Genomic DNA, 56,916 nt, shown 5'->3' with positions numbered 1-56,916 from the left:
GGATCACCGCTGATCGCACGCGGGGACCCTTCGTGCGCCAGGAGAGTACGAAAGCTCCCCGCGTGCGCTCACTGAGCGCGGGTGTAGAGGATCTCGCGGATCTCCGACTGGTTCTTGCCGGCGCCGGGGCTGGAGAGCTGCGTGATCCAGATCAGCACGTGCGCGGCAGGTTCGTGCTCGGCCAGCTGGATCTGGGTCTGCCCGTTGGACAGGTCGCCCTCGCCGATGATCTTCGTTTCCTCCAGCGGCGCGTCCTGCGACGACGCCACCCGGATCTGCACGTGGGTCTTCTCGCTCGGCGAGGTGATCGTGATCGACGCCAGCCGCACCGGCTCCGCGAACGACCCCATCAGCCCGATGCCCGGCTTCAGCGCGGGGAACTGCTGGAAGTAGTTGTCCGTCCGCCAGAACGTGCTCGCGTTGTTGTCGACCGCGCGGCTCGCCTGGTTCGCGCTGTCCGGCTGGTTCGTCACGTCGTAGACGCCGATCCGGCCCGGCTGCACCGGTCCCGCGGGTTTCGGCGCCTCGGCGGTCTGGCCGTTCGTGCCCGGCTGGTTGACCACCACCGTCGGGCCGCCGCCCTTGGTCGGCTCGTCGCTGAAGAACCCGACGATCTGCATGCTCAGCCACACGATGACGGCGACCGTCGCGGCCGCGAGCACACCGACGCTGATCCACAGCTTCTTCTTCTGCTGCTTGTCCTGCACCGGGCGCTGGGTCGTCCACACGACCTCGTCGTCCTTCGACGAGGAGGTCGTGCCCACGGCCGGGATCAGCGAGGTCTCGGCCTCCTCCGCCGCGATCTGGTCGAGCACCTGGAGGATCGCCGCGGACGTGCGGATGCCGCCCACCGACGTGTCCTCCAGCGAGCGCACCGCGACCGAGGACAGCTCGTGGGGCAGGTACGGGTGCAGCGCGTTGGGGGCGATCACGGTGCCGTCGGGACCGGTCGGGGCGAGCGGCACGTCGGCCGGCCCGCCCGGCAGCGCCCACCGGCCCGTGAGCAGCAGGTACAGGATCGCGCCGAGGCCCTTGACGTCGTCACGCGCGATGGCGTCCGGTCGCGGACCGGGGAACGCGAGGCGCAGGCGGCCGTCCGAGGTGACCCGGATGCGCTGCGGGTGGTCGGCGCCCAGCACGAGACCGGCGTGGTGCGCGCCCTCGATGGCGGCGCCCAGCGGTTCCAGCAGCCTGGTCGCGGCGCCCGCGGGCAGCGGGCCCTCCGCGATCAGGTCCATGAGGTCGGTGCCCTGGGTCCACTCGGCCACGACCATGCCGAGGATGCCCTCGTCCGGCCGGATGCCGGTGCCCGGCGTCAGCACGTCGATCACCCGCGACACACCGGGGTGCGTGAACGACGCGGCGTGCATCGCGCGTTCGACCGTCCGGCGGGCACGGGCGGCGGCCTCGTTGTCCGCGAGGTCGCCGAGCAGGATGGTCAGCGCCACGTCCCGGTTGAGCTGACCGTCGCGGCCACGCCACAGCTCCGCGTTGGATCTGGCGTCGGAACCGGATTGCGCGAGCAGCCGGTACCGGCCGTTGCCGATGACACCGCCGGGGACCAGGGCGGCGTGAACTCCGCTACTCACGGGCACCAGGCTACGGGAAGACGCTCACGGACTGGAGTCATCGGCGCCGCACCAAACGGTTGATCTTGTCGATCGCCGGCTTCATCTCCGGCACCCGGAACGCGGCCAGCAGACCGAACGCGAGCGGCAGGCCGATCACCGTCACCAGGATGGTCTCGACCCATCCGGCGGCGACCGGGTGGATCGACCCGAACGCGCCCAGGACCAGGGCGTTCACGCCCTTGGCCACCGCGAAGGCGATGGCCGATGCGACCACGGTCAGGCAGATCGTCCAGATCGTGAACCCGGTGCGCAGCCGGCCCAGCCGGACCCGCAACCACACCTGACCGGCCACGGCGCCGAAGACGAAGCTGAGCGACATGGCGAGCGACACACCGACGGCGAGCTGCTGCGGCTCGGACACGGCGAGGAAGAAGTAGAGCAACCCGATCCGGACCGCCACGATCAACGCCTGGAGCAACGTCGGCGTGCGCGCGTCCTTCATCGCGTAGAAGACGCGCAGCTGCAGCAACGTCACCGCGTAGGGCACGAGTCCGAACGCCGACAGCGCCAGCGCCAGGCCGATCATCGTGCCGCCGTCGACGCCCGACCTGCCGTGGCCGAACGCGGCGAGGCCGATCGCGACACCGGAGACCGTCATCAGCACGCTGAACGGCATCAGCAGGATCGCCGACATGCGGTTGCCGAACAGCAGGTCCCGCACGATCTGCTCGTTGTCGCCGTGCGCGGCCGCCCGGCTCATCCTCGGCATCAACGCCGTGAGCAGCGAAACGCCGAGCACGCCGTACGGCACCTGCGCGATCAGCCACTGGTAGTTGTAGGCACCCAGCGCACCGTCGCTGTGCGTCGCCACCTTGGTCAGCACGGTCATGCTGGCGAGACCGAGGCCGACGTAGAGCATCACCCAGAACGCCAGGTTGCCGAACTCGGACAGCCGGGCGTCCCAGCCGAACCGCCACTTGAACCGGAAACCGGTCCTGCGCAGCGCCGGCACCAGCACCAGGGCCTGCACCGCGACGCCGAGGGCGGTGCCGAGGCCGAGCACGAGCAGGTGGACGTCGGTCATGCGCACCGGGTTGAGCGAGAGCTCGCCGGGCAGCATCCAGTAGACACCCAGCACCCCGATCACGACGACGTTGTTCAGCACCGGCGCCCAGGTGGGCAGGCCGAACACGTGGCGGGCGTTCAGCACCGCGCTGAGCAGCGCGGTCAGCCCGTAGAAGATGATCCCCGGCAGCACCAGGTAGGCGAACGCGGTGACCAGCGCCGGGTTCGCGGTGGGCGAGTCGGCGATGAAGAGCTTGGTCAGCAACGGCGCGCACGCCACCGCGACCACCGTGCCGACGGCGAGGACCGCCATGCCCATGCTGATCAACCACTGGGCGTACGACTCACCGCCGTCGCCGTCCTCCTTCTCGGCCCTGACCAGCAGCGGGATCGCCACGCTGGTCAGAATGCCGCCCAGGAGCAGCTCGTTGATCATGGTCGGCAGCGTGGAGGCCGCCTGGTACGAGTCGTTGAGGGTGGTGACGCCGAGCGCCGACACCAGCAGGACCTTCGACAGCAGGCCGGTGATGCGGCTGACGATCGTGGCGATCGCCATGGAGCCGCTGGCCCTGGCTACCGAGGGCCCCTGCTTCTGCTGCCCTGGCTCGGTGGTCGTGGCTGTCTCGCTCACGCGCTCGACTTCTCCGGTGTCACGTTCTCGATGGACGGTGCGTCGTCGCCGTTCTCGCCGTTGCGAGCCCGGACCCGCCTGATGATCCGCCGTCCCGAGAGCAGGACGAGCGCGATCGCGGCCACCACGGTGACGATCACCGTGGTGGTGCCGTAGGCGGACGACGACACCTCCAGCTTGACAGTGTCACCCAGAGCGACGCCGTCGGGAGTGGTCAGCCGGACGTTGACCGGGAACCGGCCGGAGCGCAGCACCTCGACCGGCACCCGCACGACCCGCTCGCCGCGGGCGGGGAGCACCTGGTCAGCGAGCTCCTTGGCGCGGATGCCGGGCGTCTCGGCGAGCACGATCCGCACGGTCACGCGGACGTCGAGCTTGTTCGTGATGGTGACGGGGATGGGGCTGTCACCGGAGCCGAGCAGGATCGAGCTGTTCGGCGGCGTGACGCTCACGAGGCCGGACAGCCGGTTGATCTCGCTGTCGCTGATGTACGCCGCGGTGCGCGCGCCGTTCTCGTCACCGCGCCACGCGCTCGACATCGCCCGCAGCTGGCCCAGGCGCAGCGGGCCGGCCAGGTCGGCGGGAGCGGCGTGCTCGCGGTCCTCCTGCTGCATCGACTTCACCAGACCGGCGAGCGCGAGGTTCTGGCTCGCGACCGAGTCGGCGATCGAGGCGGGGATCTCCCGCGCGCCGGCCTCCGCCGGGTAGGTGAGCTTGGCTCCGGACGCCTCCGGCTTGGCCCTGACCAGCTCCTCCAGCCCGACCTGGGTCGCGTAGCCGGCCGTGACCAGGCGCTGGGCCGCCGACAGGAGCTCGTTCATCTCCGACAGCGGCGCGTTCCACCGGCGCGGCGGCGTCACCAGCACGGTGCGGCCGTCGCCCTGCCACCCGGCCCGGAACGCGAGCGCGGCCAGTGCGTTCTGCACGGACACCGGCTGGCTCTCCACCGGCGTCGTGACCCCGGACAGCGTGCGCGGGCGGGACTCGCCGCCCTGCAGTGCGTCGGACACCATCGAGTCGATCCGCACCGCGGTGACCGGGCGGTCCACGGAGAGCAGCCGGACGGGGGCGGTGCCGGGCGCGTCGGCGACGGCGGACGGCGCGAGCAGCACGGACTTCATGCCGTTGTAGTCGAGGTCCTCGTCAGAGGGGTGGTCCTGCCCCGAGCCCAGCTCGTCGAACGTCGCCTGGTCGAGCAGGCCGTCCTCGGGCCACACCAGCTCGGGCAGCGGCTGGACGGCGAGGATTCGCCTGACCTCGTTCACGCCGCCGCTGAGCGCGAGCGTGCGCATGTCGCCGAGCTTGGCCTTGGTGAGCGCCACGAGGTCGGCGTCGGCGTCCGGCATGGCCACGACGCACCGGCCGGCGACCGCGCGCTTGAGCCGGTCGAGCCACAGCTGGGCCTCCGCCCGGCCCCTGCCCTCGGCGCCACCGCGAATCCGGTAGCCGGTCGTCATCGCCTCGACGGTGCGCAGCAGGTCGGGGTCGACGGCCAGGCACAGCGAGGTGCTCATCGACGACACGGCCTGCTCGTAGGCCTGCAGCAGGCCGTACAGCCGGCCGTTGACCGACAGCGACAGCGCCAGCTCGTCGTCGACCAGCTCGGAGTCGCCCTCGCCGCCCAACCGGGCCAGCCTGGGCTTGTCCGCGATCGGCCACAGCATGGTCAGCTTCGCGGGGTCCCCCGCCTTGGTCTTCGTGCCGCCGCCGGGCACGCCGAGCACCGGCAGCAGCGTCGACAACGCGGCCAGCCGCGCCGTGCCGCCGTAGTCCGGCTTGCCGTTGATGTTGGCGAGGACCGGGTAGATGCCCGGCTCCTCGATGCCGAGCGAGGTGGGCGCGGAACCGCGCAACGGCACCTCGAGCGTGAAGTCGCGCTGCTGGCCCGGCTGGAGCTCGTCGGCGACCTCGGTGAACCTGGGCTGGACGAACTCGGCGGCCGCCGGCTCGCGCAACGCCTTGCGCAGGTCGTCCTCGGTGCCGAGCGGCTCACCGCGCTCCAGGCGCAGCACGATGTCGGACACCTTGCGGTCGCCGACGTTGACGACCCGGCCGCTGATCGTGATCTTGTCCGGCGAGTCGCCGGTGACGAACCGCGGGGTCAGCTGCGCAATGTCCATGCGCACGAACTGCGGCGGCTGCTGCTGGCCCGGCTGCGAGGACAGCGGCCTGGTCGCCCACACCTGGGTGGCGGGCGCCGGCGCGAACGGCAGCGCGTTGACCTGCTCGGGTTCGTCCTGCTGCTCGACCGCGAGCACCGGGGGTGTCGCTGTCAGCAGGAAGGCGCCGACGGCAGCTGTGCAGAGGAGCTTCCTGACGCTCACGCCGACTCGGCCCCTTCACGGGGGCGGCCGGAGAGCAGTTCGGCGGCTCGGCGGACCAGTCGGCGCTCGTCGGCATGCGCGAGTCGCTCGTCCAGTTCGCCGAGTGGCACCCACGCCACCTCGGTGACCTCCACGTCTTCGTCGGAAAGCTCTCCCCCCGTCGCTTCGAGGAGGAAGTGGTGAACGGTCTTGTGCACCCTGCGGTCGTCAGCGACGAACCAGTAGTCGATCGACCCCAGCGGGCGCAGGACCCTGCTATGAATACCGGTCTCCTCGGCGACCTCGCGCACCGCGGTCTGTTCCGCGGTCTCGCCCGCCTCGATGTGACCCTTCGGCAAAGACCACAGCAACCGGCCGCGCCGGTCAAGTCTGCCGATCACCGCCGCCCGCTGCTCGCCGTCGAGCACCAGGCCACCCGCCGACGTCTCGTCGACGGTCTTGAGCCGCCGGCCCCGGCGCCGCTTCCGGCGCCCCGGCGTGGCACCTCCGGATCGAGCGGCTGACGGGGGCATACGGCCGATCGTACTTACGATCGTTGAGTACGCTGGTTTCTCGTGTCTCGACCGCTCCAGCAGAATGCGGTGGTGGAAGAGCCCACCATCACACCAGTCGTCGCCGAGCTCGCCGAGCGGTTCGCGACCGCCGGCAAGCGCCTCTACCTCGTCGGCGGCAGTGTGCGCGACGCCGTCCTGGGGCGCCGGACGAACGACTTCGACTTCACCACGGACGCGCGCCCCGCCGAGATCCAGAAGATCCTCACCGGCTGGTCCGACGCCCAGTGGGACACCGGAATCGCGTTCGGCACGGTCGGCGCGTCCAAGCAGGGCGAGATCATCGAGATCACGACCTTCCGCGCGGACGTCTACGACGGCGTCACCCGCAACCCCGAGGTCACGTTCGGCGACTCCGTCGACGGCGACCTGGTCCGCCGCGACTTCACGGTCAACGCCATGGCGTTCGACGTGGCCGCCCGGCAGTTCGTCGACCCGACCGGTGGCCTGGCCGCCGCACGCGAGGGGGTGCTGGACACGCCGGCGACCCCGCAGGAGTCGTTCGGCGACGATCCGCTGCGGATGCTGCGCGCGGCGCGGTTCGTCTCCCAGCTGGGCTTCACCGCGGCGCCGCGGGTGGTGGAGGCGATGCGGTCGATGGCAGGCCAGCTCGCCCGCATCACGCCGGAGCGCGTGCAGGTGGAGCTCTCGAAGCTCCTGTGCGGGGCGCACCCCCGCCGCGGCATCGAGCTCATGGTCGAGACCGGCCTGGCGGACATCGTCCTGCCGGAGCTCACGGCCATGAAGCTGGAAATCGACGAACACCATCAGCACAAGGACGTCTTCGACCACTCGCTGGTTGTGCTGGAACAGGCGATCGATCTCGAAGATGTCGATCAGTCACCTGACCTGGTGCTGCGCATCGCGGCGCTGCTGCACGACATCGGCAAGCCGGCCACGCGGAAGTTCGAGTCCGGCGGCGGCGTCTCGTTCCACCACCACGAGGTCGTGGGCGCGAAGATGGTCCGCAAGCGCTTGCGGGCGTTGCGGTACTCGAAGGAGATCACCGAGGACGTCGCGAAGCTCGTCTACCTGCACCTGCGGTTCCACGGCTACGGCAACGGCGAGTGGACCGACTCGGCCGTGCGCCGGTACGTGACGGACGCCGGCGACCTGCTGACGCGGTTGCACAAGCTCGTCCGCGCCGACTGCACGACGCGCAACAAGCGCAAGGCGAACCAGCTGCAGCGGACGTACGACTCCCTCGAAGAACGCATCGCGCGCATTGCGGCCGAGGAGGACCTTGCGCGCGTGCGGCCGGACCTCGACGGCAACGAGATCATGAAGCTGCTCGGCCTGCCGCCGGGGCCGCAGGTCGGTGCCGCGTGGAAGTTCCTCAAGGAGCTGCGCCTGGACCGGGGGCCGCTGGACCGCGACGAGGCCGAGGCCGCGTTGCTCGACTGGGCCCGCGACCAGGGTCTTACGCCACCAAACGGGTGACCCATCGTGAGCGCATGAAATCCCCGCGTTAGCGAACTGACAGCGCGCCACGGCACCATGGGTACTGCTCATGGGGGTGATGCAGATGTTCACTTGGGGACTTTCCGCTGGTCCGGTCGTGCACGACCTGGACGAGCTGACCGACGACCAGCGGGCCGTGCTGCGCTGTCTCGCACGCGGTCACGCCGACCACGAGATCGCGCGCGTGCTCGGTCTCGGGCACCAGCGGGTGGCCGACGAGGTCGCCGACATCCTGCGGCGGCTCGACCTACCCGATCGGGTGGCTGCTGTCGTCTTCGCGCACGAGAGCGGCATGCTGCGCCTGCCGTTTCCGCGCTAGCAGGAGCAGGTAGGCGCCCAGACCGGCCAGGTAGAGACCGGCGGCGGTGACGATGAGAGCGGGCGAGCGCCCGTCCAGGGGGATCACCGTCGCCGTGAGGGACACCGCGGTGACCTGCATGACGTTGAACAGGGTGTCGTAGAGGGCGAACACCCTGCCGCGCACCTCGTCGCCGACGTCGTGCTGCACCGCGGTGTCCACGCACAGCTTGACGACCTGACCGGCGAAGATGAGGAAGAAGCTGGCCGCGAGGATCGACGGCAGCGTCATCGGCAACCCGAGCGCGAGCTGGGCCACCGCGGTCAGCACGAGCGTGCCGCAGATCGTGCGCTTGATGCCGAACCGGTTGACGATCCGGTCGGTGAGGACGCCGGCGAGCAGGATGCCCGCGCCACCGGCGATGGCGACCTCGCCGAGCCCGCCGATGCCGGCCTTGAGGATGCCGACGTCCTCCAGGGCGTAGCGCATCAGCAGCAGCGTGATGATGAGGTTCACGCCGAACGCGGCCCGGTGCGCCAGCAGCGCGGCGAGGCTGGCCGTGACGCTCGGCGTGCGCAGGGTGGCCTTCGCGCCGTCCAGCAGACCGCGGGCGACGGCCTTGACCGCGTTGTGCGGCTCGTCGACCTCGTCCGGCCCGAGCGCGCCCGCCTTGAACCGGCTGGCGATGAACGCGCTGAGCAGCATGCCGGCCGCGGCGATGCTGGTGGTCCACCCCGACCCGCCGTCACCGGCGCCGAGCACCGCGCGGAACGCGATCGCACTGGCCGCGCCGACCACCGACATGACCGCACCCGCGGTCGCGGCCAGCGCGTTCGCCTCGACCAGGTGGTCCGCCGGCACGACGTGCGGCAGCGCCGCGCTGAGCCCCGACCCGACGAACCGGCCGATGCCCATGACGATGAGCGCGAAGACGTACAGCGGCAGCCCGGACAGCCCCATGCCGACCGCGACGGCCGTGAACAGCACGAACGCGGCGCGCAGGAGGTTCGCGACGAGGACGACCCGCCTGCGGTCCCACCGGTCCAGCAGGGCACCGGCGAACGGTCCGATGAACGAGTACGGCAGCAGGAGCACGGCGAACCCGGCGGCGATCTCGGCCGGGTGGGCCTGCCGCTCCGGGTTGAACAGCACAGCTCCGGCGAGGCCCGCCTGGAAGAGCCCGTCACCCCACTGCGAGGCGAGCCGGGTGGCCAGGAGCCTGCGGTACGCCGGGATGCCGAGGAACCGGCGCGAGCCCCAGTGGTGCTTCCGCTCCGCAGCCGTTGTCACGCCTGCACTCTATGCTCGCCTGCCCGGAAACCACGAAAGCCGGACCTCACGGTCCGGCTCCCCTGGATCGGATGCCAGGTCGCCTCACGGCGCGGTGCACTACGCGGCTCCAGCCGTACGGTATTCCGCGAAGGCGGTTGTCTGTTGAGCCCGGGGGACACAAAGACATCCGACAGTTAAGTCTAACGGGGCGCGGCCCTGAGTTGTTCCGGCGATCACGGATGATTTCATGGTGACGTGCGTCCCGATGCCGAGGTCGAAGCTGGCTCCCTGTTGGTTGCCGCCCCGAGCCTGACCGACCCGAACTTCACGCGCACGGTCGTCTACATCATCGACCAGCGCCCAGAGGGAACCCTCGGCGTCGTGCTGAACCGCCCCTCCGAGGTGGCCGTCCTCGACGTCCTGCCGCCGTGGGGCCCGCACGTCACCCGCCCGCAGTGCATCCACATCGGCGGTCCGGTCGAGCAGAAGACGGCGCTGTGCCTGGCGGCGCTGAAGGCCGGTACCGACCCCGAGGAGGTCGAGGGCCTGGTCGGCGTGCAGGGCCCGGTGGCGCTGGTCGACCTCGACGCCGACCCGGAGAGCCTGCTGCCGCTGGTCCGCGGCCTGCGGGTGTTCGCGGGGTACTCGGGCTGGGGCGAGGGCCAGCTGGCCGGCGAGATCGAGCGCGGCGACTGGATGGTCGTCACGGGCCTGGCCGACGACGTGCTGGCCGGGGCGAACGTCGACCTGTGGGGCCGGGTGCTGCGCCGGCAGGGCATGCCGCTCGCGCTCCTGTCGACCTACCCGACCGACGTCCGCCTCAACTGATTCACGTGAAACGTCCGAGCCGCGAACGGCTCGGGTGGCTCAGAGACCGGCGAGCGGCGAGCAGCCGCCACCACCGCAGGCGCAGCCGCCGCAGCCCTTGGGCTTGACCGGCTCCGGCAGCGCCTCGGCCGCGCGGTGCCCCAGCACGCCACCGGCGACGGCGATGCCGAGCGCGCCGACCAGGCCGATGACCCCGGCCGTGACGGCCAGGTCGGGCAGCGCGAACGAGACGGCGCCCGACACGACGGCCACGAGGCCGGCCGCGACGTTCGGCACCCCGGCGACGCGGTTGGCCAGCGCGAACGTCTCCTCGTCCCGCAGCGCCGCCGCCGTGCGCACCCCGACGAAGCGGTTGCGCCGCAGCTTGCCCTGCAGACCGAGCAGACCGACGGCGCCGAGAGCGACGCCGAGCACACCCAGGACGACCGACAGCACGATGTTCACCCCATGAGGGTAGGTGCTGCGCCGCGTTCACCGGAAAGTCACCCCGGCCCGGTGTGCCGCACGACACCGCCCGGTTCGGGTCGCTTGCGGTGCGCTGATACCGTTGACGGCATGAGCACGGCCCGCCTGCTCCTTATCTAGCCGCGACGACCTGATCGCAAGACGGTCGGCGCGGCAGCCCTCCATGCCCATCTGGGCTGGGGGGTTTCGTCATGTCAGGGGCAGGATCGATGGTGAGAGGGACGTTGAGATGAGCACGGACGCGGCGGAGATCCCCGCCTACCGCTACACCGCGGAGCTGGCGAACCGGATCGAGGAGCGGTGGCAGCGGTACTGGGAGGAACACGGCACCTACCACGCGCCGAACCCCGTGGGCGCGCTCAAGGGTGACGTCCCGGACGACAAGCTGTTCGTGCAGGACATGTTCCCGTACCCGAGCGGTTCCGGCCTGCACGTCGGCCACCCGCTGGGCTTCATCGGCACGGACGTGTTCGCGCGCTACCACCGCATGAACGGCCGGAACGTGCTGCACACGATGGGCTTCGACGCCTTCGGGCTGCCGGCCGAGCAGTACGCGGTGAAGACCGGGCAGCACCCGCGCAAGACCACCGAAGACAACATGAACACCTACCTGCGGCAGATCCGCAGGCTGGGGCTGGGCCACGACGAGCGCCGCCGCATCGCGACGATCGACCCGGGTTACTACAAGTGGACCCAGTGGATCTTCCTGCAGATCTTCAACTCCTGGTACGACGCCGACGCGGGCAAGGCCCGTCCGATCACCGAGCTGGTCGCCCGGTTCGAGTCCGGCGAGCGTCCCACTCCGGACGGTCGCACGTGGTCTGAGCTGTCTTTTGCCGACCAGCAAAGGATCTTGGGCGATTTCCGGCTGGCGTACTTGTCGGAGGCGCCCGTCAACTGGTGCCCGGGACTGGGTACTGTGCTGGCGAACGAAGAGGTCACCGCGGACGGTCGCAGTGAGCGTGGCAACTTCCCGGTGTTCAGGAAAAACCTGCGCCAGTGGATGATGCGCATCACCGCGTACTCGGACCGGCTGATCGACGACCTGGACCGGCTGGAGTGGCCGGACAAGGTCAAGGCCATGCAGCGCAACTGGATTGGGCGCTCGCACGGTGCCCGAGTCCGATTTGCGGTGGGAAGCGAGAGCATTGAGGTCTTCACGACCCGTCCGGACACGTTGTTCGGCGCGACCTACGTGGTCCTGGCACCGGAACACGAGCTGGTGGACCAGATTGCGGCGCCCGATCGCGTGGCAGACATCGCCGCGTACCGGCGCGCGGCGTCCCTGAAGTCCGAGCTGGACCGCCAGGAGAACAAGGAGAAGACCGGCGTCTTCACCGGGGCGTACGCCACGAACCCGGTGAACGGCGCGGAGCTCCCCGTCTACGTCGCCGACTACGTGCTGATGGGCTACGGCACCGGCGCGATCATGGCCGTGCCCGGTCAGGACCAGCGCGACTGGGACTTCGCGAAGAAGTTCGACCTGCCGATCATCCGCACGGTCCAGCCGTCCGAGGGCTTCGAGGGCGAGGCGTTCACCGGCGAGGGTCCCGCGATCAACTCCGGGTTCCTGGACGGGATGCTGGTCGACGAGGCCAAGAAGACGATCATCGGCTGGCTGGAGGAGCACGGCCACGGCCGCGGCACCGTCCAGTTCAAGCTGCGCGACTGGCTGTTCAGCCGCCAGCGCTACTGGGGCGAGCCGTTCCCGGTGGTCTACGACGAGGACGGCACCGCGATCCCGCTGCCCGAGTCGATGCTGCCGATCGAGCTGCCCGACGTCGACGACTACTCCCCCCGCACGTTCGACCCGGAGGACGCGGACACCGTCCCGTCGCCGCCGCTGTCGCGCGCCGGTGAGTGGACGACGGTCGAACTGGACCTGGGCGACGGGCTGAAGACCTACCGCCGCGACACGAACACCATGCCGAACTGGGCGGGTTCGTGCTGGTACCAGCTGCGCTACGTCGACCCGGTCGAGACCGAGCGGTTCGTCAACCCGGAGAACGAGCGGTACTGGCTGGGCCCGCGCACCGCCGAGCACGGCGCGAACGACCCCGGCGGCGTCGACCTGTACATCGGCGGTGTCGAGCACGCGGTGCTGCACCTGCTGTACTCGCGCTTCTGGCAGAAGGTCCTGTTCGACCTGGGGCACCTGTCGAGCGACGAGCCGTACCGCCGCCTGTTCAACCAGGGCTACATCCAGGCGTACGCGTGGACCGACGCCCGCGGCACGTACGTGCCCGCGACCCAGGTGGTCGAGGACGGCGGGAAGTTCTTCTACAACGGCGAAGAGGTCTTCCGCGAGTACGGGAAGATGGGCAAGAGCCTGAACAACGTCGTCACGCCGGACGAGATGTGCGAGACGTACGGCGCCGACACGTTCCGGTTCTACGAGATGTCCATGGGTCCGATGGACGTCTCCCGCCCGTGGGCGACCAAGGACGTCGTCGGTGCGCAGCGGTTCCTGCAGCGCCTGTGGCGCAACCTGGTCGACGAGACCGACGGCTCGCTGCGCGTCACCGACGAGGAGCCGTCCGCCGAGGCGCTGCGGCTGCTGCACAAGACGATCGCCGGCGTGCACGACGACTACGCGAACCTGCGCTACAACACGGCGGGCGCGAAGCTGATCGAGCTGAACAACTTCGTCACCAAGCACTACTCGGCGGGCACCCCGCGCGCCCTGGCGGAGCCGATGGTGCTGATGCTGGCACCGCAGGCGCCGCACGTGGCCGAGGAGCTGTGGACGAAGCTGGGCCACGAGGGCTCGCTGGCCCACGGCCCGTTCCCGAAGGCCGACGAGCAGTACCTGGTCGAGGACACGGTCGAGTACCCGATCCAGGTCAACGGCAAGGTCCGCTCGCGGGTCGTCGTGTCCGCCTCCGCCGCGCAGGACGAGATCAAGGCGGCGGCGCTGGCCGAGGAGAAGATCGCCGAGCTGGTCGCCGGTGGCGAGCCGCGCAAGGTGATCGTCGTCCCCGGTCGCCTGGTGAACGTCGTCCTGTAGGACGTCAGTCGACGAGGAGGCCGTTGCTCACCGAGCAGCGGCCTCCTCCTCGTCGAACCCGATGTCCGTGAGCAGCTGGTCGATCATGCTGTCGAACATCGGCTCCGGGTTGCTCACCGCGAACGGGAAGCGCCCGAACACCTCCAGCGCCACGTGCCCGTACAGCCGCACCCACGACTGCACCACGTAGTAGATCTTGCCCAGGCTGAGCACGTCGTCGCCGACGGTCACGCCGTGCTGCCCCACCACGTCGATCAGGACCTGCTGGAACCGCGCCAGGTCCTCGTGCAGCGCCTTCGGCACCGGGTCGTCCACGTGCTTGGCGCCCAGGTTGGACGCGATCAGCCCACCGGCGAGCTGCAGGAACACCGAACCGAACTGGTCGGCGCCGAGCGGGTCGCGGGGTGAGGCGAAGACCAGCGCGAACTCCTGCGGGTGGGCCAGCGCCCAGCGGCGGAAGCTGTGGCACACCGCCCGCACCTGGCAGTCCACCTGGTCGGACGTCTCCGCGGCCAGGTCGGCGTGCAGCGCGGCGCCCATGTCCTGGCAGATGTCGTCGCAGAGCTGGCGCAGCAGCGCGTCGTGCGAGTCGTAGTAGCGGTAGAGCGCCGGTGCGGTGATGCCCAGTTCGCGTGCGATCGCACGCAGGGTCACTGCGTCACGGCCGCGTTCCACCAAAAGGGCGCGGGCCGCCTGCCGAATCTCACGCTCTGTTTCTGCGCGAAGGCGGTCTCGGCGAGTGGCCTGGGTCATATGTCACTCCATCGGGTTGTAGACCCCGTGCACGGCCCCGTACGGTTTCAGTGAACGGTGTTTACAAGGTTCGGGTGTTCACGGTACTACCCAGGAGGCCGTCGTCCATGTTCGCGAAATGGGGCTCGCTCGCACACAGACGGCGTTGGGTGGTGCTGATCGCGACCGTACTGCTCGCCGTCCTCGGCGGCGTGTGGGGACTGGGCGTGTTCGACAAGCTCAGCCAGGGTGGGTACGAGGCCCCGAGCAGTGAGGCCGCGCGTGCGGACAAGGTCGCTGAAGAGGCGTTCGGGCGCAAGAACGGTGATGTGATCGTCATCTACCGGGGTGACTTCGCGAACCCGCTCGAACTGAAGAAGGTCGCCGACCACGTCGCCGGACTGCCCGAGGAGGACGTCCTGGGCGTCGTCGGGCCCGTGCCTGCGGACGACCAGCAGCAGGCCCTCGTCGTCATCACGCTGAGCAGCAGCGACTCGAACGAGCAGATCAAGCAGTTCGAGGACGTCCAGCCGCGGCTCGCGATCGACGGGTTCAGCCAGCAGGTCGGCGGTCTCGTGCCGACCCAGAAGGCCATCAACGACATGTCGCAGGCGGACCTCACGCGGGCAGAGATGTTCTCGTTGCCGCTGGTCCTGCTCCTGCTGGTGGTCATCTTCGGTGGCCTGGTCGCGGCGTCGCTGCCGGTCGTCGTCGGTGGTCTCTCGATCATGGGCGCGCTCGGCGTGCTGCACGTCGTCGCCATCTACACCGAGGTCAACTCGTTCGCGGTCAACGTCGCCTCGCTGCTCGGCCTCGGCATGGCGATCGACTACGGCCTGTTCATGGTCGGCCGGTTCCGCGAGGAGCTCGCGCAGGGGCGCACGACCGAACAGGCCGTCGGCCGCACCGTCGCGAGCGCCGGCCGCACCGTGCTGTTCAGTGCGACGCTGCTGGTCATCGCCCTCGCCGGGTTGCTGATCTTCCCGCACGGCTTCCTGAAGTCACTCGCGTACGGCGGTGTCGCGGCGGTCGCGATCGCCGCGCTCGTCTCCCTCACGCTGCTGCCCGCGTTGCTGGGCGTGCTCGGCCACCGCGTCGACAAGCTCGCCATGCCGTGGCGCAAGAAGGAGCCCAGCGAACGCGGGTGGCGCACGCTCAGCGGCAAGGTCATGAAGCGGCCCGTGCTGGTCGCCGTGCCGATCATCGGTGTGCTCGTCGCGCTCGGCGCGCCGTTCCTCGGCGTGCAGTTCGGCCAGGTCACCGAGAAGGTGCTGCCCGAGGGCAACGCCGTCCGCGTGGCCACCGAGAACATCAACGAGAACTTCTCCGCGCTCTCCAGCACCGGCCTCAAGGTCGTCGTGAAGGGCGGGGACCAGGCCGCCGTCCAGCAGTACCTGGACCGGGTCAAGGACGTCTCCGGCATCGGTGACCTCCAGCCGCTCGGCCAGGGCAACGGCGTCACCGCCGTGTCCGCGGGGCTCGACCGGGACGCGCTGAGCGACGAGTCGAAGCAGGCGCTCAAGGACGTCCGCGCGCTGCCGGCCCCGCAGGGCGCCGAGGTGCTCGTCGGCGGCAACACCGCCATGGTCAGCGACTCGCTCGACGCGATCAAGGACGGGCTGCCGCTGATGGTCGCCCTGCTGGTCGGCGCGACGCTGGTGCTGATGTTCCTCGCGTTCGGCTCGGTCGTGCTGCCGCTCAAGGCCGTGGTCATGAGCGCCCTGTCGCTGTCCGCGACCTTCGGCGTGCTGGTCTGGGTGTTCCAGGAGGGCCACTTCGCCGACCTGCTCGGCGTGACGCCGGGGCCGCTCGAGTCCGGCATCGTCGTGCTGATGGCGGCGATCGTGTTCGGCCTGTCGACCGACTACGAGGTCTTCCTGCTGTCCAGGATGGTCGAGGCGCGCAGCAACGGCGCCACCACCGAGGAGGCGGTCACGACCGGTCTCGCCAAGACCGGCCGGGTGATCACCTCAGCCGCTCTGCTGCTGATCGTCGTCACCGGCGCGTTCGCGTTCTCGCAGGTCGCGATGATGCGGTTCGTCGGCGTCGGCATGATCCTCGCGCTGGCGCTCGACGCCACCGTGGTCCGCATGCTGCTCGTGCCCGCCGTGCTGAAGCTGCTCGGCAACGCCGCGTGGTGGGCGCCCGGCCCGCTCAAGCGGATCCAGGAGCGCCTCGCGCTTCACGACGAGCCGGCGGACGACTTCGACGAGGAGGTCAAGGTCCCGGCCGCGGTCGGCTGACCAGGAGCGAAAGCGATCAGGGCCGCGTCGAACTGGCGCGGCCCTGTCGTTTCCACGAACGCGGTGGTGCGCATGGGGTAGGTCGCGAGCACCGCGTTCGAGCTGTCCAGCACGGTCGTCGTCGCCCCGGTCGCGAGGAAGACCCTCCGGTCACCGGGCGCGATGGCGACACCGGGCGCGTTGATCGGCAGGCGTTCCCGCACGGTCATGGTCGCCGCGTCGACCACCGCGACCGAGCCCTCCTTCGGCAGCGCGACGTAGACCGTCGCACCGTCCGGGGTCACCGCGACGCCGCCCGCCCCGGTGCCGATGCCCGCCGAGCCGACGACCCGGTTCGTGGCCGTGTCGATCACGGTCAGCGTGCCCGGCGTCCTCTCCCCCAGCCGCATGCCGCTCACGTAGAGCCGCGACCCGTCCGGTGACACCGCCAGGTGCTGCGGCAGGCCGCCGACGAAGACGGTCGAGGTCTGGAACGCGACGGCCGTGTCGACCAGGCTGATCGTGCCGTCCTGGGCGTTCGCCACGTAGAGGACCTTGTTGTTCGGGTGGACCGCGAGGCCCTGCGGCTGCCCGCCGACCTTGATCGCGGCCACCAGCCGGAACTCCCGCGGGTCCACCACGGCCACACTGCCGCTCGCGCTCACGTACAGGCGCTGGCCGTCCGGGCGCATCGCCGCCTGGGAGAGCTGGACCTGGGTGAAGAGCCGGTCGCGCACCGCACCGGTGTGCGGGTCGACCTGGGTGATCGCGCCGGACCAGCCGTTGACCACGTAGACGCGCTCGCCGTCCGGTGACACCGCCACGCCCGTCGCGCGGCCCGCCGTGTCGGCCTCGGCCAGAACGGCACCGCTGCCGGTGTCGACGACCTGGACGAGACCGGTTCTGCCGACCACGTACGCGCGTGGCGCCGACATGCCGGACGAGGTCGGAACGAGGTCGTGCTGCTGCTCGACACCCATCGCCGCGATGACCGCTGAGAGTGCCAGAACCGCGGCCACGAGGCGTGGCTTTGCCATAGCCCGAATCGGACCACTTCGGGGTTATTCGATCTACCTGCGTCACTCCGTCGAGGGGAATCTACGCCTGGTCGTAGTACGAACGCCGCCCGCGACGGCGGCGCGGGCGGCGTTCGTCCCGATCAGCAGGAGCGCGGAGCCACCGGAGTGGGCTCGTGCGGCTCGGGGGTCTTCCGCGACGCCACCAGTTTGGCGTAGCGGGCGCCCGCGGTGAGCAGCACCAGGCCGGCACCGAGGAACGCCAGCACCCGCGCGAACCCGTCCAGCGCCGAGAGGTCGAACAGCAGCAGCTTCGCCACCGCCGCCGCGACCAGCACCAGGCCGCAAATCCGCAGCGCCGTCACGTTGATGCCCTTGACCAGCAGGAACAGTGCGGCGACGGTCCAGGACACGGTGACGATCGAGTGCCCGAACAGGAACCCGGTCTCGTTCGGCGACACCAGCAGCGCGCCGCAGATCACCAGGCCCGCCGCGCCGTAGAGCACCACCAGCCCGGACGCGATCCACGGCAGCGGGTTCTCCGCCGGCTCGCGCAGGACCCGCATCTTCCTGGCCGCCCACGGAACGGCCACCGCGAACGCGGCCAGCACCAGCGCCGTCACCATGCCCGCGGCGTAGTCGCCGACGCCGGCCGGGCGGTAGCGCGGCTCGTCGAGCAGCCACGGCAGCGGCACCGCCTGCGTGATGGCCAGCAGGAACCCGAGCGCGCCGAACGCGATCGACCCGACCAGCGCGCTCTTCTTGCCCAGGCGGGCGGCGAGGAACGCCAGCAGGATCGCCTCGGCCAGCACGACCGCCGCGCGCACGTTGCCGTCGAGCGCGACCACCGTCGTCTGGAACAGCGCCAGCATGCCGGTCGCACCGGCCGCCGTCGCGAACGCCCGCGGCAGGTCCGGCACCATCCAGATCGCCAGCAGCACCGCGGCCACCGCTCCGACCAGCACCGACCCGGCGGTGCGGTCCAGCAGCGTGGTGGCGAACATCGACGGCAGCGCAGACCCGGCGACCAGTGCGATCGCGACGACGTCCGCCGGTCGCTTCCAGACGGTGATCAGGGCGACCGCGATGCCCACCGCGGTCGTGGCCGCCGCGACGCCGACGACCGTCCACTCGTAGTCCGCGGGGATCGCGCTCGCGGTGGCCAGCATCGACGCGATGATCGGCGGGAAGCCGCCGGCGATCGCGAGACCCGGCCAGTTGCGCTTGATCTGGACCGGCGTGCTGGCCATCTTCAGCACCAGCAGGAAGCCGACCAGCAGCACGGAGAAGCCCTCGGTGATGATCGGCGAACAGACGGCGCACGCTGCGACGACGCACACCGCGAGCGTTTGCGAGTCCCACCGCAGCGCCAGCACGACACCGGCGACGGCGACCACCAGGCCGACGACCAGGCCCGCGAACGGCGGCAGGTATCCGTACAGGCTGGTGGCGGCGATGACGTCGAGGTAGAGGCCCGCGAAGCCGGTCGCCGCGAGCGCGAACGCCCCGGTGCGGCCGGTCGGGTTGCGGTGCAGCCACATGCCGATGCCGATCATCGCGGAGCTGAGCACCGCGCCGCCGATCACGCGCGGCACCGGGCCGAGCCAGCCGCGCTGGATCGCGAGGACCATCAGCATGACCAGGCCGAGCACGGTGATCGCGCCACCGACCCAGGCCAGCAGCTTCGAGCCCGCGCCGTCCTTGCTGAGCTTCTGCAACAGCGTCTCGCGCGGCGGCACCGGCGCCTGCTGCCACTGCGGCCGCCCCTGCTGCGGGAAAGCACGCGGGGGCCCCGCGTGTCCCACAGGGGTACGTGGGGTCCCCGCGTGCCCCTGAGGCCACTGGGTGGGGGGCGGGGGGAACTGCGGCTGTGCGGTCTGTGACCAGGGGTTGGGCGAGGGCGGGGGTGCGGCCGGTGCGGGCGCCTGGGGTGGAACGGGGGTGGCTGGCTCGGCGGGCGGCGCGACGGCCTCCGCGGCCGGTGCTTCCGCGGCCCGCGCCGGTGCCTCGGCCTCCGCCACGGCGACGGCCGAGTGCTGCTCGCGCATCTCCGCGCTGATCGTGGTCAGCCGCTGCCCGATCGCGGCGAGCTCCAACGCGAGGCGCTGCTCGTACCCGAGGCGATCCTGTCCGTTCATACGACAAGGGTGAGGCAGCACACGCCCGGTGACATCCGTACACCTACTCACCCGGCTTGACTGGACAGGCGTGTAATCGATTAACTACGCCCTCGTGACGACCATGAAGGACGTCGCGCAGCACGCAGGCGTCTCCACGGCCACCGTGTCGCGCGTGCTCAACGGCCACGCCGCGCCGACGCCCGAGACCCGTGAGCGGGTGCTCGCCGCGATCGAGGAGCTCGGCTACCGGCCCAACGCCCTGGCGCGATCCCTCAGGACCACCAGCACCCAGACCCTCGGTCTGGTCATCAGCGACCTGCTGAACCCGTTCTTCGCCGAGATCGCGCGAGCGGTCGAGGACGAAGCCCGGTCACACGGCTACTGCGTCGTGATCGGGAACGCCGACGAGAGCGCCGAGCAGGAGGCCACCTACGTGCGCACCCTGCTCGACCGCCGGGTGGACGGCCTCCTGCTGTGCCCCGCGACCGATGACCCCGCCCTGGTTCGCGAAGTGAGCGCAGGCGGCGTTCCGCTCGTCCTGCTCGACCGGACGGTCAGGGGCGCGACCTGCCCCGTCGTCCGCGCCGACGGCAGCGAGGCATTGACCGCGCTCGCCCGGCGGCTCGTCGGCGCCGGCCACTCCCGCATCGGTGTGATAGCGGGACCACCGGACACCTCCACCGGGAGAGAGCGCAGCACCGTGTTCACCGGTGCACTGGGCGGCCTCGCGCAGGTCGTGCACGGCGACTTCCGGCAGGAGAGCGGCAGCCAGGCCGCCGCCAGGCTCCTCGACGACGGCGCCACCGCTCTGGTCGCGATGGACAACCTGATGGGCCTGGGCGCGCTGGCCCAGATCAGGTCGCGCGGCCTGCGGATTCCGCACGACATCGCGCTCGCGGTGTTCGACGACCAGCCGTGGTTCCCGCTGCTCGACCCGCCGATCTCCGTCATCGCGCAACCGACGGTGGAGATGGGCAGGGCCGCCGCGCGCAGCCTGCTCGCCCTGATCAACGGGCAGCAGCCCGACGACGTCCGCCTCACCGCGAAGCTCGTGCTGCGCGGCTCGCTCGGGGAGGCCGAGCTGTGAAGACCCTCATCACCGCCCGCGGGATCACCAAGCACTTCGGCGCCACCAGGGCGCTGGACGGCGTCGACCTCGACATCAACGCGGGCGAGGTGCACGTCCTGCTCGGCGAGAACGGCGCGGGCAAGTCCACGCTGGTCAAGGTGCTCGCGGGCATCCACGGTCACGACGCGGGCACCATCGAGGGCCGCGCCAGCCTCGCCGTGATCCACCAGGAGCTGGCGCTCGTCCCCGAGCTGAGCGTCGCGGAGAACCTGTTCCTCAACCGGTTGCCGCGCAGGTTCGGGTTCGTCGACCGGGCCGAGATGCGCCGCCGGGCGCCCGAGCTGCTGAACCGCGTGGGCCTCGACGTCGACCCGAACGCCAAGGTCCGCGACCTCGGCATCGCCCAGCAGCAGATGATCGAGATCGCCCGCGCGCTCGACAAGGACGCCGGTGTCCTGATCCTCGACGAGCCGACCGCGGTGCTCACCGACACCGAGACCGACCGGTTGCTGCAGATCATGGACCAGCTGCGGCGCAACGGCGTCGGCCTCGTCTTCATCACGCACCACCTGGACGAGATCCAGCGCATCGCCGACCGCATCACGGTCCTGCGCGACGGCCGGTCCGTCGGCGTGCTCGGCCCGCGGGCCACCACGCGGCACATGATCGAGCTGATGGTCGGCCGCCCGATCGACGAGCAGTACCCGCGCGCGGCCGGTCGCCCTGGTCAGCCGTTGCTGCGGATCTCCGGCCTGACCAAGCGCGGTGTCTTCGCCGACGTCGACATCGAGGTGCGCGCGGGCGAGGTCGTCGGCGTCGCCGGACTGGTCGGCGCCGGTCGCACGGAGGTCGCGCGCGCGGCGTTCGGCGTGGACGACTACGACAGCGGCACGGTCGCGGTCGACGGGAAGCCGTTGCCGCGCCACGACGTGCAGGCCGCGATCAAGGCCGGTCTCGGCCTCGTGCCGGAGGACCGCAAGGGCCAGGGCCTGGTCCTCACCGCCACCGTCGGCTCGAACCTCGAACTCGTCACGCTGACCGACCGCGACCGGTCGAGGCTGCACGACATCGCGGGCAAGCTGCGCATCAAGGGCCGCGTCGACCAGCCCGTGAAGGAGCTGTCGGGCGGCAACCAGCAGAAGGTCGTCATCGGCAAGTGGCTGCTGGCCGACCCGAAGGTGCTCATTCTCGACGAGCCCACGCGCGGTGTCGACGTGGGCGCGAAGGTCGAGATCTACGAGCTCATCAACCGGATGACCGCCGCCGGACGGGCCGTGCTGCTCGTGTCCAGCGACCTGCCCGAGGTGATCGGGATGAGCGACCGCGTCGTCGTGATGGCCCACGGCCGGGTGGCCGGTGAGCTGCCGAAGGGCGCGACCCAAGACCAGGTGATGGCACTCGCCGTGCAGGAGATCCCAGCGTGAGCACGATCAGCATTCGCAAGTACGCAAGTGAGAACGGGGCCCTCGCCGGGCTCCTCGTGCTCGCCGTGGTCATCGCGGTCATGCAGCCGGCGTTCCTCAACGCGCAGAACCTGCTCAACGTCGGCGTGCAGGCCGCGGTCATCGCGATCATGGCGTTCGGCATGACGTTCGTGGTGGTCGCGGGCGGCATCGACCTGTCGGTGGGCAGCATCGCCGCGCTGGCCGCGATGGTCGGCGCGCTGACCGCGGGCCCGCTCGGCCTGGTCGTCGGCGCGCTGTGCGGTCTCGTCAACGGCGCGCTGGTCAGCTACGGCAAGCTGCCGCCGTTCATCGCGACGCTCGCGATGCTCAGCGTGGCCCGCGGTCTCACGCTGGTGTTCTCCGAGGGCCAGCCGCACGAGACCGACGAGCTGGTGACGTTCCTCGGCTCGAACCTCACGCCGTCGCTGCCGTTGCCGCTGCTGCTGATGCTGCTGTTCTTCGGCGTCACCGGTCTCGTCCTGACGCGCACCAACCTCGGCCGCCGCATGTACGCCATCGGTGGCAACGAGGAGGCCGCGAAGCTCAGCGGCATCGACGTGCGCCGCACCAAGCTCTGGATCTACGCGTTGTCCGGCCTGTTCGCCGCCGCCGCGGGTCTCGTGCTCGCGGGACGGCTCGGGTCCGCCGGTCCGCAGGCCGCGGCCGGCTACGAGCTCGACGCCATCGCCGCTGTCGTCATCGGTGGTGCGTCGCTGTCCGGTGGTGTTGGCCGCGCCACCGGGACGTTGGTCGGCGCCCTCGTGCTCGCCGTCCTGCGCAACGGCCTCAACCTGCTCCAGGTCCCGCCGTTCTGGCAGCAGGTCGTCATCGGCGCGGTGATCGCACTCGCCGCGTTGCTCGACTCCCTTCGCCGTCGCTGAGACAACCCGCAACAGGTAAGGAAGACACCAATGAAGGTGACCCGACGGATCGCGCTGACCCTGGGTGCCGCCGCGCTGCTGGCGTCCGGGTGCAGTGGGACCGGTGCGTCCGGAGGCCAGATCACCATCGGCCTCGCCGTGTCCACCCTGAACAACCCGTTCTTCGTGGAGCTGCAGCAGGGCGCGCAGGCGATGGCGGACAAGCTCGGCGCCAAGCTGACCGTGGTGGACGCGCAGAACGACGCGACGAACCAGGTCAACCAGGTGCAGACGCTGGTCACGCAGGGCGTCAAGGCGATCATCCTGAACCCGGTCGACTCCAAGCAGTCCGCCCCCGCGGCCAAGGCCGCCGAGCAGGCGAACATCCCGCTGATCTCGGTCGACCGCGCCGTCGAGGGCAAGGTCGCGGCCGAGGTCGCGTCGAACAACGTGCAGGGCGGCAGCCTCGCGGCCATCGAGCTCGGCCGTGCGGCCTCCGGCGAGGTCGCGCACCTCAGGGGCATCTCCGGCGCGTCCGCGTCGCGTGACCGCGGTCAGGGCTTCGAGCAGGGCCTGAACAGTGGCAACATCAAGGTCGTCGCCACCGCCGTGGCCGACTTCGACCGCGCCAAGGGCCTCAACGAGACCACGAACCTGGTGCAGGGCAACCCGAACATCAAGGGCATCTTCGCCGAGAACGACGAGATGGCGCTCGGCGCGATCAAGGCGCTCGGCGCCCGTGCCGGCAAGGACGTCATGGTCGTCGGCTTCGACGGCACGCCCGACGGCTTGAAGGCGATCCAGGACGGCACGCTCTACGCGACCGTCGCCCAGCAGCCGAAGGTCCTCGGCGAGAAGGCCGTCGAGCAGGCCGTCCACGCCGCGAAGGGCGAGGCCGTCCAGCAGGTCGTGGACGTCGAGGTGAAGGTCATCACCAAGCAGAACGTGGCAGAGTTCCTCAAGTGACGAACACCCTGCTGGTCCTCGGGTCCGCCAACGCCGACCTCGTCGTCGAGGTCGGCCGGCGGCCCGCCGGCGGTGAGACCGTGCTCGGCGGCGACACCGTCGTGCTGCCCGGCGGCAAGGGCGCGAACACCGCCGTCGCCGCCGCTCGCGCCGGTGCGCCGGTCGCGCTCGTCGGTGCGCTGGGCGGCGACGGGTACGGGTCGCTGCTGCGCGACTCGCTGGAGTCGTCCGGTGTGGACACCGCGCTGGTGAAGACGTCCGAGCGGCCCACCGGGATCGCGTACATCACCGTGACGCCGGACGGCGAGAACTCGATCGTGGTCTCGCCCGGCGCGAACCTGGACGTGTCGAAGTCCGAGGTGGACGCGCTGTCGTTCGACGGCGTGCGCGTGCTGGCGTGTTCGCTGGAGGTCCCGCTGGAGACCGTGAGCCACGCGATCGAGGCCGCCGCGGCCGCCGGTGTGCGGACGGTGCTGAACCTGTCGCCGGTCGCGCCGCTGCCCGCCGCCACGCTGGAACGGCTGAGCGTGCTGGTCGTCAACGAGCACGAGGCCGCCGAGCTCGCGCCGACGTGGCAGGGCCTGCTGGAGCTCGGTCCCGAGGCGGCGATCGTGACGCTCGGGTCGCGTGGCGTCGCCGTGGTCGCCGAGGGCGGAACGGTCGAGGTGCCCGCTGTCGAGGTGGCCGAGGTGGTGGACACGACCGGTGCCGGTGACGCGTTCGCCGGTGCGTTGTCGGCCAGGCTCGCCGCGGGCGACACCCTGCCGGACGCCGCGCGCTACGCCGTGAAGGTGGCCGCCCTGTCCGTCACGAAGGCCGGCGCGCAGCCGTCCTACCCGACCGCGGCCGAGGTCAGCGCCCTGCCGGAGTGACCTCTTGCGTTAAGACCACATGACGAGCGTCGCGGCGTTCCGCGCCCCGCGGCTGGATTGGTCACACTGAGCTGTCCTCAGAATCCAGCTGAAGGGTATGGTCTAGACCATGTCGAGCGCGCGGCTGAGCGGTGTCGGTGTGAGCAGCGGCCGGGCTTCCGGTCCCGTGGTGCGGGTCGCGGAGGCCCTGCCGGAACCCCCGACGGGACCGCGACCCGCGGACACCAAGGACGAGGCCTCCCGCATCCGCCCGGCCACCGAGGTCGTCGCGCAGCGCCTGATGGAGCGCGCGAAGACGGTCGAGGGCGACGCCCGCGCCGTGCTGGAGACGACCGCCGCCATGGCCGGCGACCCCTCCCTGATCAAGGCCGCGGAGAAGCTCGTCGTCGACGAGTCGCTGCCCGCTGCCCGCGCGGTGCACCAGGCCGCGCAGAAGTTCGTGACCGCGTTGCAGGCCGCCGGCGGCTACATGGCCGAACGCGCCCGCGACGTGCAGGACGTCCGCGACCGCGTGGTGGCCGAGCTGCTCGGCCTGCCCGCGCCCGGCGTTCCCGACCTGGCCTCGCCGTCCGTGCTGGTGGCCCGCGACCTCGCGCCCGCCGACACCGCGGGCCTCGACCCGTCGAAGGTCCTCGCGCTGGTCACCGAGGAGGGCGGCCCCACCTCGCACACCGCGATCCTCGCCCGTTCCCTGGGCATCCCCGCCGTCGTCGCGTGCCGCGGCGTGCTGGCGCTGGACGTCCCCGCGCTCGACGTCGACGGCGACACCGGCGTGGTGCGCGAGTCCGACGGCAAGGTCCGCGCCGCCGGCACCGGCCAGAAGGCCGTGTGGAACGGCGTCGGCGTGCTGAAGGACGGCCACCGCGTGAAGGTCCTCGGCAACGTCGGCTCCCCCGCCGACGCCGCGGCCGCCGCTGCCGCCGGAGCCGAGGGCGTGGGGCTCTTCCGCACCGAGTTCTGCTTCCTCGACGCTGCGGAGGAACCGTCCGTTGCCGATCAGACCGCTGCTTACGAGGCTGTTCTGGCGCCGTTCCAGGGCAAGCCGGTCGTCGTGCGCACCCTGGACGCGGGTGCCGACAAGCCGCTGGCGTTTCTGAGCCCCGACCCCGAGCCGAACCCGGCCCTCGGCGTCCGCGGCCTGCGCGTGGCGTTCGACCGCCCCGAGGTCTTGGACCGCCAGCTGGAGGCGATCGCGGCCGCAGCGAAGTCCACCGGCGCCGACGTCTCCGTGATGGCACCGATGGTCGCCACCGCCGCCGAGGCAGCCTGGTTCGTCGAACGCGCCCGCGCCGCCGGGATCGCCCGTGCCGGCGTGATGGTCGAGGTCCCGTCCGCCGCGCTCTCGGCCCGCGAGATCCTGCAGGCCGTCGACTTCATCTCCATCGGCACCAACGACCTGGCGCAGTACGTCTTCGCCGCCGACCGCCAGCTCGGCGGCGTCGCCGCGCTGAACGACCCCTGGCAGCCCGCGCTCCTGCGCCTGATCGCCCTGGTCGGCGAGGCCGCCACCGCCGCCGACAAGCCCGTCGGAGTGTGCGGCGAGGCGGCGGCCGACCCGCTGCTGGCGTGCGTGCTGGTCGGCATGGGCGTGACGTCGCTGTCGATGAACCACACCGCACTGGCCGACGTCGGCGCCCGCCTCGCCACCTCCAGCCTCGACATCTGCCAGCTCGCGGCCCGCGGCGCACTGGCCGCCCACGACCCGGCCTCGGCCAAGCTCGCCGCCCGCGCCCCGCACTAGCCCACCGCGGTCACGCGGATCTCCACGCGCATCTTCGGGTGACCGAGGGCGGTGACCCCGCTCTCGGTCCAGATCGGCGCGCGCTCGCCCATCCGCGCGCGGAACTGCTCGACCATGACCCGGTTGTGGTCGTCGAACGTGTCGTCGCCCAGCACGTGGTACGAGTTCACGTGCACCACGTCCGCCCAGCTCGCACCGGCGGTCTGGAGCGTCCGCTCGACGTTCTCGAAGGCCTGCACGATCTCCGCTTCGAGGCTCTCCGGAAACTCGAACCCGTCGTCCCAGCCACCCTGCCCCGAGGTCTCGACCCGGTCGCCGATCCGCACGGCCTGGCTGTAGTGCATGTTCTCGCGCTGCGTCTCGCCGTACCCCGGCGTCGCGAAGAACTCCGGCATGTCCCGCTCCTTTCACTTCACGCTTGAAGTCAACCGTACACGACTTCAAGCGTGAAGTAAGCTGCCGCGCATGGAGTGGCTGAACGCCGACGAGAAGGACGCCTGGACCGGCTTGATCTCCCTGGTCCTGCTGCTCCCCGGCCGCCTGGAGGCCCCGCTGCAGTCCGAGGCCGGCCTGTCCCTCTTCGACTACCTGGTCCTCAGCCACGTCTCCGAGGCCCCGGCCCGCACCATCCGCATGAGCGAGCTCGCCCACCTCGCGAACGGCTCCCTCTCCCGCCTGTCCAACGTCGTCAAGCGCTTCGAACAGCGCGGCTGGGTCACCCGCGCCCCCGACCCCGACGACGGCCGCTACACCCTCGCCACCCTCACCGACACCGGCTACGACGTGGTCGCCGCCGCGGCCCCGGTGCACCTGCGCAGCGTGCGCGAACACGTGCTGGACCCGCTGACGGCGGCGGACCGGGAGGCGTTGACGCGGATCGCGGCGAAGCTGCGGGTGACGATCCCCCCGCCCTAGCGACCACCGGATCGGGTGACAACGCCGGGCCGCGGTCTCGGCGTTTGAGTCCCATGACCGACTGGATCACCAAGAACGGCAGACGCATCCCGCTCAACAGCGGCGGCAAGAAGGGTGCGGGTGTCGTGGTGGCCGGCGCGCTGGCCTTGAGCGTCGCCGCTGGTACCGGCTCGCTCTCCGTCGGCGGCGCGGGCTCGGCGGAGCTGGGCTCGGCGGAGCTGGGCTCGGGAACGTCGTCGGCACGGCTCGGCCCGCGCAAAGCGGAAGGGCAGAAGGCCGCGCGCAAGGGCGACACCGGCGGTGCCTGGCAGCGCCTGGGCATGCGACAGCTCAACCGCACCGCCCGGCAGCAGGCCGAGTGCGTGGCGGCGTCGTTCGGCGAGGTGCGCGAGTTCTTCACCCGCAACCGCTGCACCTCGCTGGACCGGGTGCTGTTCGCGGTCACCGACGGAGCCGGGAACACGGCGGTCGTCTCGGTCGTGTGGGTGGGTCTCGCGTCCACCGGCGACGCCCGCGCGTTCGAGTCCGTCATGGCCCGGCACGGCAGCGGTGACGTCCACCCGCTCGGCGCCGCGTTGCTCGGCATGGCCGACATCCGCTTCACCGGCCTGCGCTACGGCAGCGACCGCGACGGCAAGCGCGTGACCGTCGCGGAGGCCGAGACCGCCACCGGCCGCATCGACCACGACACCCTCGACGCGCTCGCCGAGGTCGCCGCCCACCTGCCGCCGGTCTAGCGGCCTGCGGCCCGTTGCAGTTCCCGGAGCACCGTCTGCACCAGCGGGTGCTCCTCACTGCCCCGCCGGACCGCCGCCACCACCCGCCGCAACGGCGCCACGCCCGCCACCGGCACACCGGCGATGGCGTTCCGCGGCGCCAGCGCCACCCCGGCACCCGCCGCCACCAGTGCCTCGATGGCGCGGAAGTCGTCGGACGTATGGCGGATCCGCGGTGCGAAACCGGCCTGGGCGCAGGCCATCTCCACGACGTCCCGCAGCGGGTTGCCGGGCAGGGTCACGACCCAGTCCTCGTCGGCCAGCGCCGCCAGGTCGACCGGGCCGGTCAGCGGGTGGCCCGGCGGCAGCACCACGTCGAACGGCTCGGTGTAGAGCGGGAAGCACGTGAAGCGTTCGGTGGTGCGGTGTTCCTCGGTGATGGCCACGTCGATCTCGCCGTCCAGCAGCAGCCGCACGCTCTCGTGGCCCTCGGCGTCGCGCACCGACAGGTCGATGGACCGCTCCCGCAGCGCCGCCAGTGCCGGGGCCACCACCTGCGTGATGGCCGAGGCGAACGACGCCACCGCCAGCCGACCGGCAGAGCCCGAGGCGAGGGCGTCCAAAGTGGCCTGTGCGCGTTCCAGCTCCGCCGCGACGACGTGGGCGTGCGCGACGAGCAGCTCACCGGCCGGGGTCAGCGACACCCGGCGGCCGTAGCGGCGCAGCAGCGGGTGTCCGGCCTCCGACTCCAGGGCCGCCAGCTGCTGTGACACCGCCGACGGCGTGAGGTGCAGTGCGGCGGCAGCGGCGGTCACGGTGCCGTGGTCGGCCAGCGCGCGCAGGACTCGGAGGCGTCGCGGATCGATCACCGCTCAATGATGGGGGATTCCACTCCGCCGTTCACGGGCACGTCCCGCGGCAGGATCGGGTCGATCGACGTGCTGTCCAGCAGGAGGTACTTCTCCTCCGCGATCGGCATGCCCGCGGGGAGGCCGAGCTGCGCCGTGGTGAGCACGTCCCGGCGTTCGACCGGCAGCCCGGTCTCCGGGTTGACCACCAGGCGGGTCTCGACGTCGGAGAACTGGAAGGTCGGCGGCGCGGCGATCGCCACGGCGACGCCCCTGCGGTCGGCGCCCACCGGGACGTCGGTCAGGAAGCGCACCCCGTCGAGGGTCTTGAGCAGCTCGAACACCGCCCGCCGCTGGGCATCGCTCACGTTCGCGGTCATCAGGTCCATCGCGAGCGTCGCGGTCCGGTACGCGTCCTCGGCGCCGACCAGGGACTCCAGTACCTTCCGCAGCTCCACCGGGTCCGTGGGCAGCGAGCTGAACGAGTCGAGCCGCACGGGGCTGTGCAACGACATCTGGAACCCGGACACGGCGGCCTTCTGCACGGCGGGCTTCATCGGCCCGATGCGCACGGAACGGGACCCGCCGATCTGGGGTGCGGTGGCCGGCTTGCCCGCCGCGGTCCACCGCTCCTCGTCCTCACTTGAATAGGGCGACACCTCGCCGTCCTTCTGCACGACCGCGACCTCGGTGTCGGCGTTGAGCCACCGGTCCGTCTTCGACTCGAACTCCACGAGGTACGGGTTGGTCGGCTCGCCGACGCGCATCAACGACCAGTGCTGCGTCAGGACGTGCCACCACCGCGGCGGCTCGGCCGGTCGCGCGGGGTCGACGGGCCGCGGCAGCAGCACGACCACCAGCGCGATCACCCCGGCCACGACCAGCGGTGGGGCGAACCGGAGCACGAACTGCCGCTTGGCCGGCCTGTCCCTCGGCAGCGCGGTGATGCGGGCCAGGTCGCGTTCCGCCCGCGCGGGGTCGACCTCCGGTGTCGGCGGCTTGGCCCTGGCCAGGCTCTTCATGAGGTCTTCCATGACTCCCTCGCACGGTCGGAGTTCGGTGCCGAGAGAGCGGCCTGCAACCGCCGTCGGGCTCGGTGCAGGCGCACGAAGAACGTCGCCGTGGTGCACCCGAGCACCTGCGCGGCCTCCGCGGCGCCCAGGCCGTGCCACGCGATGAGCGTGAGCACCTCCTGGTCGGCGTCGGACAGGCCCGCGAGCGCCGCCCGCAGCTCGACCACCGCGAAGGCGTCGTCACCCGGCAGGTCGGCGAGCTCGTAGTGCGTCGTCTGCCGGCGCGCCTCCCTGACCAGGTTGCGGGCGATCCCGATCAGCCACGGCAGCGCGTTCGCCGGCATCCGGTCGAGCCTGCGCCAGGCGATCGTGAAGGTCTCGCTGGTGATGTCCTCGGCGAGCCGCGACCCGGCGTGGCTCGCCACGTAGGCGAGCACCCGCGGGTAGCACTCGCGGTAGACGGCGGAGAAGTCCTCCACGATCGCCCCTCCCTCTTCACGAGGTAGTGCGCAGACCGTGCCGATTCTTACTACGAGGTGACCCGGATCACATCTTCGCGCGAGCGGCGACGAACGCGTCGACGGCGCGGTTCACGTCCTCCGTCGAGTGCGCGGCCGACATCTGCGTGCGGATGCGGGCCTTGCCGTGCGGCACCACCGGGTAGGAGAAGCCGATCACGTAGATGCCCTGCTCCAGCAGCAGGTCGGCCAGGCGGCCGGCCTCCGCGGCGTCGCCGATCATCACCGGGATGATCGGGTGCTCGCCGGGCAGCAGGTCGAAGCCCTCCTCGGTCATCCGGCGGCGGAACAGCTCCGTGTTCGAGCGCAGCTGGGTGAGCAGTTCCGAGGACGACGACAGCATGTCCAGCGCGGCGATCGCGGCGGCCGTGATCGACGGCGCGAGCGAGTTCGAGAACAGGTACGGCCGCGACCGCTGGCGCAGCAGCTCGACGATCTCCGCGCGACCGGACGTGTACCCGCCGGACGCACCGCCCAGCGCCTTGCCCAGCGTGCCGGTCACGACGTCGACCCGGTCCTGCACGCCGAACAGCTCCGGCGTGCCGCGACCGGTCGGCCCGGTGAAACCCACCGCGTGCGAGTCGTCGACCATGACCAGCGCGTTGTACCGCTCGGCCAGGTCGCAGATCTCGTCCAGCGGCGCGAGGTAGCCGTCCATCGAGAACACGCCGTCGGTCGCGATGAGGCGGTAGCGCGCGTCGGAGGCGTCCTTGAGCTGGCGCTCCAGGTCGTCCATGTCGCGGTTCTTGTAGCGGAACCGGCGGGCCTTCGACAGCCGCACCCCGTCGATGATCGACGCGTGGTTCAGCTCGTCGGAGATGATCGCGTCCTCGGCGCCCAGCAGCGTCTCGAACAGGCCGCCGTTCGCGTCGAAGCACGAGCTGTACAGGATCGTGTCCTCGGTGCCGAGGAACGACGAGAGCTTCGCCTCCAGCTCCTTGTGCGGCTCCTGGGTGCCGCAGATGAACCGCACGGAGGCCATGCCGAAGCCCCACTCGTCCAAAGCGGACTTCGCGGCCTCGATGAGCCGCGGGTGGTCGGCGAGTCCCAGGTAGTTGTTGGCGCAGAAGTTCAGCACCTCGTCACCGGAACCGACGCGGACGGCGGCGTTCTGCGGGGTCGCGATCACTCGCTCGGCCTTGTAGAGCCCGGCCTCCCGGATCTCCCCGATCGTCTTGACCAGGTCGTTCTTCAGCTCGCCGTACATCAGGCTCCCGTCCAGTCGAGGATGACCTTGCCGCACTTGCCCTCGCGCGCCGTGGCGAACGCCTCGGCGTGCTGCGTGTGGTCGTACCGGTGCGTGATCACCGGTGCGAGGTCGAGGCCGCGCTGCAGCAGCACGGTCATCGAGTACCAGGTCTCGAACATCTCGCGGCCGTAGATCCCCTTGATGTGCAGCATCTTCAGCACGACGCTGCTCCAGTCGACGGGGAACTCCTCCGCGGGGAGCCCCAGCATCGCGATGCGGCCGCCGTGGGCCATGTTCGCGATCATGTCGCGCAGCGCGACCGGCTTGCCCGACATCTCCATGCCGACGTCGAAGCCCTCGGCCATGCCGAGCTCGGCCTGCGCGTCGGCGATCGACTTCTCGGCCACGTTCACCGCGAGGTCAACACCGACCTTGCGGGCCAGGTCCAAGCGGTGCTCGGAGATGTCGGTGATCACGACGTTGCGCGCGCCCGCGTGCTTGGCGACGGCGGCGGCCATGATCCCGATCGGACCGGCGCCGGTGATGATCACGTCCTCGCCGATCACCGGGAACGACAGCGCGGTGTGCACGGCGTTGCCGAACGGGTCGAAGATCGCGGCCACGTCCAGGTCGACCTGCGTGCGGTGCACCCACGCGTTCTGCTCGGGCAGCACCACGTACTGCGCGAACGCGCCGTCGGAGTGCACGCCCAGGCCACGCGTGTTGGCGCACAGGTGCCGGCGGCCCGCCTTGCAGTTGCGGCACGTGCCGCACACCAGGTGGCCCTCGCCGCTGACCAGGTCACCGACCTTCACGCCGGTCACCGAGCCGCCGACCTCGACGACCTCCCCGACGAACTCGTGCCCGAGGACCAGCGGCGCCTTGATGTTGGCCGCGGCCCAGTCGTCCCACGAGTCGATGTGCAGATCGGTGCCGCAGATGCCGGTGCGCAGGACCCTGACCAGCACGTCCGTCGGACCCGGCGTGGGGTCGGGGACGTCGGTCAGTTCGAGTCCAGGCCCAGCGGCGACCTTGACGAGAGCCTTCATGCGGGAAGTCTCACCCTTTGCTGCTTGTGCAGTCCATCAGGACTTTCTGAAGTTCTTGTGCAGCTCAGCTTCATTGGCGATGTTGCGCACCATGCCGCCGAACACGATGCCGTGGAAGGGGTAGACGGCCCACCAGTAGAGGTGTCCGACCAGCCCCTTGGGCACGAACACGGCACGTTGGCGGTAAGTGGACCCGTGTCCCTCGTTGCCCGCCACTCGAAGCTCCAGCCAGGCCTTCCCCGGCACCTTCATCTCGGCGCGCAGGCGCAGCAGCCGGCCGCGTTCGATCTCCTCGACGCGCCAGAAGTCGAGCGCCTCCCCGACGTGCAGGCGGTGCGGGTCCCGCCGCCCGCGCCGCAGTCCCACCCCGCCGGCCAGCCGGTCCAGCCAGCCGCGCACGGCCCACGCCAGCGGGAACGAGTACCAGCCGCGTTCACCGCCGATGCCCTCCACGACCTCCCACAACCGCTCGGGCGTGGCGTTGGTCCTGGTCTCGCGCTCGTCGGTGTAGACAGAGCCGCCGGACCAGTCGGGGTCGGTCGGCAGCGGCTCGCTCGGCGCACCCGGTGTGGACGCGCCCGACCAGCGGGTCTCCACGTCGGCGTCGCGGATCTTGCTCAGCGCGAGCTCGACGGCCTTGTCGTAGCCGATGTTCTCGCCGGGCAGCACCGCGCGGATGTCGTTCTCCCGGCACACCACCTCGTGCACCAGCGACTCGATCAACGGCTTCGCGATCGACTTCGGCACCGGCGTCACGACGTTGACCCAGTGCGAGGACAGACCGGGCGTCAGCAACGGCACGGGCAGCACGCGCCGCTTCGGCAGCCCGGCGACCTCCGCGTACCGCATCATCATCTGCAGGTACGTCAGCACGTCCGGCCCGCCGACGTCGAACGTCCGGTTCTGGTCCTCCAGGGTCGTCGCCTCGACCAGGTACCGCAGCACGTCCCGCACCGCGATCGGCTGGATCCGGTTGTGCACCCACCTCGGCGTGACCATGACCGGCAGCCGTTCAGTGAGGTAGCGCAGCATCTCGAACGACGCCGAGCCCGACCCGATGATCATCGCGGCCTGCAGCACCACGGCCTGCACCGGCGAGCGCAGGAAGACCTCGCCGACCTCCTTGCGCGAGGCGAGGTGCGGCGACAGCTCCGTGCCCTCCGGGTGCAGTCCGCCCAGGTAGACGATGCGCCGGACGCCCGCGCGCTCCGCGGCCGCCGCCGTGTTCTCCGCGGCCTCGCGGTCGGCGTTCGCGAAGTCCTTCGAGTGCAGCGAGTGCACGAGGTAGTGCACGACCTCGACGTCGCGCATGGCCTCGTCGAGGTCGCCGAGCACGTCACCGCGCACGACCTCGACGTCAGCGGCCCACGGGACGTCGCGCAGCTTCTCGGGCGAACGCACGAGGCAGCGGACCTCGTGCCCTTCTGCCAGGAGCCGGGGCACGAGCCGTCCGCCGAGGTACCCGGTCGCACCGGTCACGAGACAACGCATGCCTCGATCCTGCGGGGTACCGGGTGTTCGCGCAGATTCAGCGCTTGGAGCGCTTGATCACCACGGTCCCGCCGCGCACCGCGCCCCTGAGCCGGAAGCGCGGGCTGCCCGCGGTGCTTCGGACCTTGTCCTTCACCTCGCCCGCGGTGACCTCGACGGCGTCGGCGTCGACCGCGGCCCCGGCGGGCAGCAGCAGCTTCACCGTGCCGAGCGACACGTCCAGGTCGACGGTGACGACCGGCGGCACCTCGGCTGCGGTGAAGTCGAGGTTCGTGGTGCCGAGGGTGTTGCGGATGACGAGCTCGTTCGGCACGACCCAGTGGCCCTTGCGGGTCGTGGTGCTCATCGTGCTCTTCAGCTCGGTGCGCTCACGGGCCACCTCGGTGTTGACCATGCCCGGCAGGTCGACCAGCACCACGTTCAGGTCGGCCCTGGTCACGGCCGCCAGCGCGGTGTCGGTGCGGGTGGTGAACTCGTCGAGCGTGATCATGCCGCGGCCGACTGCCTTGTTCAGCAGGCCGACGACGTGCTCGCGCTCGGCGTCGGACACGCGCAAAGCTCTGGGGTCTGTCATCTCTCTGCCTCCGGTTCGCTGTCGAGACCGTGCTCGATGGCATAACGCGCCAGCTCCACCCGGTTGTGCAGTTGGAGTTTCCGCAAAGTCGACTGGACGTGGTTCTCGACCGTGCGGTGGGAGATCACCAGGCGGTTGGCGATCTGGCGCGCGGTCAGCCCCTTGGCCACCAGCCGCAGCACCTCGGTCTCCCGTTCGGTCAGCTGCGGCTTCTCCTCCGCGTCGTCGGGCGCGGCGGCCATCCGCCGGTACTCGCCCAGCACCAGGCCCGCGAGACCGGCGGTGAACACGGCGTCGCCGGCCGCGGTCCGGCTCACGGCCTCGACCAGCTCCTCCGCGGACGCGGACTTCACCAGGTAGCCCGACGCGCCCGCCTTCACCGCCTGCAGCACGTCGTCGTGCTCGCCGCTCGCGGACAGCACCAGCACCCGCGTCTCCGGCAGCTCACCGGTGATCATGAGGGTGGCGTCGACACCGGACAGCTCACCCAGGTTGAGGTCCATCAGCACGACGTTGGGCCGCACGGTCTTCGCGATGCGCACGGCGGAGGCCGCGTCACCCGCGGTCGCCACGACCGAGAAGCCGCGCTCCTGCAGATCGCGTGCCACGCCCTCGCGCCACATCGGGTGGTCGTCGACCACCATCACCGAGACCGTCACCGCACCGCCTTCTTCCTGAACACGCGAACCTCCCACTCCGTGCCCTCCCCCGGCCCGGTCTGGAGCTCCAGGGTGCCGCCCAGCGACGCCACCCGGCCCCTGATCGACTTCGCGATGCCCATCCGGCCCTCCGCCTCCGCGGAGGCGATCCGGCCCTCCGGTATCCCTGGTCCATCGTCCCTGACGCTCAGCACCACCTCGTCCCCGAGGTCTTCCAGCAGCACCCACGCCCTGGCGTCACCGCCGGCGTGCTTGTCCACGTTGGACAGCGCCTCGCGGACCAGCGACGTGAGCTCGCCCGCGGCCGCCGCGTCGAACATGACCTGCGTCGCCGGCGTGGAGACCTGGATCCGCGGCGTGGCGAGGAGCTGCAACCCCGGGCGGAGGTCGACGTCGCCGTCCACTGTGGAGTCGGTGGGGGCGGCGGCCACGAGGTTGCGCAGCGCCACCTCCTGCTCGCCGGCCAGCCGCGCCAGCTCGGCCGCCTCACCGCCGACCTCCGCTCCGCGCTTGCGGACGCGCGCCAGCACCTGCAGCACGCTGTCGTGGATCGACCGGGCCAGCCGCTCGCGTTCGGCCGTCGCCGCCTCCGTGCGCAACGCCTGCGCCAGCCGCACCGCCGAACGCCGCGCCGTGGCCGAGGCCATGCCGACGACCATGCCGGCCCCCGCGAGCAGCACGACGTCGCGCAGCAGGTCGAGGCTCGGCACGCGCTTGGTCAGGTAGGTGAACAGGCCGACGGTCAGACCACCGGCGAACCCCGCCGCCGACCCGCCCAGCGCGCCCATGGCCACGACGGGCACGCACGCCCAGATCGTGGTGATGAGCGGGACGTTCTCGGTGAGCAGCTGGTGGCTCGACATGATCAACGGCGACAGCGACATGAGCCCGCAGGTCAGCACGAGGTCGACCAGCACGACCGGCCAGCGCCGGCCCCACGTCGTGCTGTAGGCGCGGCTGGTGAACACCGACCACAGCGCCATCGCCCCGAGCGCGCTCCACGCGAGCCACGGCCGGATGTAATCGGAATGGTTCGCGATGACGTTCGCCGCCGCGAAGAGGAATGTGACTATGCGTAGAGCAACAGCCCCGCGCCACAGGGGCGTGGCCGGGTCGTCGATCACCTTCGTCACACGTTCGGCAGGCTGCTCGGGCACGCTGTGCTCCTTTCGCACCCCATCCTGCCGCGTGAACGTGCGCTGGCTAACCCCCAGGTGGCCGTCTTCTGCCGAACGGAGGAATGTGCGACGCTTCCCGGGTTCGGGGCAGCGCTCCCGTTGGACGGGGAGGGCAAGTACACGTGCGCGACTGGCCGGTGTGGACACTGCGACGGCCTGCCCTCGGCTACTGGTTGTTGATCGACGGATCAGCTTTTGCGGTCGTGACGTACGTGATCGTCTCTTCCGGACAGCCGTCGCCCTCCGAGATCGCCCGGTTCGCCGCGATCGCGGGCACGGCCGGCGCGGTGGTCATCCTCAGCTCCATCTACAGCCACCGCATGGGCGAGACGGAGCGCAACCCGTGGGCCGCGCACCTCTCCTACCTGACCGCGGGCATCCTCGCCCTGCCGCCGAACCTGCTGGTGCTGCTGCTCTTCGGCCCCGCGCTGCACTGCCTGCTCACCCAGCGCCCGGAGAGCCACCGCTGGGTCTTCACGCTGAGCGCGACCGCGTTGTCCGTCTTCGCCACCCGCTACCTGCTCGGCTGGACCAACCCCCACGCGGGCCTGCCGATGATGGTCTTCGCCGCGACCGTCCTGCTCGTCCTGCGCGCCGCCCTGATCGCAGTGGGCCTGAAGCTCCGCCGCCCGTCCGACACCTTCGAGGAGAACGTCGGCGAACCCATCGACGCCGTCCTCGGCATCGTCGCCGTCTCCATCGGCGGCCTGATGGGTTGCGTCGCCGAGGCGAACGCCATCCACGCCCTCATCGCCGGCCCGCCCCTGGCCCTGCTGGAACGAGCCGCGCAACTCCCCCAATGGCGCCGCTCCGCCCAACGCGACGCGAAGACCGGCCTCGCCAACGCCGTCCACTGGGACAGCCGCGCCCGCTACGAGCTCACCAAGGGCGCCACCCGCACCCGTCCCATGGCCGTGATGCTCCTCGACCTCGACCACTTCAAACGCGTCAACGACGAGGTCGGCCACCTCGCCGGCGACGCCGCACTGGCCGCGATCTCCCTGCTGCTGCGCGGCACCGTCCGCCGCGGCGACCTGGTCGGCCGCTTCGGCGGCGAGGAGTTCGTGGTCCTGCTGCCGGAAGCCACCCCGGACGAGGCCGAGTCCGTCGCCGAACGCGTGCGCAAGGCCGTGGCCGCCCTGCGCGTGCCGACCATGGGCACCGACGGCAAACCGCACGAGCTGCGCGGCCTGACCGTGAGCATCGGCGTGTCGACGACGAGCCGCTTCGGCTACGAGCTGCCGGACCTGCTGGTGGCGGCCGACGCGGCTCTGCTGGCCGCGAAGGCGTACGGCCGCAACCTGGTCTCGATGGCCTGACCGCGGCCTACAGCTCCCTCTGCCGCTCGCTCCGGTCGTCCCGCGGCGCGGTCTCCTGCGGTTCCAGCACGTCCACCTTCTCCGGCTTCTGCTCCGAGTCCGCGTCCGAGAGCAGCGACCGGATGCCGGAGTTCAGCACCGCCAGCAACGGCACCGAGAGCAGCGCACCGGCGATGCCGCCCGCCACCAACCCGACGGCGATCGCGATCACGACCGCCAGCGGGTGCAGCTTCACCGCGCGGCCGAGCAGGATCGGTTGCAGCACGTGGGACTCCAGCTGCATCACGCCGATCAGCACCGCCAGCACGATGAGCGCCGCGATCGGGCCGTTGGTCACCAGCGCGATCAACACCGCCACCGCGCCCGTGAACACCGCACCGATGATCGGGATGAACGCGCCGAGGAACACCAGCGCCGACAGCGGCACGACCAGGGGCACCCCGATGATCGCCAGGCCGATGCCGACACCCACGGCGTCCACGACCGCGACCGCCGCCGTCGCGCGCACGTAGGAGACGAGGGAGGCGAAGCCGCGGCGGCCGGCGACGTCGACGCGGGGGCGGACGTCGCGCGGGAACGCGCGGGTCACGAACTTCCAGATGCCGTCGCCGTCGTGCAGGAAGAAGATCAGCGTGAACAGCGCCAGGAGCAGGCCCGTCAACGCCTCGCCCAGGGTGGCCGCCGTGGTGAGCGCGCCGGACGTGATCTCGGTCTGGTTGTCCTTGATCGTCTTCACGAGGTCGTTGAGGTAGCCCTGCAACTGCGCGTCGGACAGGTGCGCCGGGCCGTCCTTCAGCCACTGCTGGATGGTGTCGAGCGAGGCCGACACCTGCGTCTGCAGCTCGGGCAGGCCGCGGGAGAACTCGCTGATCACGAACGTCAGCACGCCGCCGAGCACGCCGATGCCGATGATCATCATCACCGTCGTCGCGACACCGCGCGGGACCCGCCACTCGACCAGCTTCGCCACGCCGGGCGAGAGCAGGGCGGCCAGCAGCAGCGCCACTGCGACGGGGATCACGATGGAGGCGAGGTAGCCCAGGACGTACGCGACCACGTACAACGCGGCCACCACAACGACGAAGCGCCAGCTCAGGGCAGCGCTGACCCTCAGCAGCCTGGGGACGCGGCTGCTGATCTCCGACTCCGGTGCGCTCACGTGCCTCACGTTAACTGTTCGGACCCTGGCGAAGGCGGAACCCGGAAGGGATGATCCGCTTTGTCGGGGGAGGACGAAGTGATCAAGCCGGAAGACTTGACCGAGGTCGAACGCCAGGTCGCCGGGGCCTACGCGGGTGGCACCGAGATCGACCTGACCGGGCAGAGCGTGCGCGGCGAGGTGCTCACCGGGTTGCTGACCGGCATGTACCGGGTGCCGCGCAAGGGATTACCCGCTCTGCGACTTCAAAACGCCCGTGTGACCGGGAAGTTCGAGCTGGAAGGCACTCGCGTCACGCGGGTCATCGACCTGACGCACTGCACCTTCCAGGAACCGCTGGACCTCCGCATGGCCCGGCTGATCGGCCTGCGGCTGCGCGGCACCCGCGTTCCCGGCATCCAGGGCCGCAACCTCCGGGTGTTCAGCGACCTCGTCCTCGAGGCCGGGTTCACCTGCACCGGCACCGTGGACCTCACCGACGCCGCCGTCGACGGGACGCTGCGGCTGGCCGGTGCCGTCCTGCGCAGCACCACCGACCACGCGCTGCTCGGCGCGCGGCTGCGGGTGAGCGGGTCCGTCCAGGCCATCGCGTTGCGGGCCAACGGGGAGGTGCGGCTGCGCGGTGCGGCGATCGGCGGCAGCGTCCACCTCGGCGGCGCGCGGCTGGTCAACAGCGGCAGGGACGCGCTGGAGGCGTCCGGGATCGTGGTGACGGGCAACGTCTTCTGCAACGCGGAGGGCGGCCGGTTCAGCGCGGACGGCCGGGTGCTGTTCGACGGCGCCCGCGTCGGCGGCAACCTCGAGTTCACCGGCGCCCGGCTGAACTCCGCCCACCGGGTCGACCACCAGGTCCTCGTCCTGCCGCACGGACTGGCCGACGAGGCCGCGACGCTCGTGGGCGACCGCATCCGGGTCGAGGGCAACGTCGAGCTCGACGACGGCTTCACCAGCACCGGCACCGTGCGGCTGCCGAACGCGAGCATCGGCGGGTACCTGCGGCTGTCCGGCGCGGTGATCGGACCGCGCGAGCTCGCGGAGGAGCTCGCGGGCGACATCACCAACCGCATCCCGGTCGCCCTGCACGCCGACGGCATGCAGGTGCGCGGCGACGTCGAGGCCCGCAGCGCGGCCAACGGCTCCGGCCTGCGCTCGCCCGCACTGCAGACCTACGGCCAGGTCCGGCTGTCCAACGCGCACATCCAGGGCAGCGCCAGCATGTCCGGCGTCTCGCTGCACGGCCCCGGCATCGACGTCCTGTTCGCCGACCGGCTGGAGATCGGCGGCACGCTCTTCCTGCGCGAGCTCAGGGCGAAGGGCTCGATCCGGCTGCAGAACGCGAACATCGGCTCCACGCTCGACCTCTCCGGCGCCTCGCTGACGTTGCCGCGGCTGCGACCGAACGGCACGCAGAAGCCGTCGCTCGACGCCCGTGCCATCACGATCGGCAAGGACCTGCTGTGCAGCCGCGGGTTCACCGCCGTCGGCGGCGTGCGGATCCGGCTGGGCGAGGTCGGCAAGATGGCCACGTTCAGCGACTCGCACCTCGGCTCCACCGCGGCCGACATCGCGCTCAACGCCTACGGGCTCACCGTCCACCAGTTCCGCCTGCACATCCCCGAGGGGCAGCAGCCCAAGGGCAAGATCGTGCTGAGCCGGCTGAAGGCCGTGTCGGTCACCGACGGCCCCGGGCTGTGGGACGCGGAGGGAGGGGTCGCCGTCGACGACTTCACCTTCGACGGCATCACCGCCGACCCCGACGTGTCGGTGGACACCCGGTTGCAGTGGCTGCGCAAGGTGCAGCCCGACTTCGCGCCCGGACCGTACGAGCAGCTGGCCGCCGTGTACCAGCAGGGCGGCGAGGAGGAGCTCGCGCAGAAGGTCCAGCTGGAGAAGCAACGCCGCCGCTACTCCGAGCTGGGCAGGGCCGGCCGGGTCTGGGGCGCGGTGCAGCGGTGGACCGTCGGGTACGGCTACCGGCCGTGGCTCGCGATCTGCTGGCTGGGCGTGTTCTGGCTGGGCGGTGCGCTGTGGTTCACCTGGCACCCGCTGGTCAAGCTCAACAAGGACGAGGACCCGGTGTGGAACGCCGCTCTCCTCGCGCTCGACCTGCTGATCCCGATCATCGACTTCGGCCACGACGGCAAGTGGCAGTTCACCGGTGCGTCGCAATGGGTCTCGGCGCTGCTCATCGCCGTGGGCTGGGTGCTCGCCTCCACTGCGGCGGCCGGTGCGGCACGCGTGTTGAAGCGGGTGTGATCGTCACACGATGTAGTTAATCGGACGCTCTGGGCGTGCGTTCGGGGCGCCGCGGCTGGCAGAGTCGCGGCGTCGGCTTGATCGTGTTGGTCGTCGGCGAACTTCCCCGAGTGCCCCCGAAAGTAGCGAGGTTCCCGCGTTGTCCTCTGCCGGTCTGCGAGCGAAGACGGGAGCGAACGGCATCCGCCGGTTCGCCACCCGAGCGCTGCTCGCCGTCGGTGGAGCGGTCGCGGGCACGGCCGTCGCCTGGGTGCTCTCGACGACCGCGGCACACGCGGCCGACGACGCGGAGCAGTTCGACGTGGTGACCAAGATCGCCACCGTGGACGAGAAGCTGCCGGTCGTCGTCCCCGCCACCGAGGCCGTCCACAAGATCGACGAAGCGTTGCGCGCCGAGCACGAGAAGGCACGCGATGCCCTGCCGCAGGTGCAGGTCCAGCAGGCGGTCGAACAGATCACCGAGCGGGTCCTGCCCCGAGTCACCACGGTCGTCACGCCCACCACTCCCGCGGTCGCGCGGGCAGAGGACGTGACGTACGTGGCGACGCCGGCGGACGCCCCCGAGACCGGACAGTCGCCGGTCGCGAAGGTGATTTCGCAGCTCACCGGCCCCTCCGGTGCTACCTGGACGAAGCTGCTCGAGACGCGCCACCTCGTGGTGCCCTCGGCGCAGCACCCGTCCCTGCCCGCAGACCCGTCCCCCGAACTGCCTGTCCCGGCCCCCGCGCCGGTGCACTGCACGTGCAGTTCCGACGGCTCGGGTGCTGCTGGCGGCAGCAACAAGGCTGCCTTCGCTGCTCCTGGCTCCGTTCACGACACCGCTGTGGCGAGCGCTCTCGCGCCGTCCACCGCCGAGGTGTCCGTGAAGCCGGGCAAGCAGCCTGGTACCACCCCCGACTGATTTCAGCGCGCGGTCCGCGGCAGCCCACTCCCCGGCTGTCCGGAAGTCGACCGTCGCGCTTTTTTTCATGCGCTCCTTCCGGTCGGCACCGCGTGCTCTCCCCCGGTGATGACGCGATCCCCACGCGTCCGGCCCACCCCCCCGTAACCCCCCTGACAACAGGGGCTTTGGAAGGAGATCGAATGCAGACCTGGGCAAAGCGCGGAATCCAGTCCGCGTTTGTCACTGGTGGTTTGCTGATGCTCGGTACGGGCATCGCTTCTGCCCAGGAGAACGTCAACCCGGATGCAGCTCCTCCGGTCGTCGACGCGGGTGCCTCCGTTCCGGTCAAGATCGACCAGAACAACCTGGCCACGCCGGCCAGGGACCTGAACGTTCCGAAGGTCGACCGCACGGTCAGCACGGACCGCGTCACCAGCGCGGTGCCGACGAGGGCGGACGCCCCGGTCGCCAACCCGCTGTTCCGCTCGATGAGCGGACGCCTGCAGGACACCGCCACGCAGAACGCCCGCGGCAACAGGCTCCAGGCGTACGCCGACGTGCCGGTCACCGTCTGCGGCAACCAGGTCTCGGCTCTGGCCGACGGTGCGACGAGCGCCGACTGCGAGCAGAGCGTGAGCCGCAAGGGCGGTGTCACGACGACGGGTGAGCGCCAGGCGCTCGCCGGCAACGTCGTGGGCGTCAACCACGTCCTGCCCGCGCAGGTCACCGGCAACTCGATCGGCGCGGGCGGCAACGCCGCCAACGACACCACCGCGCGCCAGACCGGTACGACCGGCGGCAACATCACCACCAACGGTGACAAGGGCTCCATCTCCGGCAACATCCTCGCCGAGCAGGGCGCGACCCCGCTCCAGGTGACCGGCAACGCCGTGGGCGCCGGCGGCATCGCCGAGTCCCGCTCCACCGCGGACACCGTCGCCGAGTCGAACGGCATGATGCGGACGAGCGGCAAGGACAGCACGCTGTCCGGCAACGCGGGCCAGGTCCCGCTGGCCCCGCTGTTCGAGGTGAACGGCAACTCGGCCGCCGGTGCGGGCAACGCCGACACCCACTCGACCCAGTCCGGCACCGCTCACGCCGGCGACCGCGTCTGGACCGACGGCGACCCGGCCACCCTGGCGGGCAACGTCGCGAAGACGCCGCTCGCCGGCCCGGTCACGATCAGCGACAACGCGGGTGGCGTGGGCGGCAACTCCTACGCGACCAGCGAGACGGTCAACCAGTCCTTCGCCGGTGGCAACACCAACACCGCGGGCAACGGCTCCTCGGCCTCGGGCAACATCGCCGACACCCCGATCTCGCTGCCCGTCTCGGCCGGTGGCAACGCCGCGTCGCTCGTCGGCAACAGCGGTGCCGACCACACCAACACCGCCGAGTCGGCCGCGGGTGGCAACAACTGGACCAAGGGCCACGACTCGGTCCTGTCCGGCAACGTCGCGAACGTCCCGCCGGCCACGGCCGTGGACGTGTGCGGCAACGGCGCCTCCGGTGCCGGCCAGTCCGTCGGCACCTGCGTCAACGACGTGGACTCCGGCACCGGCGGCTACCAGGGCACGACCGGTGACGACTCGGTCCTCTCCGGCAACGTGGCGCAGACCCCGCTCGCCGCGCCCGCCGAGCTGTACGGCGCCGCCGCGACCGTCGGTGGCCAGGCCACCGGTTCCGCGGACGAGGTCAAGGACATCCGCTCCACCGGTGAGCCGAACACCGTGGACGACCGCGGCACCGTCTCGTCCAACATCATCACCGCGCCGACCGCCGTGGCCGCGCAGGTCTTCGGCGACACGGCCGGCCTGGTCGGCAACACCACGTCGACCAGCGCGAACGACACCAGGGTCCGCGCGGGCGACGACCCCAAGGCGAGCGGCCAGAAGTCCTCGGTCTCCGGCAACATCATCCAGGCCCCGACCTCGACGCCGGCTCAGGTCTTCGGCGACGGCGTCACCCTCGTCGGCAACAACGAGGCGCACGCCGACAACGCGACCGACATGCAGGCCGGTGGCGACGCCAAGACCGACGGCCAGCAGAGCTCCATCGGCGGCAACGCCATCTCGGCGCCGGTCGCGTCCGCCACCCAGGTCATGGGCTGGTCGGTCGGCGGCGGCAGCAACGTCAACTCCACCGCCACCAACGACCTCAAGTCGGCGGCGGGCGGCGACGTCCGCAGCACCGGTGAGCGCGGCTCGCTGGCGGGCAACCTGCTCGGCGCGCAGGCCACCCCGTTCGTGCCGGTGCCCGGCAACACGATCTCGGCCGCGGGCATCGCCACCTCGGACAGCGACACCGACACCCAGGTCCAGGCCGGCGAGGACTCGCAGACCTCGGGCAAGGACGGCTCGGTCTCCGGCAACCTGCTCCACGTGCCGGCCAACGCGGCCGTGCAGCCCTACGCGGACGCCATCGCGGCCGCGGGCTCGGCCTCGACCTGGACCGAGAAGGACTCGGAGACGCAGGCCGGCGGTCAGACCGACACCCTGGGCGAAGGCCCGCTGGCCGGCCGCGAGATGACCGTTCCCGCGGAGGCCGCAGCCAGCGTCCGCCGCATCCCCGTCGAGCTGGTCGGCCAGGCCTTCACCGGCGGCACCAGCGACGACACGCAGCTCACCGGCGAGGACACCGACACGCTGCGGGCCACCGAGCTCAAGGGCATCGAGCTCCCCCAGGGCGTCGACATGCTCATGGGCGCCACCGAGGTCCCCTCGTACAGCGGCGTCCCGTCGTTCAAGGGCCTGCCCGTGAACACGCTGCCCTCGCTCGGCGGCCTCGGCGGCATCACCGGTCTGGCCGGCCAGCTGCCGATCGGCCAGCTCCCCGTGGGTCAGCTGCCGATCGGTCAGCTGCCCGTGGGCCAGCTCCCGGTGGGCCAGCTGCCCGTCCGCGAGCTCCCCGCGGGTCAGCTCCCGGTCGGCAAGCTCCCCGTCGGCAAGCTGCCCGTCGGTCAGCTGCCGGTGACCAAGCTCCCGGTCGGCAAGCTGCCCGTGGGTCAGCTGCCGGTGACCAAGCTCGCCAAGCAGCGCGCGGAGCTGCCGCTGGGCCAGAACGCCGCGAACGTGGCCCCGAACATCCAGGGCCTGCCGCTCGCGCAGGTGCTGGAGGCCGCGAAGAAGGTGCTCCCCGGCACCGCGACCCAGCGCTCGGTGCCATCGCTGCCGGTGACCGCTCCGGCCATGCCGGCGCTGCCCGTCCCGCTGCCGATCCCGACCGAGCGTTCGGTGCCCGTCCTGCCCACCACCCGTCCGACCAACGTCTCGGGCCTGAACCTGAACCCGACCGCCGCTCTGGTTCCGGCGCGTGAGCGCTCCATGCCGGGTCTGCCCGTGACCGCTCCGGCGATCGCGCACCTCAAGCCGGGCAACGTGTTCGACCGTGTTGCGGGCACGCTGTAAGGGTCGTACGACCCCGTAAGATCACCCCGGGTTCGCCCGGATTGCTCCACACCCTCCTCCGGTGAAAAGCCGAGCCCCGGTGACACGACGGTGTCACCGGGGCTCGGTGCTGTTCGGGGTCAGTGCTGCTCGGCGGTCGCGATGACCTCCTCGACGGGCGTGTCCCCGTCGCTCGTCACCCAGTGGACGCGGGCGCCTTCGCCCACGAGCTGCCGCACCAGCGACGCGATCGGCGAGCCGTCGCCGAAGTCGTGGTCGGCGAGCACGGCCAGGGTGTCGTCGCGGTACCGGGCCACCGTGAAGTCCGGGCGCAGCCCCGCGCGCAGGGTCCGCGCCGCCTCCAGCAGCGAGGTCGGTGCGGTGACGAGGACGAGCGTCACGAGGGTGCCGCGGGTGCGGGCGCGGACGAGCGACTGCTCCAGGCGGTCCAGCAGCAGCGCGTAGCCGGGCAGGCCCGTGAACGGGTCGTGCAGCACAAGCCGTGTCCAGTCCACGAACCGGCCGCTGACCAGCGAAGTCACCCGTGTGTCACGGGTGCGGGGACGGCTTTCTCCGCCGCGCGGCTGGTCTGCTCCCAGGCCGCCCAGGTGTCCATGCGGTGCCGGGAGAGGTCGAACGCCAGGTCGTAGACCATGCTGCCGAGCAGCAGCCGCAACGGCGGGTCGTCGCTGTCGACGAGGGTCATCACCGCCTCGGCGGCCAGGCGCGGTTCGCTGTCGATCGAGCCTTCTGCCCACTGCTCCTCCAGCTCCGCGCGCAGCTCGTCGTAGGCGGGGTCCGGGGTGGTGGCCCTGCTGCTGGTGTAGAGGTCGGTCCAGTACCCGCCCGGCTGGACGATGGTGACCTTGACGCCGAACCGCGCGGCCTCGGCGGCGAGGGCTTCGCTCATGCCTTCGAGCGCGAACTTGCTGGCGCTGTACAGGCCGGTGCTCGGGAAACCGCTGAGCGCGCCGATGCTGGAGACCTGCAGGACGTGACCGCTGCCCTGCCGGCGCAGGTGCGGCAGCACGGCCTGGCTCACCCAGAGCGCGCCGAAGAAGTTGACGTCCAGCTGGGCGCGGGCCTCCTCCTCGGTGAACTCCTCGACCATCCCGGCGAACAGCGCGCCGGCGTTGTTGACGACGACGTCGAGCCGGCCGAAGTGCGCGACCGCCCGGTCGACGACGGCGAAGACCGCGGACCGGTCCGTGACGTCCAGGTCCAGCGCGAGCAGCCGGTCCGGGTGCCGGGTGGCGAGGTCGGCCAGCGGTGCGATGTCCCTGGCCGCACCGACGACCCGGTCACCGGCGGCGAGAGCGGCCTCGGTGAACGCGCGGCCGAGACCGCGGCTTGCGCCCGTGACGAGCCAGACGCGAGTGGGGGCTTCCATGCGGTCTCCTTCGCAGTGACGAGACGAACCGTTCCGTCTCGTTGATGGGAGGAGCATGCACTGCGTCAGATCGGCTTGTCAAGACGGACCGTCTCGTCTCATTCTGCGCTAGGGTGACCGCCATGCCCACGAAGGTCGCCCCGGACCCCAGCCGCCGCAGCGAGACCGCACGCAGGGCCATCCTCGGCGCCGCCATCGACCTCGTCGGCGAGGTGGGCTACGCCAAGCTCAGCATCGAGGGCATCGCCCAGGCGGCGGGCGTCGGCAAGCAGACCATCTACCGGTGGTGGTCCTCGAAGGGCGCGCTGCTCTTCGACGCCTTCCTCGCACTGGCCGGCGAGGGCGAGGCCGCGGCGCTGCCCGACACCGGTGACCTGGCGGCGGACCTCAAGCTGGTCCTGCGGGCCACCGTCGACGAGCTGAACGACCCGCGCTTCGACCAGGCCATGCGCGCCATGCACACCGAGATCGTCCACGACCCGGCCCTCGCCGCCGACTACGCGCGCCGGCTCGACGGCCCGATGCGCGAGCTGAAGAAGGCCCGGCTGCGCGCCGCCCAGACCGCGGGCCAGCTCGCCGGCGACGTCGACCTCGACGTCGCCGTGGACCTGGTGTTCGGCCCGGTCCTCAACCGCTGGCTGCACCGCAACGGCCCGCTGACCAGCGAGTACGCCGACCAGGTGGTGGACACGGCGCTACGCGGGCTGCACCCGCGCGACCGGTAGCGCCGTACCGCCGGTGGTCATCGCCGCGGCGGAACGGACTTGCTGAGCATCGTGCCGCGCGGGGTGAAGCCGCGCGACGAGTAGAACGACACGGCCGGAGCGTTCGTCGCGAAGATGACGGCGTGCAGCGCGGTGACCCCGTGAGCCGCGGCGACCTGCTCCGCGGCGGCCACTAGCGCGGTGCCGATGCCCTGCCCGCGGTGGGTGTCGAGCACGACCGTGTGGATGTCGGCGCCGGTCCGCGGCACCAGGATCTGGTGGTCGGGCGGCGGCGGGAGCAGCACGACCTCCGCCATGCCGACCACCGCGCCACCGACCTCGGCGACCGTGATCAGCGACGACCCCAGCGTCAGCGCGAAGTGGCGGCGCACCGCCCCGGCGTCCGGCACGCGGAAGTCGTCCGGTGCCAGGGCGACGTGCCGGGCGGCGTTCGCCAGGCGCAACGCGACGAGCGCCGGGATGTCGGCGGGTGCTGCCGGGCGGACCACCGGCGGGTGTGCGGGTTCTCGATACACGCGACCCACCGGTCGTTCAGCGGGTCGTCACTGCTGGGCGAGGTCGGAGAAGCGGCTGTAGTGCAGCTGGTGCGCGACGGTGATCGTGGCGGTGGGACCGGCGCGGTGCTTCGCGATGATCAGGTCGGCCTCGCCGGCGCGGGGGTCGTCGCGCTCCCAGGCGTCCGGGCGGTTGATCAGGATGACCATGTCGGCGTCCTGCTCCAGGGAGCCGGACTCACGCAGGTCGGAGAGCATCGGGCGCTTGTCGGTGCGTTGTTCCGGACCGCGGTTCAGCTGGGAGATCGCGATGACCGGGACCTCGAGCTCCTTGGCGATCAGCTTCAACGACCGGGAGAACTCCGAGACCTCCTGCTGGCGGGACTCGGAGCGCTTGCCGGAGCTCATCAGCTGGAGGTAGTCGACGACGACGAGCTTGAGGTCGTGGCGCTGCTTCAGCCGGCGGGCCTTGGCGCGGATCTCCATCATCGTCAGGTTCGGGCTGTCGTCGACGAACAGCGGCGCCTCGCTGATCTCGCTCATCCGGCGGGCGAGACGGGTCCAGTCGTCGTCGCTCATCTTGCCACCGCGCATGTCACCGAGGCGGATGCGCGCCTCCGCGGAGAGCATGCGCATCACGATCTCGGTCTTGCTCATCTCCAGGCTGAAGATGGCGCTGGTCAGGCCGTGCTTCACCGAGCACGACCTGGCGAAGTCGAGACCCAGCGTCGAGTTGTGGGTCGGGATCATCGTCTCGCCGGCCAGGTACAGGTGGTCGTGGTTGTCGACCTCCACGCACCGCACCGGTACGGACGCGACCGGGCGCACCGCCACGATCTCCACCTGCGCGTGCTCACCGAGACCGGCGATCAGCTCGTCCACGTCCCGGCGCAGCCGCGCGAACCGGCCGTCGACGTGCAGAGCGGCCAGCAGCTCGGAGCGCTGGGCTCGCGACGCCCGCAGGTACGCGGCCGGGATGTGCGGCTCGTCGGCGACGCCCAGCTCCTTGGCCGTGCGCAGCTCCTCGTCGGTCAGCTCCAGCTCGCCCAGGCCGGACAGGAACTTCCCCAGCGCGGAGGGCGCGAGCGGCAGCTCGGCGGCGGGCAGCTCCCAGGCGGCCGACATGCGGATGAACACGCGGCACTCGCCGACGCGGTGGAACAGCTGCTGCGTCGTGCGGATTGCCCAGAACCCACCGGTCTCGCTGCACGACTCGGTCAGCCACTGGTGCTCGGCGTCGGCGACGATCACCGTGCCGTCGGAGAACGCCACCTCGAAGCACGGGCGGCCGGTCATCACCCCGGTCGCGGCGACCACGCGGGTCGGCCGGCCGTCGGCGCCGATCAGGAAGTCGCCGGCGCCCACGGCGCCCATCGTCGTCCAGCCGGACGGCGTGGGCAGCGGGGTGTCCAGGGCGAGCGCCTTGCCGACACCCGGCCGGGCCGCGACGATGATCATCTGGCCGGGGTGCAGGCCGTTCGTCAGCTCGTCGAGGTCGGCGAAGCCGGTCGGGATGCCCAGCGACTGGCCACCGCGCGAGGCGATGGCGTCGATCTCGTCCATCGTCGGCTGGAGCAGGTCCTCCAGCACCGAGTAGTCCTCGGTCGTGCGGCGGTCGGTGACCTCGTAGATCGCCGACTGCGCGCGGTCGACCACCTCGTCGACGTCCGCGCCCTCCGCGCCGTTGTACCCCAGCTGCACGATGCGCGTGCCCGCCTCGACCAGCCTGCGCAGCACCGCCTTCTCGGCCACGATCTCGGCGTAGTACCCGGCGTTGGCCGCCGTCGGCACCGTCGCGATCAACGTGTGCAGGTACGGCGCGCCACCGACGCGCAGCAGCTCGCCGCGCCGTTCGAGCTCGGCGGAGATCGTGATCGGGTCGGCCGGCTCACCGCGGCCGTAGAGGTCGAGGATGCAGTCGTAGATGGCCTGGTGGGCGGGGCGGTAGAAGTCGTTGGGCGCGAGCGCCTCGATCACGTCCGCGATGGCGTCCTTGGACAGCAACATGCCGCCCAGCACCGACTGCTCAGCGGCGAGGTCCTGCGGCGGCTGACGTTCGAAACTGGGCTCCGCCATACCCCGGTCGTCGACCAACGCCACTGCTGAATCACCCCTGCGAAGACGTCGAGAGCCGGTGCCTGCCACCTAGTTGTACCGCGCGGCACCGACAATTCCGGGCGGCCACACTGTGCGATGGTCCTGCCCGCGCTGCGACGCTAGAGGGCCCCGTCCGGAGCAAGCAAACCAGCGTGTGGATCGCCCTGTGGACAACTGGGGGACAACTTGTGGATGGTTGCCCACAGGGACCAAGACGCTGGGGACAACCTGGGGACAACCGGTGGAGTGACAGAAATAACCCCAGCTCAAGGGCTGTGTACAACTTGTGGAAAAAGTTGTGCGCCACAGCCCCGGCGTGTCGCGAGAAACACCTTCTTCGGCGTGTCGCCAGGTGGCCGGACCCTGCGTTTATCCACAGGACGTGGACAGAACTCCGCTGGTCCGAACGAGCGAAAGCGCCACCCACCCGGAGCATTCCGGATGAGCGGCGCTTCTGCAAACGAGCACGTGTGGACCATCCCTGACGGGATGTCCCCGAGCTTCGTCGAGCGGTCTTACTCGGCCGCGGTGACGATGAGCGGCAGCGCGACGGTGACCTCCGGGTGGAGGCGAACCGTCACCGAGTGCTTGCCGGTGGTCTTGATGTGACCCGGCAGCTCGATGGCGCGCTTGTCCAGGGTGAGGCCACCCGCGGACTTCTTGACCGCCGCCGCCACGTCGGCGGTGGTGATCGAGCCGAACAGCTTGTTGGAGCCGGCCGCAGCCTTCGCGGTCAGCGTCACGCCGTCGAGGCCCTCGAGCTTGGCCTTGATCTCCTTGGCGTGGTCCAGGTCGCGCACGCGGCGGTTGTCCTGCGCACGGGTGATGACCTGGATCTGCTTCTGCGCACCGCGGGTCGCGACGATCGCGAGACCGCGCGGGAGCAGGTAGTTGCGGCCGTAGCCGTCCTTGACCTCGACGACGTCGCCGGGAGCGCCAAGGCCGGAAACGTCAGCGGTGAGGATGAGCTTCATCGCAGGAGTTCCCTTCTCTTAGCGGGCGGTCGAGGTGTAGGGCAGCAGCGCCATCTCACGGGCGTTCTTCACCGCAACAGCGACGTCGCGCTGGTGCTGCGAGCAGTTGCCGGTGACGCGGCGGGCACGGATCTTGCCGCGGTCGGAGATGAACTTCCGAAGCAGCGTCGTGTCCTTGTAGTCGATCAGGTTCGCGCTCTTGTCCTTGCAGAAGGCACAAACCTTCTTCTTGGGCTTGCGCACAGGCGGCTTGGCCATGTGTCTCTAACTCCTGGAATACGCAGTGATCAGGTTCTGGATGACCGGTGCAGCGGTCTAGAAGGGGGGCTCGTCGGCGAAACCACCCGAGCCGGCCGGCGGGGCGGAACCCCACGGGTCGTCCGCGGGTGCGCCACCGCCGCCACGAGACTGCTGACCGCCGCCGCCGCCGAAGCCGCCGCCACCGCCGCCGTCTCCACGGCTGACCTTGTTGACCTTCGCGGTCGCGTAGCGCAGCGAGGGGCCGATCTCGTCGACCTCCAGCTCCACGACAGTGCGCTTCTCGCCTTCCTTCGTCTCGAAGGAACGCTGGCGCAACCGTCCGGAGACGAGCACGCGTGAACCGCGGGTGAGCGACTCGGCCACGTTCTCGGCGACCTGCCGCCACACGTTGCACCGCAGGAACAGCGCTTCGCCGTCCTTCCACTCGCCGGACTGGCGGTCGAAGGTGCGGGGCGTGGAGGCGACCGTGAAGGACGCCACCGCGGCACCGCTCTGGGTGAAGCGGAGTTCCGGGTCGGCGGTCAGGTTCCCGACCACCGTGATCGTCGTCTCGCCAGCCATGTCTTGGGAGCTCCCCTAATCGAGGTTCGTCAGGCCCTGGCAGCGGCCTTGGCCGCCGACTTGGCCGACTTGGCGTCCGCCTTCGCCGCGGCCTTGGCGGCCAACTTGGCGGCCTTGGCGGGCTCGCGGCGCAGGACCTTCGTCCGGAGCACCGTCTCCTGCAGACCGAGCTGGCGGTCCAGTTCCTTCACCGCGTCCGGCGTCGAGGTCAGGTCGAGCACCGCGTAGATGCCCTCGCTGCTCTTGTTGATCTCGAAGCTCAACCGGCGCTTGCCCCACACCTCGACCTTCTCAACGTTGCCGCCCGTGGTGCGGATGACGTTGAGGAACGTGTCGAGAGACGGCGCAACCGTGCGCTCGTCGAGACTGGGGTCGAGGATGACCATCACTTCGTAATGACGCATGAGGACCACTCACCTCCTGTGGACTCGCGGCCACGGGCTTTCCGTGGCAGGAGGGTCGTCGCGTCAGCAACTGAAGAAGGTTAACAGAGCGCGTCCAACGACTACGCAGGGGTGCGGCGCAGCACCCAGGTCCGCACCAGCGCGCCCGTCACGCAGGCCAGCAGCAGCACCGCGACCAGCACGGGGAGTCCGACGCCACCGGGGCCGGACGTCCTGGGCAGCGCGGTGGCGCGGCCCGCGGTCTGCACCGCCTCGTCCAGGCCGTTGCCGCTGGACGCGCGCGGCACCTGCGAGCCGTACCGCACACCGGGCGACGGCGAGTAGAGGCCGGGCATCGCGAACGGCAGCGAGCCGTAGCTGAACAGCGGCACGCGGCCGAAGTTCGTGCCGAGCGAGTACAGGGAGAAGTCGCGGTTGATCGGCGTGCCGGCCGGGGAGCCGGGCAGGACACCGGGGCTGGTGCCCGGCTGGGTCCCGGGGTTCGTGCCCGGCTGGGGCTGGGGCTGCTGGGCCGGCGGTTTCTGCTGGCCGGGCAGCTGCGGCGCGGCGTTCTGGGACGCGTCGGCGATCGCCTTGCTGCCGTCCTGGATCGGCGCGCTCACCTGGTTGACGCCGGTCACGACCACCTTGCAGCCGGCGGACAGCGTCTGGCGCACGGTCTGGTCGAGGGTCACGAGGATCGGGCCGAGCAGCGGGATCTTGCGCACCTCGACCATCACCGCGTTCGCGATGGTCGCGCCGCTGATGGTCGTCGTGCCGACCTGGACGACGCCGATCGGCATGGGCTTGGCCTGCGCGAAGCCGTCCTGGAACGGCTTGACCAGCGGCGGGCCGAGCACCGGCACGGCGCGGACGAGGTCGGTCACCGGCTGCACCACCGCGGCCGGGCTCAGCGAGACGGGCTGACCGGGCACGCCCTGCACCGAGGTCGCGCAGCTGCCCACGACGATGGGTTCCGCCGCCGTCGCCGGGACCAGGCCCACCGAAGCGGAGGCCAGCGCCAGCAGCGTCGCGGTCGTGACGCTCAGCAGTCGCATGTGCACCCCTGTCTCACCTCGTTACCTACTCTCAAGTAACGACCGTAGGTCCTGGTGGTGACGCGAGCCACCCCCGGTTTTCGCAATTACTCCTATTGGCGGCGGCTGCGATGGCGTCAGGCGTGCCGACTACCCTCGTGGTCATGCGCATCGGGGCACATGTCCGCGACGACGACCCGGTCGGCGCCGCGGCCGAACGCGGTGCCGAGGTCGTCCAGTTCTTCCTGTCCGACCCGCAGGGGTGGAAGAAGCCGAAGCCTCATCCGCACGCGGAGGCGTTGCTCGCCTCCGACCTCGAGGTGTTCGTCCACGCCCCGTACCTGATCAATGTCGCGTCGCTGAACAACAAGATCCGGATTCCCAGCCGCAAGAACGTGGTCCAGCACGCGGAGGCCGCCGCCGCCGTGGGTGCGAAGGGCCTGGTCGTGCACGGCGGGCACGTCACCAAGGGCGAGGACCCGGCAGAGGGCTTCGCGAACTGGCGCAAGTTCTTCGAGCGGCAGGTCGCGGAGGGCGGGTTCGCCGTGCCGGTGCTGATCGAGAACACCGCCGGCGGCGACGGTGCGATGGCGCGCACGTTCGACTCGCTGAAGCTGCTCTGGGACGCGGTAGGCGAGTTCGGCGCGGGCTTCTGCCTGGACACCTGCCACGCGTTCGCCGCGGGTGAGGACCTCGTCGGCATCGTCGAACGGGTGAAAGCGATCACCGGGCGGATCGACCTGGTGCACCTCAACAGCTCGCGCGACGAGTTCGGCTCGTCCCGCGATCGGCACGACAACATCGGGACTGGCACGATCGACGCAGATCAACTGGTGGCCGTGGTCGCCAGTGCCGGATGCCCGGTCGTGGTGGAGACGCCGGACGAGGGCCAAGCCGACGACATCGCGTTCCTGCGCGACCGCGCCGGCCGGTGAACAGCGTGCACGAGGTGGTGAGCGTGACGCCCGACCGAGGTGATGCCGCGGGCTCCGCGCACCGCTTCGGCAGGGCGGCACTGGCCGTGCTCGTGCTGCTCTGCGGCCTCACGCTGCTGCTGGGCTTCGCCAACAAGGACCGCTGCACCGGTCCCGCGTTCGACCAGTGGGGCCGCACGCAGCCCGACTACGACGAGCGCAACAAGGAAGAGGTCTGCTACTCCGACATCCAGCACCTCTGGATCGGGCGCGACATCGACCGGCACGTCTTCCCCTACGTCGACGGCGCGATCAACGAGCAGGGCATCCTCATCGGTGGCTCCGTCGAGTACCCGGTGCTCAGCGGCCTGCTGATCTGGGCGGGCGCGATCTTCGCGCACAACGACGCGGAGTACCTGCTCTACTCGTCGCTGCTGATGGCGCCGTTCGGCCTGCTCACCGGCTACCTGCTGGGCAAGCTCGCGCGCTGGCGCGCCCTGCTGTGGGCGATCGGGCCGCCGCTCGTGCTGTACGCGTTCCACAACTGGGACCTGCCGGTCGTGCTGTGCTCGGTGGCCGCGGTCTACGTGGTGCACCGCTGGAACCGGCCGCTGGTCGAACGCGCCACGGTGGCGTCCGTGCTGCTCGGGCTCGGGTTCGCGTTCAAGGTCTACCCGGCGATCTTCGTGCTGCCGCTGATGCTGTTCGTCGCGACCGGCGGCCGGCGCGGCCAGGAGCTGCCGGAACGCGTCCTGCGCGCGGGCAAGAAGGTCGACGTCGCCGGCGCGGTCAGGGTCGCGCTGGCCTCGATCGGCACGGTCGTGCTGGTCAACCTGCCGTTCGCCATCGCCGGCTACGACGGCTGGCTCGCGTCGTTCGAGTTTCAGGGCCAGCGCCGGGTCGACATCACCACGAACTCGATCTGGTACTGGGGCCTGCGGCCGTTCATCGGCGACGACGCGATGCAGTCGCTGGTCGGCGTCATCTCGCCGATCCTGATGCTCGTCTCGTTCGGCGTCGCCGCCGGGTACGGCTGGCTGCGGTTCCGGCGCGAGGGCAGCTACCCGTGGATCGCGGTGTCGGCCGCGATGATGTGCGGGTTCATGCTGCTGCACAAGGTCCACTCACCGCAGTACACGCTGTGGCTGGTGCCGTTCCTGGTGCTCATGCGGGTGCCGCTGGTCTGGTCGTTCGCCTACTTCGTCGTCGACCTGGCGATGGGGATCGGGATCTTCCGCTGGTTCTGGGCGATCGAGTTCGGGCAGCCGGCCGGGATCTACGACAGCTTCTCCGCGCAGGCCGTGATGATCGGCGTGTGGGGCCGGGCCGCGCTGCTGGTGGCGTTGTTCATCGTGTTCCTCAGGGCGAGGGACGTGACCGAGGACGAACAGCCCGACGACCGGAAGTTCCTCCGCGGAGCCGTAGCCGCGGAACGCTGATCAGCCGCACACTGCACCCGTGAGGGTGATCATCGTGCTGGCGTTGCTGCTGGTCTGCGGTGCCTCCGGCGCGCACGACCGGGGCACGCCGGTGCGCTGGCTGCCGGTGTGGCAGGCGGTGCCCACCCTCTCGGCGGCCACACCGGACCAGGTCGTGCGCACGACCGTCGACCTCACCGCGGGCGGAACGGCGGTCCGGGTGCGGCTGTCGAACCTCATGGGCATCAAGCCGGTCCGGGTCGACCGGGTCGCCGTCACCGCGAACGGCGAGACGCGCGAGCTCACGTTCCGCGGCGCGCGCGGCGTGCTGATGAGGGCCCGTTCCGAGGTCTACAGCGATCCCGTGCAACTGGCCGTCACGCGAACGCTGGAGATCACCACCTACGCACCGGCGGGTACGCCGTGCCAAGCGCGCGCACTGCGCACGATCACCTCCGCACGTGACCACGTCTGCCTCGTGTCGGCCGTCGAGGTCGCCGGGTTCACCGCACCGGGAGCCGTGGTGATGTTCGGCGACTCGATCACCGAGGGGAACTCCACCGGCACGTGGCCGTCCATGGTGCGCACCGACTACGCCGTCCTGAACGCGGGCATCAGCGGCAACGGCCTGCTGACCGGGGACGCCCCGATGATCACCCGCCTCCAACGGGACGTCCTGTTCAGCGCGGAGGTGCGCAAGGTCGTGCTGCTGGCGGGCATCAACGACATCCAGAACGGCATCAGCGCGGACAACGTCATCGCCGGCATCCGCACCGTCCAGCTGCGGTGCCGCAACGAGGGCGTGCCCGTCGTCGTCGGCACGATCACGCCGTGGCGCGGCTGGGTCAACTGGACGGAGGAACGCGAGCAGCAGCGCCTGAGGACCAATGCGTGGATTCGCGCCAACGTCCCCGGCGTGATCGACTTCGACGCCGCGCTGCGCGACCCCGCCGACCCGCTCAGACTGCGTCCGGAGTTCGACTCCGGTGATCA

The 56,916-nt window shown here is 70.9% G+C and carries 51 protein-coding genes (2 of these 51 running past the window's edge); 21 read left to right on the top strand and 30 right to left on the bottom strand.

Translation table 11 applies throughout. The annotated features are described in order from the left end of the window. Positions 1–68: 68 nt before the first annotated feature. From ACZ7CD_RS03970 to ACZ7CD_RS03955, 4 genes are read right to left on the bottom strand one after another with little or no spacing between them, the layout of a single operon-like run. Positions 69–1,589: a protein kinase family protein gene (locus ACZ7CD_RS03970; protein ID WP_360393769.1), complete on the bottom strand. Its 1,521-nt coding sequence runs from the start codon at positions 1,587–1,589 to the stop codon at positions 69–71. Positions 1,590–1,626: 37 nt separating this feature from the next. Then, positions 1,627–3,267 (bottom strand): murein biosynthesis integral membrane protein MurJ, encoded by a 1,641-nt coding sequence (gene murJ, locus ACZ7CD_RS03965; protein ID WP_470378279.1) that lies wholly within the window; start codon positions 3,265–3,267, stop codon positions 1,627–1,629. Beyond that, on the bottom strand, positions 3,264–5,591 hold the full coding sequence (locus ACZ7CD_RS03960) for a DUF6049 family protein (RefSeq protein WP_360393775.1): 2,328 nt from the start codon (positions 5,589–5,591) through the stop codon (positions 3,264–3,266). The genes murJ and ACZ7CD_RS03960 overlap by 4 nt, the downstream gene beginning before the upstream one ends. Beyond that, the gene (locus ACZ7CD_RS03955; protein WP_360393777.1) at positions 5,588–6,103 is read right to left on the bottom strand and encodes an NUDIX hydrolase; all 516 of its coding nucleotides are present in this window, start codon (positions 6,101–6,103) and stop codon (positions 5,588–5,590) included. The genes ACZ7CD_RS03960 and ACZ7CD_RS03955 overlap by 4 nt, the downstream gene beginning before the upstream one ends. Positions 6,104–6,145: 42 nt before the next feature. On the opposite strand from ACZ7CD_RS03955, the gene ACZ7CD_RS03950 reads away from it, so the two are divergent. Beyond that, complete coding sequence (locus ACZ7CD_RS03950) at positions 6,146–7,582, top strand: CCA tRNA nucleotidyltransferase (RefSeq protein ID WP_360393780.1); 1,437 nt, start codon at positions 6,146–6,148, stop codon at positions 7,580–7,582. Between the two features lie 85 nt (positions 7,583–7,667). Then, complete coding sequence (locus ACZ7CD_RS03945) at positions 7,668–7,922, top strand: LuxR C-terminal-related transcriptional regulator (protein ID WP_360393783.1); 255 nt, start codon at positions 7,668–7,670, stop codon at positions 7,920–7,922. Here the strand turns inward: ACZ7CD_RS03945 and ACZ7CD_RS03940 are convergent. After that, positions 7,851–9,191, bottom strand: a complete 1,341-nt coding sequence (locus ACZ7CD_RS03940; RefSeq protein WP_360393786.1) for an MFS transporter — start codon at positions 9,189–9,191, stop codon at positions 7,851–7,853. The genes ACZ7CD_RS03945 and ACZ7CD_RS03940 overlap by 72 nt on opposite strands. Positions 9,192–9,428: 237 nt before the next feature. Between ACZ7CD_RS03940 and ACZ7CD_RS03935 the strand changes: the two genes are divergently transcribed. Then, positions 9,429–10,001, top strand: a complete 573-nt coding sequence (locus ACZ7CD_RS03935) for a YqgE/AlgH family protein (RefSeq protein ID WP_360393789.1) — start codon at positions 9,429–9,431, stop codon at positions 9,999–10,001. A 39-nt stretch (positions 10,002–10,040) separates the two neighbouring features. Here the strand turns inward: ACZ7CD_RS03935 and ACZ7CD_RS03930 are convergent, their stop codons facing one another. Then, positions 10,041–10,445 carry an SdpI family protein gene (locus ACZ7CD_RS03930; RefSeq protein ID WP_360393792.1) on the bottom strand — a complete coding sequence of 135 codons (405 nt, stop codon included), beginning with the start codon at positions 10,443–10,445 and terminating at the stop codon, positions 10,041–10,043. 250 nt (positions 10,446–10,695) lie between these two features. On the opposite strand from ACZ7CD_RS03930, the gene leuS reads away from it, so the two are divergent. After that, entirely contained in the window at positions 10,696–13,473 is a 2,778-nt protein-coding gene (leuS, locus tag ACZ7CD_RS03925) for a leucine--tRNA ligase (protein WP_360393795.1), read from the top strand. Between the two features lie 27 nt (positions 13,474–13,500). On the opposite strand, the gene ACZ7CD_RS03920 is transcribed toward leuS, so the two are convergent. Then, entirely contained in the window at positions 13,501–14,226 is a 726-nt protein-coding gene (locus ACZ7CD_RS03920; RefSeq protein ID WP_458429841.1) for a TetR/AcrR family transcriptional regulator, read from the bottom strand. Positions 14,227–14,378: 152 nt separating this feature from the next. On the opposite strand from ACZ7CD_RS03920, the gene ACZ7CD_RS03915 reads away from it, so the two are divergent. Next, positions 14,379–16,448, top strand: coding sequence for an MMPL family transporter (locus tag ACZ7CD_RS03915; protein WP_470378278.1), 2,070 nt, complete (start codon positions 14,379–14,381; stop codon positions 16,446–16,448). Here the strand turns inward: ACZ7CD_RS03915 and ACZ7CD_RS03910 are convergent. Then, positions 16,388–17,464 (bottom strand): beta-propeller fold lactonase family protein, encoded by a 1,077-nt coding sequence (locus ACZ7CD_RS03910; RefSeq protein ID WP_470378277.1) that lies wholly within the window; start codon positions 17,462–17,464, stop codon positions 16,388–16,390. The two genes, ACZ7CD_RS03915 and ACZ7CD_RS03910, sit on opposite strands and share 61 nt — an antisense overlap. Before the next feature lie 122 nt (positions 17,465–17,586). Continuing rightward, positions 17,587–19,581, bottom strand: a complete 1,995-nt coding sequence (locus ACZ7CD_RS03905; protein ID WP_470378276.1) for a DUF2339 domain-containing protein — start codon at positions 19,579–19,581, stop codon at positions 17,587–17,589. A gap of 103 nt (positions 19,582–19,684) precedes the next feature. Here ACZ7CD_RS03905 and ACZ7CD_RS03900 point away from each other — a divergent pair, with 103 nt between their 5' ends. The 6 genes from ACZ7CD_RS03900 to ptsP all read left to right on the top strand — a co-directional run bounded on the left by ACZ7CD_RS03900 (position 19,685) and on the right by ptsP (position 26,516). Next, a complete protein-coding gene (locus ACZ7CD_RS03900) occupies positions 19,685–20,650 on the top strand; it encodes a LacI family DNA-binding transcriptional regulator (protein WP_360394804.1) in 966 nt (321 codons plus the stop codon). Further along, positions 20,647–22,056 carry a sugar ABC transporter ATP-binding protein gene (locus ACZ7CD_RS03895; protein ID WP_458429845.1) on the top strand — a complete coding sequence of 470 codons (1,410 nt, stop codon included), beginning with the start codon at positions 20,647–20,649 and terminating at the stop codon, positions 22,054–22,056. Before ACZ7CD_RS03900 ends, ACZ7CD_RS03895 begins: the two co-directional genes overlap by 4 nt. Continuing rightward, positions 22,053–22,958 (top strand): ABC transporter permease, encoded by a 906-nt coding sequence (locus tag ACZ7CD_RS03890; RefSeq protein WP_360393811.1) that lies wholly within the window; start codon positions 22,053–22,055, stop codon positions 22,956–22,958. Before ACZ7CD_RS03895 ends, ACZ7CD_RS03890 begins: the two co-directional genes overlap by 4 nt. A 30-nt stretch (positions 22,959–22,988) precedes the next feature. Continuing rightward, positions 22,989–23,903 (top strand): substrate-binding domain-containing protein, encoded by a 915-nt coding sequence (locus ACZ7CD_RS03885; RefSeq protein WP_360393814.1) that lies wholly within the window; start codon positions 22,989–22,991, stop codon positions 23,901–23,903. Beyond that, entirely contained in the window at positions 23,900–24,775 is an 876-nt protein-coding gene (locus ACZ7CD_RS03880; RefSeq protein ID WP_458429847.1) for a ribokinase, read from the top strand. The genes ACZ7CD_RS03885 and ACZ7CD_RS03880 overlap by 4 nt, the downstream gene beginning before the upstream one ends. 109 nt (positions 24,776–24,884) lie before the next feature. Beyond that, complete coding sequence (gene ptsP / locus ACZ7CD_RS03875) at positions 24,885–26,516, top strand: phosphoenolpyruvate--protein phosphotransferase (RefSeq protein ID WP_470378275.1); 1,632 nt, start codon at positions 24,885–24,887, stop codon at positions 26,514–26,516. On the opposite strand, the gene ACZ7CD_RS03870 is transcribed toward ptsP, so the two are convergent. Continuing rightward, positions 26,513–26,911, bottom strand: a complete 399-nt coding sequence (locus ACZ7CD_RS03870; protein WP_360393822.1) for a Rid family hydrolase — start codon at positions 26,909–26,911, stop codon at positions 26,513–26,515. The two genes, ptsP and ACZ7CD_RS03870, sit on opposite strands and share 4 nt — an antisense overlap. Before the next feature lie 70 nt (positions 26,912–26,981). Here ACZ7CD_RS03870 and ACZ7CD_RS03865 point away from each other — a divergent pair, with 70 nt between their 5' ends. Continuing rightward, positions 26,982–27,431, top strand: a complete 450-nt coding sequence (locus ACZ7CD_RS03865) for a MarR family winged helix-turn-helix transcriptional regulator (RefSeq protein WP_360393825.1) — start codon at positions 26,982–26,984, stop codon at positions 27,429–27,431. Between the two features lie 53 nt (positions 27,432–27,484). Continuing rightward, the gene (locus ACZ7CD_RS03860; RefSeq protein WP_360393828.1) at positions 27,485–28,168 is read left to right on the top strand and encodes a hypothetical protein; all 684 of its coding nucleotides are present in this window, start codon (positions 27,485–27,487) and stop codon (positions 28,166–28,168) included. Here the strand turns inward: ACZ7CD_RS03860 and ACZ7CD_RS03855 are convergent. The 9 genes from ACZ7CD_RS03855 to macS form a co-directional block, all read right to left on the bottom strand. Next, positions 28,165–29,016, bottom strand: a complete 852-nt coding sequence (locus ACZ7CD_RS03855; RefSeq protein ID WP_360393831.1) for a LysR family transcriptional regulator — start codon at positions 29,014–29,016, stop codon at positions 28,165–28,167. The two genes, ACZ7CD_RS03860 and ACZ7CD_RS03855, sit on opposite strands and share 4 nt — an antisense overlap. Beyond that, complete coding sequence (locus ACZ7CD_RS03850; RefSeq protein WP_470378274.1) at positions 29,013–30,029, bottom strand: hypothetical protein; 1,017 nt, start codon at positions 30,027–30,029, stop codon at positions 29,013–29,015. Before ACZ7CD_RS03850 ends, ACZ7CD_RS03855 begins: the two co-directional genes overlap by 4 nt. Beyond that, positions 30,014–30,487, bottom strand: a complete 474-nt coding sequence (locus tag ACZ7CD_RS03845) for an RNA polymerase sigma factor (RefSeq protein WP_360393836.1) — start codon at positions 30,485–30,487, stop codon at positions 30,014–30,016. Before ACZ7CD_RS03845 ends, ACZ7CD_RS03850 begins: the two co-directional genes overlap by 16 nt. A 67-nt stretch (positions 30,488–30,554) precedes the next feature. Continuing rightward, entirely contained in the window at positions 30,555–31,733 is a 1,179-nt protein-coding gene (locus ACZ7CD_RS03840; RefSeq protein WP_360393839.1) for a glycine C-acetyltransferase, read from the bottom strand. Next, the gene (gene tdh, locus ACZ7CD_RS03835) at positions 31,733–32,764 is read right to left on the bottom strand and encodes an L-threonine 3-dehydrogenase (protein ID WP_360393841.1); all 1,032 of its coding nucleotides are present in this window, start codon (positions 32,762–32,764) and stop codon (positions 31,733–31,735) included. Before tdh ends, ACZ7CD_RS03840 begins: the two co-directional genes overlap by 1 nt. A 36-nt stretch (positions 32,765–32,800) precedes the next feature. Continuing rightward, entirely contained in the window at positions 32,801–34,255 is a 1,455-nt protein-coding gene (locus ACZ7CD_RS03830) for an SDR family oxidoreductase (RefSeq protein ID WP_470369765.1), read from the bottom strand. 37 nt (positions 34,256–34,292) lie between these two features. Further along, complete coding sequence (locus ACZ7CD_RS03825; RefSeq protein WP_470378273.1) at positions 34,293–34,805, bottom strand: DUF1707 SHOCT-like domain-containing protein; 513 nt, start codon at positions 34,803–34,805, stop codon at positions 34,293–34,295. A gap of 20 nt (positions 34,806–34,825) precedes the next feature. Beyond that, positions 34,826–35,473: a response regulator transcription factor gene (locus ACZ7CD_RS03820; RefSeq protein WP_360394807.1), complete on the bottom strand. Its 648-nt coding sequence runs from the start codon at positions 35,471–35,473 to the stop codon at positions 34,826–34,828. 11 nt (positions 35,474–35,484) lie between these two features. Further along, positions 35,485–36,645, bottom strand: coding sequence for a MacS family sensor histidine kinase (gene macS / locus ACZ7CD_RS03815; protein WP_360393850.1), 1,161 nt, complete (start codon positions 36,643–36,645; stop codon positions 35,485–35,487). A gap of 224 nt (positions 36,646–36,869) precedes the next feature. Between macS and ACZ7CD_RS03810 the strand changes: the two genes are divergently transcribed. Then, positions 36,870–37,985: a GGDEF domain-containing protein gene (locus ACZ7CD_RS03810; RefSeq protein WP_470378272.1), complete on the top strand. Its 1,116-nt coding sequence runs from the start codon at positions 36,870–36,872 to the stop codon at positions 37,983–37,985. A gap of 7 nt (positions 37,986–37,992) precedes the next feature. On the opposite strand, the gene ACZ7CD_RS03805 is transcribed toward ACZ7CD_RS03810, so the two are convergent. Next, the gene (locus tag ACZ7CD_RS03805; protein ID WP_360393856.1) at positions 37,993–39,144 is read right to left on the bottom strand and encodes an AI-2E family transporter; all 1,152 of its coding nucleotides are present in this window, start codon (positions 39,142–39,144) and stop codon (positions 37,993–37,995) included. Between the two features lie 78 nt (positions 39,145–39,222). Here ACZ7CD_RS03805 and ACZ7CD_RS03800 point away from each other — a divergent pair, with 78 nt between their 5' ends. From ACZ7CD_RS03800 to ACZ7CD_RS03790, 3 genes are all read left to right on the top strand, one after another. Next, positions 39,223–41,400, top strand: coding sequence for a translocation/assembly module TamB domain-containing protein (locus ACZ7CD_RS03800; RefSeq protein ID WP_360393859.1), 2,178 nt, complete (start codon positions 39,223–39,225; stop codon positions 41,398–41,400). Between the two features lie 139 nt (positions 41,401–41,539). Further along, complete coding sequence (locus tag ACZ7CD_RS03795; protein ID WP_360393862.1) at positions 41,540–42,301, top strand: hypothetical protein; 762 nt, start codon at positions 41,540–41,542, stop codon at positions 42,299–42,301. Between the two features lie 239 nt (positions 42,302–42,540). Further along, complete coding sequence (locus ACZ7CD_RS03790; RefSeq protein ID WP_470378271.1) at positions 42,541–45,690, top strand: beta strand repeat-containing protein; 3,150 nt, start codon at positions 42,541–42,543, stop codon at positions 45,688–45,690. A gap of 119 nt (positions 45,691–45,809) precedes the next feature. Here the strand turns inward: ACZ7CD_RS03790 and ACZ7CD_RS03785 are convergent, their stop codons facing one another. Together ACZ7CD_RS03785 and ACZ7CD_RS03780 are read right to left on the bottom strand one after the other, a co-directional pair. Next, positions 45,810–46,211 (bottom strand): nucleotidyl cyclase domain-containing protein, encoded by a 402-nt coding sequence (locus ACZ7CD_RS03785; RefSeq protein WP_360393868.1) that lies wholly within the window; start codon positions 46,209–46,211, stop codon positions 45,810–45,812. Next, positions 46,208–47,059, bottom strand: a complete 852-nt coding sequence (locus ACZ7CD_RS03780) for an SDR family oxidoreductase (RefSeq protein ID WP_470378270.1) — start codon at positions 47,057–47,059, stop codon at positions 46,208–46,210. Before ACZ7CD_RS03780 ends, ACZ7CD_RS03785 begins: the two co-directional genes overlap by 4 nt. Before the next feature lie 122 nt (positions 47,060–47,181). On the opposite strand from ACZ7CD_RS03780, the gene ACZ7CD_RS03775 reads away from it, so the two are divergent. Beyond that, complete coding sequence (locus ACZ7CD_RS03775; RefSeq protein WP_470378269.1) at positions 47,182–47,784, top strand: TetR/AcrR family transcriptional regulator; 603 nt, start codon at positions 47,182–47,184, stop codon at positions 47,782–47,784. Positions 47,785–47,801: 17 nt separating this feature from the next. Here ACZ7CD_RS03775 and ACZ7CD_RS03770 read toward each other — a convergent pair whose 3' ends face one another. The 7 genes from ACZ7CD_RS03770 to ACZ7CD_RS03740 all read right to left on the bottom strand — a co-directional run bounded on the left by ACZ7CD_RS03770 (position 47,802) and on the right by ACZ7CD_RS03740 (position 53,612). After that, entirely contained in the window at positions 47,802–48,299 is a 498-nt protein-coding gene (locus tag ACZ7CD_RS03770; RefSeq protein WP_360393877.1) for a GNAT family N-acetyltransferase, read from the bottom strand. 27 nt (positions 48,300–48,326) lie between these two features. Next, on the bottom strand, positions 48,327–50,354 hold the full coding sequence (gene dnaB, locus ACZ7CD_RS03765; protein WP_458429863.1) for a replicative DNA helicase: 2,028 nt from the start codon (positions 50,352–50,354) through the stop codon (positions 48,327–48,329). Between the two features lie 536 nt (positions 50,355–50,890). After that, positions 50,891–51,349 carry a 50S ribosomal protein L9 gene (gene rplI / locus ACZ7CD_RS03760; protein WP_360393883.1) on the bottom strand — a complete coding sequence of 153 codons (459 nt, stop codon included), beginning with the start codon at positions 51,347–51,349 and terminating at the stop codon, positions 50,891–50,893. An 18-nt stretch (positions 51,350–51,367) separates the two neighbouring features. Beyond that, positions 51,368–51,607 carry a 30S ribosomal protein S18 gene (gene rpsR / locus ACZ7CD_RS03755; RefSeq protein WP_030465683.1) on the bottom strand — a complete coding sequence of 80 codons (240 nt, stop codon included), beginning with the start codon at positions 51,605–51,607 and terminating at the stop codon, positions 51,368–51,370. 57 nt (positions 51,608–51,664) lie between these two features. Next, positions 51,665–52,171, bottom strand: coding sequence for a single-stranded DNA-binding protein (locus ACZ7CD_RS03750; RefSeq protein WP_065915547.1), 507 nt, complete (start codon positions 52,169–52,171; stop codon positions 51,665–51,667). A 29-nt stretch (positions 52,172–52,200) separates the two neighbouring features. Next, positions 52,201–52,575: a 30S ribosomal protein S6 gene (gene rpsF, locus ACZ7CD_RS03745; RefSeq protein ID WP_360393888.1), complete on the bottom strand. Its 375-nt coding sequence runs from the start codon at positions 52,573–52,575 to the stop codon at positions 52,201–52,203. A gap of 101 nt (positions 52,576–52,676) precedes the next feature. Continuing rightward, a complete protein-coding gene (locus ACZ7CD_RS03740; RefSeq protein ID WP_470369768.1) occupies positions 52,677–53,612 on the bottom strand; it encodes a hypothetical protein in 936 nt (311 codons plus the stop codon). 143 nt (positions 53,613–53,755) lie between these two features. On the opposite strand from ACZ7CD_RS03740, the gene ACZ7CD_RS03735 reads away from it, so the two are divergent. The 3 genes in view from ACZ7CD_RS03735 to ACZ7CD_RS03725 are tightly spaced (at most 23 nt apart) and all read left to right on the top strand, a layout consistent with a single transcriptional unit that may run on beyond the window. After that, complete coding sequence (locus ACZ7CD_RS03735; protein WP_360393894.1) at positions 53,756–54,526, top strand: deoxyribonuclease IV; 771 nt, start codon at positions 53,756–53,758, stop codon at positions 54,524–54,526. 23 nt (positions 54,527–54,549) lie between these two features. Beyond that, positions 54,550–55,944 (top strand): glycosyltransferase family 87 protein, encoded by a 1,395-nt coding sequence (locus ACZ7CD_RS03730; RefSeq protein WP_470378268.1) that lies wholly within the window; start codon positions 54,550–54,552, stop codon positions 55,942–55,944. 19 nt (positions 55,945–55,963) lie between these two features. Beyond that, positions 55,964–56,916, top strand: partial view of a GDSL-type esterase/lipase family protein gene (locus ACZ7CD_RS03725; protein WP_360393900.1) — the 5' portion only. It continues 55 nt past the right edge of the window; only the first 953 of its 1,008 coding nucleotides appear in the window; the start codon lies at positions 55,964–55,966; the stop codon falls past the right edge of the window. After that, positions 56,883–56,916, bottom strand: the final stretch of a protein-coding gene (locus ACZ7CD_RS03720) for a glycosyltransferase family 87 protein (protein ID WP_470378267.1). The gene runs 1,568 nt beyond the window's last position; 34 of the gene's 1,602 nt are visible here — the last part of the coding sequence; its start codon lies beyond the right edge, outside the window; its stop codon occupies positions 56,883–56,885. The two genes, ACZ7CD_RS03725 and ACZ7CD_RS03720, sit on opposite strands and share 89 nt — an antisense overlap.

The sequence above is a fragment of the Lentzea sp. NPDC036949 genome (genome assembly GCF_055608075.1).
Note: the sequence above shows the minus strand (reverse complement) of the source record. Positions and strands in the feature narration are given on the sequence as shown.

What these genes read in the sequence shown, in the direction of transcription:
- ACZ7CD_RS03955 (WP_360393777.1), bottom strand. Translation starts at nt 6,103, where the DNA reads ATGCCCCCGTCAGCCGCTCGATCCGGAGGTGCCACGCCGGGGCGCCGG.
- ACZ7CD_RS03945 (WP_360393783.1), top strand. Translation starts at nt 7,668, where the DNA reads ATGTTCACTTGGGGACTTTCCGCTGGTCCGGTCGTGCACGACCTGGAC.
- leuS (WP_360393795.1), top strand. Translation starts at nt 10,696, where the DNA reads ATGAGCACGGACGCGGCGGAGATCCCCGCCTACCGCTACACCGCGGAG.
- ACZ7CD_RS03920 (WP_458429841.1), bottom strand. Translation starts at nt 14,226, where the DNA reads ATGACCCAGGCCACTCGCCGAGACCGCCTTCGCGCAGAAACAGAGCGT.
- ACZ7CD_RS03910 (WP_470378277.1), bottom strand. Translation starts at nt 17,464, where the DNA reads ATGGCAAAGCCACGCCTCGTGGCCGCGGTTCTGGCACTCTCAGCGGTC.
- ACZ7CD_RS03905 (WP_470378276.1), bottom strand. Translation starts at nt 19,581, where the DNA reads ATGAACGGACAGGATCGCCTCGGGTACGAGCAGCGCCTCGCGTTGGAG.
- ACZ7CD_RS03900 (WP_360394804.1), top strand. Translation starts at nt 19,685, where the DNA reads ATGAAGGACGTCGCGCAGCACGCAGGCGTCTCCACGGCCACCGTGTCG.
- ACZ7CD_RS03885 (WP_360393814.1), top strand. Translation starts at nt 22,989, where the DNA reads ATGAAGGTGACCCGACGGATCGCGCTGACCCTGGGTGCCGCCGCGCTG.
- ptsP (WP_470378275.1), top strand. Translation starts at nt 24,885, where the DNA reads ATGTCGAGCGCGCGGCTGAGCGGTGTCGGTGTGAGCAGCGGCCGGGCT.
- ACZ7CD_RS03870 (WP_360393822.1), bottom strand. Translation starts at nt 26,911, where the DNA reads ATGCCGGAGTTCTTCGCGACGCCGGGGTACGGCGAGACGCAGCGCGAG.
- ACZ7CD_RS03865 (WP_360393825.1), top strand. Translation starts at nt 26,982, where the DNA reads ATGGAGTGGCTGAACGCCGACGAGAAGGACGCCTGGACCGGCTTGATC.
- ACZ7CD_RS03860 (WP_360393828.1), top strand. Translation starts at nt 27,485, where the DNA reads ATGACCGACTGGATCACCAAGAACGGCAGACGCATCCCGCTCAACAGC.
- ACZ7CD_RS03850 (WP_470378274.1), bottom strand. Translation starts at nt 30,029, where the DNA reads ATGGAAGACCTCATGAAGAGCCTGGCCAGGGCCAAGCCGCCGACACCG.
- ACZ7CD_RS03840 (WP_360393839.1), bottom strand. Translation starts at nt 31,733, where the DNA reads ATGTACGGCGAGCTGAAGAACGACCTGGTCAAGACGATCGGGGAGATC.
- tdh (WP_360393841.1), bottom strand. Translation starts at nt 32,764, where the DNA reads ATGAAGGCTCTCGTCAAGGTCGCCGCTGGGCCTGGACTCGAACTGACC.
- ACZ7CD_RS03830 (WP_470369765.1), bottom strand. Translation starts at nt 34,255, where the DNA reads ATGCGTTGTCTCGTGACCGGTGCGACCGGGTACCTCGGCGGACGGCTC.
- ACZ7CD_RS03820 (WP_360394807.1), bottom strand. Translation starts at nt 35,473, where the DNA reads ATGGTGGTCGACGACCACCCGATGTGGCGCGAGGGCGTGGCACGCGAT.
- ACZ7CD_RS03790 (WP_470378271.1), top strand. Translation starts at nt 42,541, where the DNA reads ATGCTCGGTACGGGCATCGCTTCTGCCCAGGAGAACGTCAACCCGGAT.
- ACZ7CD_RS03780 (WP_470378270.1), bottom strand. Translation starts at nt 47,059, where the DNA reads ATGGAAGCCCCCACTCGCGTCTGGCTCGTCACGGGCGCAAGCCGCGGT.
- ACZ7CD_RS03775 (WP_470378269.1), top strand. Translation starts at nt 47,182, where the DNA reads ATGCCCACGAAGGTCGCCCCGGACCCCAGCCGCCGCAGCGAGACCGCA.
- dnaB (WP_458429863.1), bottom strand. Translation starts at nt 50,354, where the DNA reads ATGGCGGAGCCCAGTTTCGAACGTCAGCCGCCGCAGGACCTCGCCGCT.
- rplI (WP_360393883.1), bottom strand. Translation starts at nt 51,349, where the DNA reads ATGAAGCTCATCCTCACCGCTGACGTTTCCGGCCTTGGCGCTCCCGGC.
- rpsR (WP_030465683.1), bottom strand. Translation starts at nt 51,607, where the DNA reads ATGGCCAAGCCGCCTGTGCGCAAGCCCAAGAAGAAGGTTTGTGCCTTC.
- ACZ7CD_RS03750 (WP_065915547.1), bottom strand. Translation starts at nt 52,171, where the DNA reads ATGGCTGGCGAGACGACGATCACGGTGGTCGGGAACCTGACCGCCGAC.
- rpsF (WP_360393888.1), bottom strand. Translation starts at nt 52,575, where the DNA reads ATGCGTCATTACGAAGTGATGGTCATCCTCGACCCCAGTCTCGACGAG.
- ACZ7CD_RS03740 (WP_470369768.1), bottom strand. Translation starts at nt 53,612, where the DNA reads ATGCGACTGCTGAGCGTCACGACCGCGACGCTGCTGGCGCTGGCCTCC.
- ACZ7CD_RS03735 (WP_360393894.1), top strand. Translation starts at nt 53,756, where the DNA reads ATGCGCATCGGGGCACATGTCCGCGACGACGACCCGGTCGGCGCCGCG.